General features: G+C 43.6%; 51 protein-coding genes, 1 pseudogene and 6 riboswitches. Of the genes and pseudogenes, 43 read left to right on the plus strand and 9 right to left on the minus strand.

From position 1 onward, the window contains the following. The 18 genes from BUA78_RS07805 to BUA78_RS07895 form a co-directional block, all read left to right on the plus strand. On the plus strand, positions 1-1298 hold a 1298-nt coding region (locus tag BUA78_RS07805; protein ID WP_139257296.1), incomplete at its 5' end, for an RHS repeat-associated core domain-containing protein. Between the two features lie 161 nt (positions 1299-1459). Beyond that, on the plus strand, positions 1460-1867 hold the full coding sequence (locus BUA78_RS21060) for an RDD family protein (RefSeq protein ID WP_420795496.1): 408 nt from the start codon (positions 1460-1462) through the stop codon (positions 1865-1867). A 551-nt stretch (positions 1868-2418) separates the two neighbouring features. Further along, complete coding sequence (locus BUA78_RS20835; protein ID WP_274377382.1) at positions 2419-2550, plus strand: hypothetical protein; 132 nt, start codon at positions 2419-2421, stop codon at positions 2548-2550. Positions 2551-2906: 356 nt separating this feature from the next. After that, positions 2907-3734, plus strand: coding sequence for an RHS repeat-associated core domain-containing protein (locus tag BUA78_RS07820; protein WP_238456761.1), 828 nt, complete (start codon positions 2907-2909; stop codon positions 3732-3734). A 15-nt stretch (positions 3735-3749) separates the two neighbouring features. After that, complete coding sequence (locus BUA78_RS07825) at positions 3750-4085, plus strand: DUF3969 family protein (RefSeq protein WP_072912886.1); 336 nt, start codon at positions 3750-3752, stop codon at positions 4083-4085. 501 nt (positions 4086-4586) lie between these two features. Next, complete coding sequence (locus BUA78_RS07830; RefSeq protein WP_072912888.1) at positions 4587-6212, plus strand: hypothetical protein; 1626 nt, start codon at positions 4587-4589, stop codon at positions 6210-6212. A 675-nt stretch (positions 6213-6887) separates the two neighbouring features. After that, entirely contained in the window at positions 6888-7370 is a 483-nt protein-coding gene (locus tag BUA78_RS07840; RefSeq protein ID WP_072912890.1) for a hypothetical protein, read from the plus strand. Positions 7371-7417: 47 nt separating this feature from the next. After that, positions 7418-8554 (plus strand): FAD-dependent oxidoreductase, encoded by a 1137-nt coding sequence (locus BUA78_RS07845; RefSeq protein WP_072912892.1) that lies wholly within the window; start codon positions 7418-7420, stop codon positions 8552-8554. 82 nt (positions 8555-8636) lie between these two features. Further along, positions 8637-9317: a response regulator transcription factor gene (locus BUA78_RS07850; RefSeq protein ID WP_072912894.1), complete on the plus strand. Its 681-nt coding sequence runs from the start codon at positions 8637-8639 to the stop codon at positions 9315-9317. After that, on the plus strand, positions 9318-10706 hold the full coding sequence (locus tag BUA78_RS07855; protein ID WP_072912896.1) for a sensor histidine kinase: 1389 nt from the start codon (positions 9318-9320) through the stop codon (positions 10704-10706). Positions 10707-10813: 107 nt separating this feature from the next. Further along, positions 10814-11917: a TolB family protein gene (locus BUA78_RS07860; protein ID WP_072912898.1), complete on the plus strand. Its 1104-nt coding sequence runs from the start codon at positions 10814-10816 to the stop codon at positions 11915-11917. Between the two features lie 169 nt (positions 11918-12086). Then, complete coding sequence (locus BUA78_RS07865; protein ID WP_072912900.1) at positions 12087-13127, plus strand: YjgB family protein; 1041 nt, start codon at positions 12087-12089, stop codon at positions 13125-13127. A gap of 27 nt (positions 13128-13154) precedes the next feature. Beyond that, a complete protein-coding gene (locus BUA78_RS07870) occupies positions 13155-13646 on the plus strand; it encodes an HD domain-containing protein (protein ID WP_072912902.1) in 492 nt (163 codons plus the stop codon). Between the two features lie 42 nt (positions 13647-13688). Next, a complete protein-coding gene (locus tag BUA78_RS07875) occupies positions 13689-14417 on the plus strand; it encodes an MBL fold metallo-hydrolase (RefSeq protein ID WP_072912904.1) in 729 nt (242 codons plus the stop codon). Between the two features lie 174 nt (positions 14418-14591). Continuing rightward, positions 14592-15035, plus strand: a complete 444-nt coding sequence (locus BUA78_RS07880) for a MarR family winged helix-turn-helix transcriptional regulator (RefSeq protein WP_072912906.1) — start codon at positions 14592-14594, stop codon at positions 15033-15035. A gap of 24 nt (positions 15036-15059) precedes the next feature. Next, positions 15060-16787 (plus strand): ABC transporter ATP-binding protein, encoded by a 1728-nt coding sequence (locus BUA78_RS07885; RefSeq protein ID WP_072912908.1) that lies wholly within the window; start codon positions 15060-15062, stop codon positions 16785-16787. Then, positions 16784-18676: an ABC transporter ATP-binding protein gene (locus BUA78_RS07890; protein ID WP_072912911.1), complete on the plus strand. Its 1893-nt coding sequence runs from the start codon at positions 16784-16786 to the stop codon at positions 18674-18676. Before BUA78_RS07885 ends, BUA78_RS07890 begins: the two co-directional genes overlap by 4 nt. A gap of 347 nt (positions 18677-19023) precedes the next feature. Further along, positions 19024-20250 (plus strand): MFS transporter, encoded by a 1227-nt coding sequence (locus tag BUA78_RS07895; RefSeq protein ID WP_072912914.1) that lies wholly within the window; start codon positions 19024-19026, stop codon positions 20248-20250. 104 nt (positions 20251-20354) lie between these two features. Here BUA78_RS07895 and BUA78_RS07900 read toward each other — a convergent pair. The 3 genes and pseudogenes from BUA78_RS07900 to BUA78_RS07910 form a co-directional block, all read right to left on the minus strand. Next, positions 20355-20623 (minus strand): annotated as a pseudogene (locus BUA78_RS07900) (Txe/YoeB family addiction module toxin). Continuing rightward, the gene (locus BUA78_RS07905; RefSeq protein ID WP_072912917.1) at positions 20616-20891 is read right to left on the minus strand and encodes a type II toxin-antitoxin system RelB/DinJ family antitoxin; all 276 of its coding nucleotides are present in this window, start codon (positions 20889-20891) and stop codon (positions 20616-20618) included. Before BUA78_RS07905 ends, BUA78_RS07900 begins: the two are co-directional and overlap by 8 nt. A gap of 301 nt (positions 20892-21192) precedes the next feature. Then, complete coding sequence (locus tag BUA78_RS07910; protein ID WP_072912920.1) at positions 21193-21768, minus strand: DNA-3-methyladenine glycosylase I; 576 nt, start codon at positions 21766-21768, stop codon at positions 21193-21195. Between the two features lie 126 nt (positions 21769-21894). Between BUA78_RS07910 and pdxR the strand changes: the two genes are divergently transcribed. Beyond that, complete coding sequence (pdxR, locus tag BUA78_RS07915) at positions 21895-23304, plus strand: MocR-like pyridoxine biosynthesis transcription factor PdxR (RefSeq protein WP_072912923.1); 1410 nt, start codon at positions 21895-21897, stop codon at positions 23302-23304. Positions 23305-23398: 94 nt separating this feature from the next. Continuing rightward, complete coding sequence (locus BUA78_RS07920) at positions 23399-23872, plus strand: pyridoxamine 5'-phosphate oxidase family protein (RefSeq protein WP_072912926.1); 474 nt, start codon at positions 23399-23401, stop codon at positions 23870-23872. A 110-nt stretch (positions 23873-23982) separates the two neighbouring features. Here BUA78_RS07920 and thiC read toward each other — a convergent pair whose 3' ends face one another. Then, a complete protein-coding gene (gene thiC / locus BUA78_RS07925) occupies positions 23983-25284 on the minus strand; it encodes a phosphomethylpyrimidine synthase ThiC (protein ID WP_072912929.1) in 1302 nt (433 codons plus the stop codon). Positions 25285-25389: 105 nt separating this feature from the next. Further along, positions 25390-25488, minus strand: a riboswitch (TPP riboswitch). A gap of 189 nt (positions 25489-25677) precedes the next feature. Next, positions 25678-27006: an MATE family efflux transporter gene (locus BUA78_RS07930; protein ID WP_238456762.1), complete on the minus strand. Its 1329-nt coding sequence runs from the start codon at positions 27004-27006 to the stop codon at positions 25678-25680. Between the two features lie 430 nt (positions 27007-27436). On the opposite strand from BUA78_RS07930, the gene BUA78_RS07935 reads away from it, so the two are divergent. From BUA78_RS07935 to BUA78_RS07950, 4 genes are read left to right on the plus strand one after another with little or no spacing between them, the layout of a single operon-like run. Continuing rightward, positions 27437-27916, plus strand: a complete 480-nt coding sequence (locus tag BUA78_RS07935) for a DUF6530 family protein (RefSeq protein ID WP_072912935.1) — start codon at positions 27437-27439, stop codon at positions 27914-27916. A 4-nt stretch (positions 27917-27920) separates the two neighbouring features. Next, the gene (locus BUA78_RS07940) at positions 27921-28214 is read left to right on the plus strand and encodes a DUF2087 domain-containing protein (protein ID WP_072912938.1); all 294 of its coding nucleotides are present in this window, start codon (positions 27921-27923) and stop codon (positions 28212-28214) included. Then, positions 28214-28564: a GIY-YIG nuclease family protein gene (locus tag BUA78_RS07945; protein WP_072912941.1), complete on the plus strand. Its 351-nt coding sequence runs from the start codon at positions 28214-28216 to the stop codon at positions 28562-28564. The genes BUA78_RS07940 and BUA78_RS07945 overlap by 1 nt, the downstream gene beginning before the upstream one ends. Positions 28565-28623: 59 nt before the next feature. Next, positions 28624-29292 (plus strand): flavodoxin family protein, encoded by a 669-nt coding sequence (locus BUA78_RS07950; protein ID WP_072912944.1) that lies wholly within the window; start codon positions 28624-28626, stop codon positions 29290-29292. Positions 29293-29366: 74 nt separating this feature from the next. Here the strand turns inward: BUA78_RS07950 and BUA78_RS07955 are convergent, their stop codons facing one another. Together BUA78_RS07955 and BUA78_RS07960 are read right to left on the minus strand one after the other, a co-directional pair. Continuing rightward, positions 29367-30131, minus strand: coding sequence for a MerR family transcriptional regulator (locus BUA78_RS07955; protein WP_072912946.1), 765 nt, complete (start codon positions 30129-30131; stop codon positions 29367-29369). A 283-nt stretch (positions 30132-30414) separates the two neighbouring features. Further along, the gene (locus BUA78_RS07960; RefSeq protein ID WP_072912949.1) at positions 30415-31584 is read right to left on the minus strand and encodes an S-layer homology domain-containing protein; all 1170 of its coding nucleotides are present in this window, start codon (positions 31582-31584) and stop codon (positions 30415-30417) included. A gap of 143 nt (positions 31585-31727) precedes the next feature. Here BUA78_RS07960 and BUA78_RS07965 point away from each other — a divergent pair, with 143 nt between their 5' ends. The 5 genes from BUA78_RS07965 to BUA78_RS07985 all read left to right on the plus strand — a co-directional run bounded on the left by BUA78_RS07965 (position 31728) and on the right by BUA78_RS07985 (position 38424). After that, positions 31728-32099, plus strand: a complete 372-nt coding sequence (locus BUA78_RS07965; RefSeq protein WP_072912952.1) for a VOC family protein — start codon at positions 31728-31730, stop codon at positions 32097-32099. Positions 32100-32333: 234 nt separating this feature from the next. Further along, positions 32334-34046 (plus strand): sigma 54-interacting transcriptional regulator, encoded by a 1713-nt coding sequence (locus BUA78_RS07970; RefSeq protein WP_072912954.1) that lies wholly within the window; start codon positions 32334-32336, stop codon positions 34044-34046. A 232-nt stretch (positions 34047-34278) separates the two neighbouring features. After that, positions 34279-35451 (plus strand): iron-containing alcohol dehydrogenase, encoded by a 1173-nt coding sequence (locus BUA78_RS07975; protein ID WP_072912956.1) that lies wholly within the window; start codon positions 34279-34281, stop codon positions 35449-35451. A 36-nt stretch (positions 35452-35487) separates the two neighbouring features. Further along, complete coding sequence (locus tag BUA78_RS07980; RefSeq protein ID WP_338011610.1) at positions 35488-37002, plus strand: CoA-acylating methylmalonate-semialdehyde dehydrogenase; 1515 nt, start codon at positions 35488-35490, stop codon at positions 37000-37002. 267 nt (positions 37003-37269) lie between these two features. Then, on the plus strand, positions 37270-38424 hold the full coding sequence (locus tag BUA78_RS07985) for an iron-containing alcohol dehydrogenase (protein WP_072912960.1): 1155 nt from the start codon (positions 37270-37272) through the stop codon (positions 38422-38424). Between the two features lie 186 nt (positions 38425-38610). Here BUA78_RS07985 and BUA78_RS07990 read toward each other — a convergent pair whose 3' ends face one another. Then, a complete protein-coding gene (locus tag BUA78_RS07990) occupies positions 38611-39498 on the minus strand; it encodes an ABC transporter substrate-binding protein (protein WP_238456763.1) in 888 nt (295 codons plus the stop codon). 116 nt (positions 39499-39614) lie between these two features. Beyond that, positions 39615-39735, minus strand: a riboswitch (molybdenum cofactor riboswitch). A 282-nt stretch (positions 39736-40017) separates the two neighbouring features. Beyond that, positions 40018-40136, plus strand: a riboswitch (molybdenum cofactor riboswitch). An 81-nt stretch (positions 40137-40217) separates the two neighbouring features. Here BUA78_RS07990 and BUA78_RS07995 point away from each other — a divergent pair. The 14 genes from BUA78_RS07995 (at position 40218) to pruA (ending at position 56968) form a co-directional block, all read left to right on the plus strand. Then, entirely contained in the window at positions 40218-40541 is a 324-nt protein-coding gene (locus BUA78_RS07995) for a DUF3909 family protein (RefSeq protein ID WP_072912962.1), read from the plus strand. A gap of 32 nt (positions 40542-40573) precedes the next feature. Further along, positions 40574-40693, plus strand: a riboswitch (molybdenum cofactor riboswitch). A gap of 189 nt (positions 40694-40882) precedes the next feature. Continuing rightward, a complete protein-coding gene (locus BUA78_RS08000; RefSeq protein WP_072912965.1) occupies positions 40883-41908 on the plus strand; it encodes a molybdopterin-binding protein in 1026 nt (341 codons plus the stop codon). A gap of 51 nt (positions 41909-41959) precedes the next feature. After that, complete coding sequence (locus BUA78_RS08005) at positions 41960-44737, plus strand: molybdopterin-dependent aldehyde oxidoreductase (protein WP_072912968.1); 2778 nt, start codon at positions 41960-41962, stop codon at positions 44735-44737. Positions 44738-44965: 228 nt separating this feature from the next. Next, on the plus strand, positions 44966-47266 hold the full coding sequence (locus tag BUA78_RS08010; RefSeq protein ID WP_072912971.1) for a pyridine nucleotide-disulfide oxidoreductase/dicluster-binding protein: 2301 nt from the start codon (positions 44966-44968) through the stop codon (positions 47264-47266). 12 nt (positions 47267-47278) lie between these two features. Beyond that, positions 47279-47491 (plus strand): DVU_1557 family redox protein, encoded by a 213-nt coding sequence (locus tag BUA78_RS08015; RefSeq protein ID WP_072912974.1) that lies wholly within the window; start codon positions 47279-47281, stop codon positions 47489-47491. 20 nt (positions 47492-47511) lie between these two features. Beyond that, a complete protein-coding gene (trsM, locus tag BUA78_RS08020) occupies positions 47512-48246 on the plus strand; it encodes a DVU_1556 family methyltransferase (protein ID WP_072912977.1) in 735 nt (244 codons plus the stop codon). Positions 48247-48251: 5 nt separating this feature from the next. After that, positions 48252-48683, plus strand: coding sequence for a DVU_1555 family C-GCAxxG-C-C protein (locus BUA78_RS08025; RefSeq protein WP_072912980.1), 432 nt, complete (start codon positions 48252-48254; stop codon positions 48681-48683). After that, a complete protein-coding gene (gene trsS / locus BUA78_RS08030) occupies positions 48680-50044 on the plus strand; it encodes a radical SAM (seleno)protein TrsS (protein WP_072912983.1) in 1365 nt (454 codons plus the stop codon). The genes BUA78_RS08025 and trsS overlap by 4 nt, the downstream gene beginning before the upstream one ends. Beyond that, positions 50041-51330, plus strand: a complete 1290-nt coding sequence (locus BUA78_RS08035) for a DVU_1553 family AMP-dependent CoA ligase (RefSeq protein ID WP_072912985.1) — start codon at positions 50041-50043, stop codon at positions 51328-51330. The genes trsS and BUA78_RS08035 overlap by 4 nt, the downstream gene beginning before the upstream one ends. 200 nt (positions 51331-51530) lie before the next feature. Further along, positions 51531-52565 carry an XdhC family aldehyde oxidoreductase maturation factor gene (locus BUA78_RS08040; RefSeq protein ID WP_072912988.1) on the plus strand — a complete coding sequence of 345 codons (1035 nt, stop codon included), beginning with the start codon at positions 51531-51533 and terminating at the stop codon, positions 52563-52565. Continuing rightward, positions 52562-53746, plus strand: coding sequence for a DVU_1551 family NTP transferase (locus tag BUA78_RS08045; RefSeq protein ID WP_072912991.1), 1185 nt, complete (start codon positions 52562-52564; stop codon positions 53744-53746). The genes BUA78_RS08040 and BUA78_RS08045 overlap by 4 nt, the downstream gene beginning before the upstream one ends. Further along, the gene (gene cobC, locus BUA78_RS08050; protein ID WP_072912994.1) at positions 53697-54323 is read left to right on the plus strand and encodes an alpha-ribazole phosphatase; all 627 of its coding nucleotides are present in this window, start codon (positions 53697-53699) and stop codon (positions 54321-54323) included. Before BUA78_RS08045 ends, cobC begins: the two co-directional genes overlap by 50 nt. 120 nt (positions 54324-54443) lie before the next feature. After that, positions 54444-54563: riboswitch (molybdenum cofactor riboswitch) on the plus strand. A gap of 54 nt (positions 54564-54617) precedes the next feature. After that, positions 54618-54737, plus strand: a riboswitch (molybdenum cofactor riboswitch). 154 nt (positions 54738-54891) lie between these two features. Then, positions 54892-55287, plus strand: coding sequence for a hypothetical protein (locus BUA78_RS08055; RefSeq protein ID WP_072912996.1), 396 nt, complete (start codon positions 54892-54894; stop codon positions 55285-55287). Between the two features lie 133 nt (positions 55288-55420). Then, positions 55421-56968, plus strand: coding sequence for an L-glutamate gamma-semialdehyde dehydrogenase (gene pruA, locus BUA78_RS08060; protein WP_072912999.1), 1548 nt, complete (start codon positions 55421-55423; stop codon positions 56966-56968). Between the two features lie 93 nt (positions 56969-57061). On the opposite strand, the gene BUA78_RS08065 is transcribed toward pruA, so the two are convergent. Beyond that, the gene (locus BUA78_RS08065; RefSeq protein ID WP_084082348.1) at positions 57062-57601 is read right to left on the minus strand and encodes a DUF3189 family protein; all 540 of its coding nucleotides are present in this window, start codon (positions 57599-57601) and stop codon (positions 57062-57064) included. Between the last annotated feature and the right edge of the window lie 70 nt (positions 57602-57671).

The following is a 57671-nucleotide window of genomic DNA, read 5'->3' on the forward strand; positions in this document are numbered from 1 at the left end:
TCAGCTATCAATACGACAGCCGGGGCAACCGGATACTAACCTCCGCCAATGACAAAAGCTTGGATGGCTTTATACCCGGAGATTTTAGCTATAACTCGTGGGACCAACTAGCCACATTTAAAACTGATGGGAAGACCTATAACTACTCCTACGATCCTGAGGGGTTAAGGAATAAAAAGGTTACCTCTTCTGGCACCACCAGATATCACTATGATAATGAAGGTAGAGTGATCACCGAGACAAACGACAGTGGTGGGGGTGTCACTGCACAGACTATTTGGGGACATCAGGCTTTGGCCAGAAAAATTAGTGGTAACTATTATTACTACCTGTACAATGGCCACGGAGACGTAACCCAGGTTATGGATCAAAACGGCAATATTGTTAACAGCTACACCTATGATGAGTGGGGTAATATATTAAACAAGCAAGAACAGGTATCTAATCCGCTGAAGTATGCCGGAGAGTACTTTGACGACGAGAGTGGGCTGTACTACTTAAGGTCTAGGTATTATGACCCGACCATAGGAAGGTTTATATCCAAGGACTCCTATGAGGGGAATATAACTAATCCTTTGACTTTAAATGTATATACTTATGTGGAGAACGACCCGTTATCGCGAGTAGATCCATCGGGACATTTTTCCATCGGATCTGTTATCGGAACAGTAATCAGTGTTGCAGTTAAAGTTGCTATCACAATCTCTAATTCATCTAGGGGTTCAGGGTCATCCAGAAAGAGTAGTAGTAATAAGGCTATTTCAAATAATAAGGGAATACTAGAAAGTCTAGGAATGGTAGCGGCTGTTGACTGGAATGACAAAAATCTACAATCAGTCATAGGTAATAAGCCAACTACTTATAGCAGACCCTCTTTTTCGGATGCTTTTGAGATAAGAGCAGGATTAGGATTAGGTTTAGGTGTTGAAGTTAAGATCGGACCTCTTGCGGGGTCGATTGGGACCGGTGCATATAGAATGATAGGAATCTCAAATTCCGAATATGTAAATTATCAAGAAGCACATGCAGAGGCTGTAATTAAACTCGGAGAAATAAATGCTGGTATAAAAAGGAAAGCTACCTTGTATAAAGAAGATGAAGATGGTGGGGATCCATGGCTCAATCCTAAAACGAAATATGATACAGTTAATTTAATAAAAATAGATAACATAAGCAATGAAAGCTATACGGTTAAAGCAGGTGCTAGCCTTGGTCCAATAAAGTCAAGTATAGGGGTTAATACAAAAACTTTATATGAATGGGGTTCAGGAGTAATTACGGATCTTTTCGGGAATTAGAGGTTGATCATTAGCTGTGGTTTAATCCCTTTGCATTAGAGGGCTATCCTAGATTAGTTATAGCTGTTAGCCCTCTAGCTTTATTTAACATAATCTAAATATAGTGATAAAGTATTAAATAAGTCTGGAATATCAAAAGAAAGGAGATACATGATTTGAATTTGTTTTATAGGCCAGCAGATAATTGCAAAAGAGTATTATCTATATTAATTGATATAACAATTATATTATTCCTGATGTTACTGTATTACTCAATATTAATGTTTACTACAGGTAGAACCTATAATATTATTTTAATTACGTATATTCCCACTTTTATAGTCGTTTGTTATTATATTTTTCCAGTTCTACTTTTTGGACAAACAGTTGGGAAAAAAATGTTTAGACTTAAAATTGTTTCTATAAAAAGTGGCAAAATAACCTTGTACCAACTAATTAAAAGATTGTTCTTTTCCTTTGGATTTTGGCCAGGCATTTTGTATATCTTTTTTAATGAAGGACATCTAGCAATACATGATAAGATATCACAAACTAAAGTTATTGATGTAACAAGTCAGCCTAAAGACTAAATTGATAGAAAAAACGAGTAAAAATTAAACGATAAAACAATTATGATCAAGGGGCTAGGCATTTAACTTAATTTATTCGTATTGCGAAACAGGTGGGCCATTTGGAAATATAACCAAAGAACAATACCTAAGTAGTTTTGTAAATATAGCTAGTGAACAAAGAACAAAGCATATTCTTTATGGAGATAAAACAGGTGGTAGGCATTTATGGCCTGGAACTGGAACACTATTCCCTAAAAGTTGGAATGCAGAAAAGGTTATGCACAATGTTTCAAATATAGCTACTGACCTTAAATTAAATTGGAATAAGGGAAGAATTGCTAAGGGGGTACAAAGTATCCCAGTAAGGATTTTTTTCTGCAAAACACTAGCAAATCTGACTACAAAAAAGTGAAGAAACGATCCCTATGGGTATGTAGAAACTACCCGTTCCGCTTCCTGAAAACTCTGGATTGGATCTCGTCATATTTGGCGGAGGCTTGAACATTGTTAAATGAAGGATATGTGTATTGCGTGAATTATATGGGAAATAAGATAATCGGAGGGCTGCTATGAAAATCATAAATATTGAGTATCCTTTGTATTACGACAGTTTAGATAAAAAGAATGGAAATACGGATATTTTTGTTAAACTTGATGATGGTATGACATATACTATGGTGATTACAACAGCTAGTAATTAGTATTGGTATATGGATAAGGAAGGTCTTGATTATATTCCAGCTTCACCTCTAGATATAGTTGTAAGAAAGTTAAATGAGGAAGTACTGGAAAGGGCAATTCAGACTTACGTCTAAGACAATGCATACTGGCTTAGATATATTTTTTAGCTGGTAAAAGTGACGGTACATTTAGTATTTCAGCAATGGATGATTTGATAAAGCCAATAAAAAAAGCTAATGATGATATATCAAGTTAGGTTTTAGAAACGCCAAGGGATGATCTTAAAGGGGTTTAAGCAGTTTTGCGCGCAAAAAGGCTCAACTATCAGATATTTACTGATGGTTGAGCCTTTAATAGGAATTGGCAGATGAGTACTATGACGACGAAAGCAGACTGTACTACCTATGACCCGAACATAGGAAGGTTTATATCCAGAGACTCCTATGAAGGGGATATAACCAATCCCCTGAGTTTGAATCTATATACCTACGTGGAAAATGATCCGTTATCATATGTGGATCCTTCCGGGCATTCACTGATAGGAGCAGTAATCGGTATTGGAATTGGTGTTGCAATTGGCATTAGTACCGGCAGCTCGCGTGGGGGAAGTTCACACTCTGGAAGCAGGAGTTCTGGAGGTAGTAGTTCCAAAGGCAGTATTTCTGTTAGCAATAGCTTAGATTTTATTGGTAGTTTCATTAATTTATTTAGTGGTAAATATAGTGACCAGTGGAATGGGGTTAGTGGGGCAGGAGAAGGGAGAATACCCGGAAGTATAGGCAAGGTTGCTGATGCGGGTTGGGCACAAAGAGGAAACGATCCCTATGGGTATGGAGAAACTATAACTTTTCAACCTTTTCCGATCCCTGAAAACCCCGGATTGGATCTCGTGATGTTTGGTGGAGGCTTTAACATTGTTAAAGGGATTAGGGGTACAGGTGAAATTAAAAATGTGTATAATTCAATTAAACAAGCACCCAAATACCCATCTGGATTTAACGCTGTACAAAATGGTACTAAGAAAGTAAATGTAAAGAGCCAAGATGTATTAGAAAAGTTAAGAGAAGTAGAGTCAGGACAATGGAAAAAGATATATAAGGATGGGTATGACTTTAATGGTAAAAAGATATCAATACATTATTTTGAAAGTCAATCTGGAAAAGTCTTTGATGTGAAAGTTAAATCAGGATGGAGTAATAAATAAATTTGAGGTGTTATCGTGGAAATAAACATTAGTATTTCTGGAAAAAGTGAAAGTGAAAGGTTAGTTTCTATAATTCAGTTAGGATTATTATCTGCATTAGAAAAACAAATAATAAGTATCGAAGAAGCCGAGGGATATTTATTTAATCCCCTTACTGTTAGTAAACTAGAAATGTATGGTTTAAGTGAAGAAGTGATAGATATAATAAGGGAAGGGTGTGAATTAGAAGATATTCAAAGTTTAATGCCTGAAAAATTGTTACCAAATATTATCAGGATAAAAGAACAAATACTAAGTAATATTTCTATCATCCAAAGCCCTGAACCACCAACAGAGAAAATTATTAAATAGATGAAAGTTATTGCCCTTGAACATGTTTGTTCTAGGGCTTTTTAGTGGAAGGAGTGAGGGAAATGAAAGAATATTATATTGTTATTTTTTGTCTTAAGGCAGAATGCCATTATACATTATGGTATACAGATGATGTATGATTTCGTTTTGGATAGCGATAAAAGAAAATCAAGTCTTTTGAGAATGAAGCAGAAGTCAGGGCACTGCAACTCAGAGCGGTTATATCTTACAGGATGAGAGTACTGGGGTATGTTGTGATGAAACGAAATTGTTAGATATTCAAAATGGTGAATCACTCCGAGAATATGGTTTGACAATGCTTCCACCATTGTCAATGCTTCAACACAATAATATATTATTCTTTATTAATACCTATAATTTTATATGTTAAACATCTTATATAAACGACATTAAACTACAGTATCTCTGAAGGAAAGGAAGGATCTTTTAATTTATAATCTTCATATACTGTTGACAACTATGAGTTAGGAAGGAGTTAAAATGAAAAAAAGATTATTAAGTCTTTTGCTAGTATTGGCTATTGAAATTGCTTGTTTTCCTTTCGTTTCATTTGCATCAGAGGTCAATGAACCAGACCCATCAGTTCAAGCTTCAAGTTATGAGGCTTTAGAGCTATCAGGTGGGATGCTCAATACAAGTTCTCTTTTATCAGACACTTCAACTAACTTACTTAATAACCCATCTTTTAAATTAAACCTTACAGGTTGGAGTTTAGGTAGTGGTGGCGGCATTGTTGAAACTGTGAGCACGGATAGTTTTTCAGGCGTAAAATCACTGCATATAAAACAAACGACAACCAGCGAAAAAAATGTTTATGTGCTTCAAGACATACCTGCTTCAGCGGCAGAAGTCTACTCTTTAAGTTGTATGGCTAAGCAGATTACTGGATCTTCAGTTGAGTTATATTTAGATTTCTTGGATTCCGCAAAACAAAGAATTTCTGTATACACAAAAAAACTGCCTGTTAGTACCACTTGGCAACCAGTGCAGATATATAATAAAATGGCCCCTAATAGCACAGCTTATGTTAGGATCTGGATTTGGGCGAATATCCCAACAGCCATAGGAACAGAAGCATTTGTGGATGATATAAAACTATCAACAGGCGTATTAGCTAATTCGTCTTTTGAACAGGATTTGGCAAGTTGGAGCTATGGTAATGACGGTGGCATTGTTGAGACTGTAACCACAGATAGCTTTTCAGGGGTAAAATCTCTTCATATTAAGCGAACAACAACCAGTGGAAGTGCATATGTTTTTCAAGACATACTTGCAACAGCAGCAGAAGTCTACTCTTTAAGCTGTATGGCTAAGCAGATTACTGGGTCTTCAGTTGAGGTATATTTAGATTTCCTGAATTCTGCAAAGCAAAGAATTTCGGTTTACTCTGCAAGATTTCCCATCAGTTCCACATGGCAATCAGTGAAGATAGAAAATAAAATAGCACCTACAAACACGGCCTATGTTAGGATATGGGTTTGGACGGTTAATCCACCAACCATAGGAACAGAAACATTTGTGGATGATATAAAACTATCAACAGGCTTATTAGCTAATTCGTCTTTTGAACAGGATTTGGCAAGTTGGAGCTATGGTAATGACGGTGGCATTGTTGAGACTGTAACCACAGATAGCTTTTCAGGGGTAAAATCCCTTCATATTAAGCGAACAACAACCAGTGGAAGTGCATATGTTTTTCAAGACATACCTGCAACAGCAGCAGAAGTCTACTCTTTAAGCTGTATGGCTAAGCAGATTACTGGGTCTTCAGTTGAGGTATATTTAGATTTCCTGAATTCTGCAAAGCAAAGAATTTCGGTTTACTCTGCAAGATTTCCCATCAGTTCCACATGGCAATCAGTGAGGATAGAAAATAAAATAGCACCTACAAACACGGCCTATGTTAGGATATGGGTTTGGACGGTTAATCCACCAATTGTAGGAACAGAAACATTTGTAGATTTATTACAACTTACAAATATACAAGTAAGCAATAAAAGCTTATACGATAATATGAACCGCTTAAATACAATTTATTTACCAACAAAGACTATAAATTATCAGTATGATAGTAATGGGAATTTAATAAAACGTACCATAAATTAATAACACAGTGAATGAAACCCTCTTGGTAGACACTAAGTATAGTTAAATATACAATGTGTTTATCAAGGGGTTTTGTGTAATGAGAAAGAAATTTAGTAGGAATTTAAGATTCAAGTTGTAAAGCAAGTCCAAGAGGAAGGAAAAACAGCATCAAAAATAGCACATGAATTAGAATTATCCCCCAATAGGGGGATGGTAGCTTCGCTGGTAACTACCCTTTCCAGTAAGTTTAGATATTGACACAAAAGAACCATCCCTTTGAGTTCGATAAAAAACCGAGGAAAACAAGATGTATTGGATTGAGGTCCCCGGGCAGGAAGAAACTTTTGAATATTTAAAAAATATCTAACGAACAGAGCTTCTATATTAATTCAAAGGGTAAACTGATCATTTCCTTTAATAAATATGAGGTGGCTCCAGGGTACATGGGAACTCCGGAATTCATCATTCCCACCGAGGTAATAGCGGATGTTTTAGTAGGCAACGAGTATATTGATCAAAATACCCACCCCCGGTTAAGGAGGTGGGTATCTTACTATTAAGCTATTAATCACTGATGATGGTGAGGTCGCAGTGGTTTCGTCTATAAATTACGGGGTTTTAGCTGCCAAAAGGGAATAATAAAATGTAACCTGCAAAGGATAAAGGATAAGAAAAGAACTGAGGAGGTTTGAAATGGAATTTCTTCAAACATGGATCAATCCACTTTATGCAGTGATTCTATGGATACTGGTGTTTATTTTAATTAAACCACCGAGAATAAAGGAGCTATTACCAGTTGGAATAATTGCCGGAATTATATTATTTGTCGTTGAATATGTCTTAATTTCCCTTGGCTTGATGCAGTTTAATAAGGGTTGGATTTTAGTTGCCGGCGTACCCCTATTTAACCCCATTTGGGGCATAGCTGCAGGGATTCTAGTAATGCAATATATGAAACAAGACTTTAGTAAGAAAATACCGATGATCCTATTCTTCACAATAATTGTCGAGATTGCAGTTTATGTTGCCATAGAGGTAGGCAATATGTCCTTATTGGGCAGGTATAATCTGTTTTATGATTTTCTTGTTAACTTTGTCGTTATAGTAGTATTAACCCATCTAGCTGAGGGGTTATATGGTCAGCGAATATATCGGAAGGATCTTACTAGGATATAATTTACTGTTTGTATCAGAGAATTGGTTTAAGCAACGGGGGTATCTTTTTGAAGATTGCTATTATCGGTGCTGGATTAGCGGGACTTTCCGCAGCGTTAACCTTAGAAAAAAACGGCTTTATACCCGATGTCTATGAGCAAAATTCCTTGGTCGCAGACCACTATTCGCATGTTGGTGTTGTCTTAAATATGGCCTATCGAAGCATTTCCTTAGAGCCATTAAAATATTTGAACAAATTGCTTACTGTAAAGTTATCACCTCTAGAGACCATTAACAACTTAATTATTAACAGCCAAAATTCTCAGGCCTCTGTGAAAAATGAAATCATTGGCCATAGCTTTGTCGTTGGGCCTGAGCCGAACTCTTTACAAAACCAAATTTTAAAGCATATTAAAAATTCTAAAATGCTCTATGAGCAAAGGGAATCCTTGGAAAACTTGCGGCAAAGATATGATTATGTGATAGTTGCCTCCGGTAGCAGAAGCGAAGACTACGTTGCAGACAAATATTTAAAGGGTTGGCATCAATACCTGGTTGCTTATAGTCGGGTTGCTAAAATATATGGAAAATTTGAGCCGAATACAGCCATTGTCTGGGGTGATAAGGAAATCCTTAAGGATGGTTACGCCTTTTTAGCTCCTTTTAGCCGTCAAATAGCATCGTTATACGTAACTGTGCCACATGTTAGCAGTTGGGCTGAATTGGATCAAATTTGGAAAGCATTTTTTAAAAAAGAAGGCATATTGGAAAAATACACCCTTTTGGGAACCTTTGAAAGAACCCATGTAAGTGCCTATTCCAGCAGCGTAACCTGGGAAAACTGTTTGTTTGCGGGGGATCAAGGTTGCTTTTTAGACCCCTTCTTAGGCTTGGGGGCCGCAACCGCCATTGTCTCAGGTGTTATGGCAGCTAGAGCGATCATAGAAAATAGCAGTTATGATAAACTGGTGCAAGAGCATAAAAAAGTAATCAGTGTTATGAGCAAGGTAAGAAACTTTTATGATAGCATAGATGATAAGACCTTTGATTTTATAGTAACTTCTGAGGATAATGCGGTCATTAAAAAACTTATTTATGGCACTACTATTGATTGGTTAAAATATGGTTCTAAAGCCCTGGGTCCTTTCCTCAAACAAAAGAAATCCCCCAATGTACACGATACATTTTCTTCACCAGCAGAGTAAATTTGGCTTGGTTTTATTAATTGTGCCACTGATCACCAACGGGGCATTTTTATTTAATTAGTGAACCAGAAGAGGTGATTTAATGAAGAACATACTGGTTGTCGACGACGAACCGGCCATTCGAGATTTAGTGCAGATGGTTCTCACTCGTGAAGGCTACCGGGTGACAGTGGTACCGGATGGGCAAACTGCTCTGGATTTGCTTCGTTCTCACAAACCAGACCTGATTGTATTAGATTTAATGCTACCGGATATGAGTGGCCATGAGGTATGTAAAAAAGTAACCGAGCAATATCAGATTCCCATCATCATGCTGACTGCGAAGCACGAAGTGGTGGACAAGGTATTGGGTTTAGAGTTTGGTGCAGATGATTACATCACCAAACCCTTTGATGCCAGGGAACTGTTAGCTCGGATTAAGGCATTGCTCCGTAGATTGACCAAACAGGAGGACTCTGGGATAAATATTATCTATCAAGGCTTGGAGATCAACCTGGCCAATAAAACCGTTTATAAAAACGGTGAATTAATCTCTTTAACTCCTAGGGAGTTTCAACTGCTGGAGGTACTGGCCACCCATCATCGAAGAACCTTTAGCCGAGATGATCTGATGTCTCTAGCCTGGGGCTATGAGTACAGCGGCGACAGTCGGGCAGTGGATATTCATATCACACGACTGCGCAAAAAGATTGAAGATGACAGCAGTCAACCGCGATATATTGTTACGGTTTACGGGTTTGGTTACCGCTTCGGGGGTGTTTAGGTGAAATTCGCTACCCGGTTAACTCTTTACTATTTAGTTGCCACCTTGCTTTCCCTAGCCTTGGTGGGAGTAGCCATTCTGAAGGGAATCGAGTACTACGGCATGGCGACGGTAGAAAAACAATTAATTGAGCAGAGCGATTCAGCTACCCTATATATTACGCAGACTCTCCTGTTGGAAAAGTTAGGACCTGTTGGCTTACAGGAAATTGCCGAGCAGGTGGCAAATAACCTCAGTGCCGGTAAACGGCAAGTACGTATATATGATCGACAGTTACGGATGCTTACTGCCTCGGTAGATGGGGTGAAGCAAGAGGAGATTACTCTTGGAACACCAGATGTACATAATCTTGCCCCGACCTTACAAGGAAACTATGCCTACCGTATCCGAAATAACAGGGCTTATTTTGCCTCCCCCATTGAATTGCAAGGACAAGTAATTGGTGTGTTGGAGTTTGTTTATCCGTTAGATTTTCTGAACCAAGTACTTACTTCTGCAAGAAATATTTTCTATGCTGGGGCAGTTGGTTTTGCCTTGCTGATTACCCTGTTTAGCATTTCCATTGCTCGCAAAGTAGTAAAACCTATTCAGCAGTTGGTAGAAGCCACCAACCGCTTTGCCGGGCGAGATTTTACCCCGATATGTTTAGAACGCAGTGATGAGTTGGGCCAGTTAAGCCGCAGTTTCAGTGATATGGGTAACCAACTGCAGGATTACATTCAGCGGCAACGTCAGTTTGTGGCCAACGTATCCCATGAATTGCGTACACCACTGACTGCTATTAAGGGTTACTCAGAATATTTAATTGATGAGGTGAAGGGCCAGCCGGATTTGGCCAAGGCGGTTGATCATTTGAATAATGAATCCAGCCGGCTTACCCGCTTGGTTAATGAGCTGTTACTGATATCTCGGCTAGATGCAGGACGAGAAGATTTTCTCTTTGAGCGAGTAAATTTATCCGAACTGGTAAAAGAAACTCTAGACAAGCTGCAGTCTCGGGCGGCTAAGTATACCATTTACTTCGAGGAAAAAGTTGAACCAGATGTAACTGTGTCCGGGGATCGAGAAAAACTGTTGCAGGGTATACTTAATCTTCTGGATAATGCCCTGAAGTATTCGCCTCCCGGCGGTAAGGTTGAAGTAGGTGTTGCTGCCGATGGCAGCAGTGCTTATTTTACGGTAGCGGATCGGGGAAGAGGGATACCGCCGCAGGATCTGAATAAAGTATTTGAACGTTTTTACCGGGCAGCTAACGCCAAGGCAGTGGGAGGAACCGGTTTAGGCTTGGCGATTACCGAGGAAATTATTACTGCCCATCATGGCAAAATACAACTGGCTAATCGTCCTGATGGTGGCACAAAAGTTACAGTGACACTACCACGACGATGAATGATACAACATTGAAACATTATTGTAGTTCCGTTGAAATAACCTCTTGCTACAATGGCATAGAAAGGAAAGCGCTTCCGCAAAAATAGCAGATACAAGGAGGAACCATGAAGAGGTTATTTGTTTTGACGATGGCACTGTTCCTAGCAGTTGGATTCATTGGCTGCAGCGGTCAAAAAGAAAAGAAGGAAGACAATGGGGTAAAGGTTATACCAAAGCCCCCTAAACAAGAGCTATCGGTAGTAAGCATCGACAAATTGCATGATGGACTAGCCCAAGATATTTCACCCGATGGTAAGACATTGCTGTTCTCCTGGAACATGGGGCAGCCGGATAAAGACCCGAATGATGAAATGGCTCCAGCGAATCTCTTGCACACCATGAATTTGGCCGACGGGTCGGTGAAAAAGCTTAGCAATTCGGAAATCCACCAGGGCAGTGCGCGGTACTCACCCGATGGCAAGAATATTGCCTTTTTGGAAAACGTGGAGACGTTTTTCCAAGCCTACGTGATGGAGAATAAACTCGACGCACCGAAGAAACTAATTCACAAGTCCGATGAAATAGCCAACTCCATTGCCTGGTCTCCCGATGGCCAGACCTTTGCAGTATCTTATTTCCTGATTAATAAGGGTCGGATTGTCTTGTATGATGCCCAGGGCAATGAAAAGCAGAGCTTCCAACAACAGAGTGGCATCGCCATATTCCCCCAGTTTCTTGATAATAATACATTGCTCTATGTAAGTGTAAACCGTGGTGATAACACGTTAAAGGTCATGGCCCTGGATGTGACTGCCGGCACCAACAAACCCAAGGAATTTGTCGCGGGTACCAACTTCAAGGTATCACCCGACAAGCGTAGTTTAGCTTATCTGGTAAATGATGGGGACCGCAGTCAATGGAAAATTAAAGTAAATGCCATTGATAGTAATTTGAAAGTAGGCAGCACCTTGACGGAGGCCAGTGTAAAGGACAGCAGCGTACAGATGGCTTGGTCCCCGGATAGTCGGTATCTGTTGTTCAGCGACGAGAGTAATATTTGGGCTATCAATACTAAAAACGGCGAGAAAAAACAGTTAGTTTCAGATATGAGGATGATCAACCATTTACTTTGGGCCGGTGATGAGGGGATTATCTTTACCGCCATTTCCAAAGAAGACGAAAAGAAGGGGAATTATAATTTCAACACGTACCTTATCAAGTTAAAATAACACAGTACATTATCTAAACGGTAGAGAGGTCACTCTCTACCTACCTGTGTTCTTGAAAGGGTATTTTTAAGAAGATAAAGGCCCTTAAAACTGTTTTTATAGTTGTTACGTTACGAAATTTATAAGGGTAACGTCTTACTAATACGCAATAAGCTAGGAGCAACGGAATATGGATTTGCGTCTGTTTAAGAGCCAATCGCTGGATAAATTGAAAGAAGGGTTTAAAATGGTTACATCTAAAAAACTGTTTCTGGTGTTAACCCTATTCCTACTAGCTACCATGATCTTGGGCGGGTGTGCTAAAAACTCAGGGGAACCAGGCAACCCCAGTACCCCCAAGGAGGAACAAAAGACGGATACCCAGAAAATATTGCTGAATCAGATAGTGCAATTAGCCGAACAAGGCAAAATTATCAACTGCGAATTTCCGGTTGAGAAAACAGTCATTGATACTGTAGAGGAAAAATGGGGCAAACCAGACAAAGTAGACTACGTCGCCCAGGCCAAGGGCAGCTATGCAACGTACGGCAAACATAAGGTTGTTTTTGGGTTTAATAAGGGCTCCCAGATTTTTGATGTACGGTCTTTCGATGATAATGTAAAGCAAATTACCATGTCCAAGGTCAAAGAGGTTCTGGGTAAACCGGGAAATACTCTTCAGTATGATACCGAGGATATGCTGGTTTATCAGGCTGGTGAAAATTATGAGCTGCTGTTTATTTTCCCGAAAGCCACCCAGCAAGAGGCTGATCCCAAACTAGACCATTACAACGTCTTTTATCCAAGGGGCACCGTAAATCTAATGGCTGATGACCCAGGGATATCTTATTTACAAGGGACTGCAAAGACAAAGGCCACGAACCGATATGAGGTTGCCGGGATTGATGATGCTGCAGCTTTTGAGGCAATATTTACTACCGTTCAGGGCTTGGTCAAAAAGGATGATAAAAGTCAGGTCGCACAATACATTCTATATCCAATTCATGTTTCTATTGATGGTAAAAAAACAAAAATTAACAATGAAACAGATTTTGTAAAATACTATGATCAAATTTTTAATGAAAAAGTTAAAAAGGCACTTATCCAGCAGGATGTGAATAAAACGTTTGTTAACTACCAAGGGGTTATGGTAGGAGACGGGGAAATATGGTTTACGGCTGCCCCAGATAAAGGGCATAAATATTACATTTATGCCGTTAATAATTCATAATACGATAAATGATTACAGGAGGAAGAAATGTACCGGGATAAAGTAATAAACGAAATGAAAAAAGTTTTTCAAGATGTTCCTTATGGCGTAGACCATACTCTTACGGTTCTCAAAGATGCAGAAGCTATCATGGCGGGCGAAAACATACCTAATGAGCAGAGGGAATTGATTTCCCTCGTGGCAATTCTTCACGACATCGGTGCTATTGAAGCACAGAAAAAATATGGATCAATGGAAGCTGCCTACCAGGAAAAAGAGGGGCCGGATATTGCCAGAGGGATATTACAAGGGGTAGGCTATGATCCTGCAAAGACCGAGAGAATTTGTTATATTGTTGGGTATCATCATACACCTTCTAAAATTGATGGCATTGATTTTCAGATACAGTGGGAAGCGGATCTGTTAGCTAATCTTGAACATCTGGAAATAAAAAACCATCAAGATCAGTTGAGGGAATACATCGAGGAGAATTTTAAAACTTCTACAGGAAAAAAGATGGCCCTGGAACGCTTTGCGTAGTTTTGAAGATGGGATGAATTTGGCTACCAAGGGGTGATTTCTTTGAATCAGGTTATTATGTTAGAGGTTACTTTTGATTTTAACAATGCCGTCAATACCATCTATCCAGTGATATTAAAAGATCAACAGGAAATGATTTTAATTGATTGCGGCTATCCCCATTTTCTACCGCTCATCCAACGAGCGGCTGAGGCAAAGGGTATGGATCTCGGTAAATTAACCAAAATAGTCATTACGCATCATGATTTTGACCACATGGGAGCCTTAGCGGAATGTAAGAGTGCCTACCCCAATTTGGAAATTATTTCATCTGGGGGCGAAGAAAAATATATTAGTGGTAAAGAAAAATCCTTGCGCTTACAACAGGCCGAGGCTCTATACGATTCGTTGCCGGAGTCGGAAAAAGCGGCTGCGGAAAACTTCCAAGAGTTATTACGGTCAATAACGCCTGTTGCTGTTGATTTACGAGTAAAAGACCACGAGCTATTGCCCTGGTGTGGTGGAACTGAAATTATTGCTACCCCAGGGCACATGCCAGGACACATTTCCCTCTATGTAAAAGCATGTAAAACCTTGATTGCCGGAGATGCTTTAGTCATTGAAAATGATGAGCTGGGTATGGCCAATCCGCAATATACGTTAGATATGGCGGAAGCCAAAAACTCTATCCGGAAATTGCTTACCTATGAGATAGAGAAAATCATCTGCTATCATGGGGGTATATTTACTGGTAATTGTCAGGCTTCTTTACAAAAAATGTTTGGCAAGTAAGCGGATTTCACAATTCATTCTCCTAACTATAAGGTCCCTTGACGAATTCAGCAGTCAAGGGACCTTATTTATGGATATCGCAGGGAAAACGTAATTCTTGACAAAGAAAAATTACAGCCCTATAATATGTTGTGTTGCGACACGTCGTGCTAGAACATAATTTGGAGAGGATGCATGATGATGGATAAGGATAAAACTACGCAGGAGCTTGTTGAGAATTTGTTTTTTGTTTTCCGGGCTCTACATAAAGGGCTGGAATCCCAGGGAATCCAAAGTGATCTGACCATCCCCCAGAAAATTGTTATGGGCCAATTATCTAGATACGGTGACCTTAGTGTAAAAGAACTAAGTCAAAAGGTACGCCTTTCCCATAGTACTGTGTCGGGAATTGTTGATCGATTAGAACGTAAGGGATTGGCAGCACGTATCCCAGACCAACAAGATCGGCGTATTACCAAGGTAACCGTAACTGATTTGGGTAGAAATGAATTAAAATTACTGCCTCAGCAAATGTTTTCAGGCATCGTGAATCGTTATCATCAAGCAACTAAGGAGGAACAAATTGAGGTTTTGGCGGGACTTGCAGCGTTACGGCGGTTGCTAGACTGGAAAGAATAAATTCCTAACAGGAGATGATCATAGTTGTTTAAATTACTTAGGTACTTAAAACCATTTACCTGGTCGGTAGTGGCTGTTTTGATGCTCCTGTTTTTTCAAGCCATTGCTGACTTGTATCTGCCGACGCTAATGTCCGATATTGTTGATATAGGTATCGTTAAAGGCGATACCCAGTATATTCTTAGGGTTGGTGCACTGATGCTTTTATTTGCGGCGGCCAGTGCTTTGTTTCTCGTTGCGGCGAGTTTTTTATCGGCCAAAATAGCAACAGGCTTAGGTAGAAATCTACGCAGTCTGGTGTTTTCAAGGGTAGAAAGTTATTCACTCCATGAGTTTAATCGGATAGGTACCGCTTCCTTGATTACCAGAACCACCAATGATATTACTCAAGTTCAGCAAGTAGTGGTCATGATGCTGCGCATGATGGTCAGTGCACCCATCATGTGTATTGGTGGTTTGATTATGGCGGTATCCAAAGATGCCGAATTGTCTCTGATTTTTGTGCTGGTACTGCCGCTCCTTGCGGGGGTGATCCTGCTCATTACCCGGCGGGGTGTCCCCCTTTTCAGGGCCATGCAGGTTAAGCTTGATAAATTAAACCTAGTACTGCGGGAAGGACTTACCGGGATCAGAGTTATCCGGGCCTTTAACCGCCTGGAGCATGAGAAAAAACGATTCAGCGAAGCCAACAGCGATCTAACCGACACGGCTATTAAGGTGAACAAACTAATGGCCACCTTAATGCCTTTTATGATGCTGGTGATGAACCTGTCCACCATCGCCATTGTTTGGTTCGGCGGCCTGCGGGTGGATCACGGCGATATGCAGGTCGGTGATATGATGGCCTTTTTACAATACGCCATGCAAATCATGTTTTCATTGGTTATGATTTCCATGATGTTTATTATGATTCCCCGGGCAGAGGCTTCTGCTGTGCGGATTAACGAAGTCCTTGATTTAGTGCCGGAAATCAAGGATGCTGCCGGGATTGAACAGACCCAGGACAAACGTGGTTTGGTGGAGTTTCGCAATGTTACCTTTAGCTACCCCGGTGCCGAACAGCCTGTGCTGAGCAATATTTCCTTTTCTGCGGGACCCGGTGAGGTTACGGCCATTATTGGTGGCACCGGAGTGGGGAAGTCGACCTTGATTAACCTAATCCCACGTTTCTACGATGTGGATAGTGGCAGCGTTTTAGTCGACGGTGTTGATGTACGGGAGATGTCACAGGAAAGCCTGAGGGCTAAAATTGGGTTTGTACCCCAAAAGGCGGTGCTTTTTACCGGTACCATTGCCGAGAACATCCGTTATGGTAAGGAAAATGCGACGGATGAAGAGGTTAAACAGGCTGCCGCAATAGCTCAGGCCAGTGAATTTGTGGCCGATATGCAGGATGGTTTTGGGGCCGTGATGGCCCAAGGAGGCGCCAATGTTTCCGGTGGGCAAAAGCAACGCTTAGCCATTGCCAGGGCATTGGTGAGAAAAGCGGAAATCTATATTTTCGACGATACTTTCTCCGCCCTTGATTTTAAAACGGATGCTAAATTGCGGGCGGCTTTGAAAAAGGAAACGATCAATGCCACCGTGCTGATGGTAGCCCAGAGAGTCAGTACCGTGATGGATGCCGACCGGATCATTGTGATGGAGGATGGTAAAATTGCCGATATGGGCAGTCATAAGGAACTCTTAAAGACGTGCCAAGTTTATCGTGAAATAGTATCCTCACAGCTTGCCGAGGAGGAGATCGCATGAGTGAAGAACGGAATGGATCAAGAAAGGGATCGGGAGGAGGCTTTGGCGGCAGGGGCCCCCTTGGGCCAGGTGGCATGGCAATGCCGGTGGTAAAAGCCAAGAATTTTAAAGGCTCCTTGAAAAGGCTCCTCGGTTATTTAAAGCCTTATCGAATGAAACTGCTATTTGTCTTCGTTATGGCTATCCTGAGCACAGCTTTTAGTATCGTCAGTCCAAAGATTATGGGTAAAGCCACCACGAAATTATTTGAAGGCATTATGCTGAAATATCAGCAGGTGCCCGGAGCCAGGGTGGATTTTGATTACATTCTGCAAATATTGCTTATCTTAATTGGGTTATATCTTTTCAGTGCCTTCTTTAGTTATCTACAGCAGTATATTATGGCCGGGGTAGCCCAACGGACAGTCTTTGATCTCCGTAAAGATGTGAATGAAAAATTAACCAATCTGCCTCTGGCGTTTTTTGATGCCCATACACACGGTGAAATTTTAAGCCGGGTAACCAACGATGTTGATAACATCGGTTCTACTCTACAACAAAGTTTGACGCAGTTAATCACGTCCCTGGTGACGATCGTGGGTATTCTCATTATGATGCTGACCATCAGCCCGCTGATGACGTTAATTGCGGTGGTGACCCTGCCACTTTCCTTTGTGGTGACAGTACTCATTGCCAAACGCTCTCAAAAATATTTTGCCGCTCAACAGAAGGAACTGGGCACATTAAATGGTCATGTTGAGGAAATGTACACCGGTCATCAAATTATCAAGGCCTTTGGGCGGGAAGATGAATCGATAGACAAATTTAATGAAACGAATGAAAAACTTTATCAGGCAGGCTGGAAAGCGCAGTTTATTTCCGGCATTATCTTTCCGCTTATGAATTTTATCAGCAACATCGGCTACGTCTTGGTCTGTGTTGTCGGTGGTATTTTTGTGCTGAAGCATAAAATTGAAATTGGTGATGTGCAGGCCTTTATTCAATATTCCAGACAATTTAACCAGCCGATTATGCAGATGGCCAATATCGCTAATATTATCCAATCTACCATAGCCTCCGCCGAGCGGGTGTTTGAACTGTTGGATGAAGTGGAAGAAAAACCAGAGGCGGAAAATGCCACGGTTCTTCAGTTCCCCCGTGGGGAAGTCAAATTCCAGCAGGTGGACTTTGGCTACCGGGAAGATGTTCCTCTTATTGAGAACATGAATATTGATGTCAAAGCGGGTCAAACCATTGCTATTGTAGGTCCCACCGGAGCCGGTAAAACCACTTTAGTGAACCTTTTAATGCGTTTCTATGAAATTAGTGCTGGGAAAATCCTGGTGGACGGAGTTGACATTCGAGAGATGCGACGTGGGGAATTGCGTTCCCTTTTTGGCATGGTGCTGCAGGATACCTGGCTTTTTAACGGCACCATTCGAGATAATATTGCCTATGGACGTACGGCAGCCACCGAGGAAGAAATTGTCCGGGCCGCTCAAGCAGCCCATGCCGACCACTTTATACGGACTCTGCCCGAAGGCTATGATACAATTCTCAATGAAGAAGCTTCGAATATTTCCCAGGGTCAAAAGCAATTACTGACCATTGCCAGGGCGATCCTGGCCGACCCTGCGATCCTGATTCTGGATGAAGCCACCAGTAACGTTGATACCAGAACCGAAGTGTTGATCCAAAGGGCTATGCGAACCCTGATGAAAGGACGCACCAGCTTTGTGATTGCCCACCGGCTATCCACCATTCGAGAGGCTGATTTGATTCTTGTGATGAATCACGGCAGTATTATTGAGATGGGTAATCATCACGAGCTTCTTGCTACGGGAGGTTTTTATGCCGACCTTTACCAAAGCCAGTTCACAGGTGGAAATTCTACAAGTGAAGCTAGTTAAATCCGTTGCTCTATGTTACAATAAGCCAGTATTATAAATTAACGTAAATGAGGTCTGAAATGAAGAAAGTGTTTTTAAACTAATCAAATTTAATATTTTCTTAGAAGTGCATTCATCAGGGATTTGTCCGCACTTTTTTAAGAGATAATAGTTTAAAAACACGTACAGGAAAAAATGATATTTAGTTTAAGGCCATAAGGTTTCCTTTTAGTTGGCTTTAAATCTATCTATGCTTACTGCAGTAAACACCTGGGTGTTTACTGCAGTTTTTATTTTTACGGTGATCGCCATGCCTAGAGTAGGAAAGAAAATTTTTAATAACAGTGATTGGAGAGAATCTAGCAGATATGTATAGAAATTGGAAAAAGAATATCATACTCTTTTTGGTTAGCCAGACCATATCGCTTTTTGGATCGTCCCTGGTCCAGTATGCCATTATGTGGCATATTACATTAAAAACACAGTCTGGTATCATGATGACCATATCTATTATTTGTGGCTTCCTGCCTACCTTTTTTATTTCTCCCTTTGCGGGGGTATGGGCTGACCGGTATAATCGAAAAACGCTGATTATGCTAGCGGATTCTATGATTGCGATCTCAACACTTATTTTAGCCATACTGTTTCTGATGGGATACGATGCGCTCTGGCTGCTCTTTGTGGTTTCTGCCATACGTGCGCTCGGAGCAGGAATTCAGGTACCGGCCATAGGAGCTTTTCTTCCCCAACTTGTACCGGAGGAGAAGCTTACTAAAGTGAATGCAACAAACGGAAGTATCCAGGCACTTACTATGCTGGTATCCCCCATGCTTAGCGGTGCACTTCTAACGATGGCTACCATCGAAACAATATTCTTTATAGATGTTATTACAGCAGCCATCGCGGTTCTGATATTATTTTTGTTTTTGCAGGTGCCTGTTCATGCAAAAGCCCTGGAAAAGCAAACAATGAGCTATTTCAGCGACATGCGTGAAGGTTACACTTATATTAGAAACCATGAGTATGTTAAGAAATTCTTTCTGTTTTGTGCCATATTCTTTTTTTTAGCTGCACCGGTTGCATTTTTAACGCCGCTACAGGTGACACGTAGTTTTGGTAGCGACGTTTGGCGTCTAACGGCAATTGAAATTACCTTTTCTATCGGTATGATGGTGGGCGGCATCATCATGGCTTCTTGGGGGGGGTTTAAAAATAAGGTTCACTCAATGACGTTAGCAAGCCTTGTTATTGGAGCTTGTACCTTTGCCCTTGGGGTTATTCCTGATTTTTGGCTGTATCTATTTTTTATGGGGGTAACTGGAATTGCCATGCCAATCTTTAATACACCTTCTACGGTTTTATTACAGGAGAAAGTAGAGGGGGATTTTCTGGGTAGAGTATTTGGTGTTTTAGGGATGATCTCAAGTACCATGATGCCACTTGGTATGCTTATGTTCGGGCCACTGGCAGATATCATTAAAATTGAATGGCTACTGATGGGAACCGGCTTGCTGCTGTTTGTTCAGGGACTTTTCCTGCTAGGCAACAAAGTGCTCATTGAGGCTGGAAGGCCAAGCCCCAAGCCTGAACTGTAGATTTATTTATAGAAGACAAAGCCCATGTGGCCGCGCTGGGGGATCAGTTGACGCACTGGACGGGGGCTATACGGGTAAGGAGGCCCGCACCTTTTACCTGGCTCTTACTTGTCGTTGTAATGGCCGCGGCATTGAGCAATCTCTATATTGTCGTTACCTTGAATGCGATATATCAGGCGGTTCGTATCATCAATACGTCTGCTCCACCATCCGGTCATATTGCCCCGTAACGGTTCCGGTTTTCCCAGGCCCTCAAAAGCATTTCGTGAAATGTCCTGTAAAAGCTGATTTATTCTGCGCAACGTCTTTTGTCCTGCCCCTGCCAATACAGATAATCTTCCCAACCTTCTGGCAGGAAGAGCAGATTACTCATTGGCCATTTCCTCTAGCTCGGCCATTGTCTTTACAATTGGTTTATTCTTTCCGGATTCATAATCGCTGATAGACTTTTGTAAACGTGCCTGATTTTCAGCGGAATAAAAAGGGTCGGAGATACGCAAATCAAACGGAATGCCGCCACATCTAACTACCTGTTTGTAAAAAACATTTGTGGCGGCAGACATGGACAAACCCAGTTCCGAGAAAATTGCTTCAGCTTTCTTTTTTAGTGCATCATCAACACGAATATTAACATTGGCCATTTCAAAAACACTCCTTCGCTGGTTTCTTATGTTTATTATATGCTAAATAAGACGCAAATATCTACATAAATATTTATATTTGCAATACAATGTCATTAGAGGGCAACACAAACAATTCCGGCCAGCACTCACCAGCGAAGAGGGTTTTGTCGTAAAACGAAGCATTTTATAGAAAGATCAACCCCGTCTTCTTAATAAAAAGGAGGAAAATCAAGACCTGCTGATAGACAGACAATAGGCGGTTATGACGTAAGAACGGATACCCCGTAATGGAGGTATCCGCTTTTGTTTATTTTTGATGTTAAGACTGACAACTACGGTAAAAGGCACAGGAGGTCAAATGGTCATTTACCATGCCAACCGCTTGCATGAATGCATAAACCGTAGTTGCTCCCACAAATTTGAATCCATGTTTTTTCAAATCTTTACTGATTTTTTCAGAAAGTGGCGTACTGGCCGGAACCTGTTCTAGGCTTGTCCAGGCATTGAGGATGGGCTGATAATTTACGAAAGACCATAAGTAATTGTCCAGCGAATGAAATTCTTCACAAATCTTAAAATATGCCTTAGCGTTATTGATAACAGCAGTTACTTTTTGCCTGTTTTTGATAATACCGTCATTCTGTAAAAGGGCTTCCACTTTAGCAGCATCGTAGGTAATCAGAATGGCCGGGTCAAAATCGTCAAATGCCTGACTAAGGGTATCCATCTTGGCAAGAATTGTTGACCAGCTTAGTCCCGCCTGTTTACCCTCCAAAATTAGCATCTTAAACAGTTTTCTATCATCATGAACCGGGATACCCCATTCTTTATCATGATAATCCTGTTCCAGTTTACTTTTGGTGGCCCAGCCACAACGTATTATTTCTTTCGACATTATGTTATCTCCCTTTATAGATCCATCGTCTCATAAACTTTACACCATTTCAGCCGTAAGAAAAGCTGTGTATTATATATTTTATTATATAATTGTGGCAGATAGCAATGGATGGGGGAAGTGTGAGTGCTGCACATTGATCATAACAGCCAAAAACCAATCTATCAGCAGATCTATGAACAAATGAAACAGGATATTGTTATAGGAAATTTGCCTATCGGCATGCGGCTAACATCTACCCGGGCACTGGCAAGAGAACTGCAAATTGGACGGAATACTGTCGAAAACGCCTACGCCCAATTGGTGCTGGAGGGATACATTACAAGCGTGGCAAGCTCTGGCTATGTGGTCAACAATTTGCAATTTAATCTTAACCAGAGAACAAGGGGGAGAGTAACAACGAGTGAAGCGGGGGGTGTTGCTGTCAATCGTGAGATGGCAAATATCCGCTATAATTTTCAATATGGCAGTCTCGATGCTGCGAGTTTTCCGGATAAACTCTGGAGAAAGTATCTGGCTGAGGTATTGGATGGACCGGAGGCGCAGGAGATCCACGGTGATGCTGATGTAAAAGGAGACTTAGCTTTACGAAACCAACTTATGGAATATTTGTATCACAGTCGTGGAGTCAATTGCCAACCGGAACAGATTGTAATTTGTAGCGGCACACAAGCCGCTTTGGAAATGATGATAAAAATATTTCCCTATGGGAAAAAAAAGGTCGCCATGGAGGAACCCTGTTATAACGGTGCCAGTGTCATTTTCCGTAGTAATGGATTCGAGATTTTGCCGATACCGGTTTGTGAGGATGGGATTGAACTAAACGAACTTGCCACATCATCTGCAAGAATGGTTCATATTGCGCCATCCCACCAGTTTCCGATGGGCAGCGTTATGCCGATCCATAAGCGGATCGAAATACTGAACTGGGCGCAGCAACATGATAATATCATTATCGAAGATGACTATGACAGCGAATTTCGTTATAACGGGCGGCCAATCCCAGCTCTCCAATCCATTGATCAATATGAGCGGGTAGTCTATATAGGGACATTTTCCAAAGCACTTTCGCCGGGCCTGCGGATGGCATATATGATATTGCCGACATGGTTGCTACCGGCTTATCAAGAGAGGTTTACTGGCTATCAATGTACCGTACCGTTGCTAGAACAGAAAATCCTGGCCCGGTTTATGGAGGAGGGGCATTGGGAAAAGCATGTCCGGAAAATTTGCCTGTCTCAAAAAAAGAAGCATGATATCTTGATTTATGCAATTAAACAAACGATGGGAAATAAGGTACGGATTTATGGTCATCAAGCTGGCTTGCATATTCTGCTGGAGTTTTTAGATGGACAGCAGGAAGACGATCTTGTCCGGCAAGCACTGGAATACAAAATTAAGGTATGTCCTGTATCTCCTTTCTGGCTGAACAAACAGGGTTATAGGAATCATGCCCTGATCTTGGGGTATGGCATGATGCCGGAGAGGGACATCCCGAGGGCGGTGGAGATGTTATCCCGAGCCTGGTTCGGTTAAACCAACTGTATCCTATGAAATTATCAAAACCGGCTCTTACAAAGGAGACGGTTTTACAATATAGTAAGGGGCAAAGGAAATAAGGAGGCTAATTATGCAACACCGCATGAAAACACACCCTTTGACCGAACAACAGATAAACCATTTACTTCAGCGCGCCCAAACCGGCAGTTTGGCAACACTGAATGCCGATGGTACACCGTATAGTACCCCCATCCATTTTGTCTATTGCGATCATGCAATCTTTGTCCATGGGCTGCCAAAGGGCAAGAAGCTTGACAATATTGCCCACGATTCCAGAGTTGGCTTTTCTGTTTGTGAGATGGATAAACTGCTGTTGACCCCGCATGGAAAACCCTGCGATACCAATACAAAATACGAGAGTGTGATTATCTCCGGTACTGCCAAACTTGTGGATGATATCGAGGAAAAAGGAAATGTGCTGAAAAAAATAGTGGAAAAATATACACCTCATCTGGTAAACAATGAAATCCCAACCAATATGGTTAAAGGGACAGCGGTGATCCGCATTGATGTGACGGAAATGACCGGAAAATACTATGGGTAGCAAATGCAGAATGTCCATTAAATGAAATTTTTATAGTTTATCATTATAATAATGGGTTAAAAAGGCGACGCCGTAGGAAAATCCTACGGCGTCATTAGGTAAATCCGTATTTACACGATGCTTAAATCCTCACCATTTAATATCTTCTTCATGTTTTTCATGGGACACATTTTCCCGCACATGGTACAGGTATCCTCACACTCAGGTTGAGATTCCTCGCGGTACCTTCTGGCTTTTTCTGGGTCGATGGCTAAGGAAATCATCCGGGTAAAGTCTACATCAGCCCGAGCGGCACTCATTTCATTATCCCACTTACGAGCACCCGGGATTCCTTTAGCAATGTCTGCGGCATGGGCAGCAATCCGTGCTGCAATAATACCTTCCTTCATATCGTCCAGATTTGGCAAACGAAGATGTTCCGCAGGAGTTACAAAGCACAGGAAGTCAGCACCATTAGAAGCTGCTATGGCGCCTCCAATTGCACTGGTAATATGGTCATAACCAGGGGCAATATCAGTTACAATAGGGCCAAGTACGTAGAAGGGTGCACCATGACATAGTTTTTTCTCTAATAAAACGTTAGCTGCAATTTCATTTAAGGACATATGACCGGGACCTTCTATCATAACCTGTACGTTTCTTGCCCAGGCTCGTTTGGTTAACTCGCCAAGGGTAATTAGTTCTTCAATTTGAGCTGGGTCAGTAGAGTCATTTAAGGACCCGGGGCGGCAAGCATCTCCTAAACTTAAGGTTACATCAAATTTTTCGCAAATATCAAGTAATCGATCATAATACTCATAGAAAGGGTTTTCTTGATTATTAAGTTCCATCCAGGCAAAAAGCAGTGAACCACCGCGGGAAACGATATTCGTCAATCTTTTATTATTTTTCACCCGTTCAGCAGTAGCCCTATTCATGCCACAATGGATAGTCATAAAATCTACACCATCTTCGGCGTGTTTTTCTACAACAGAAAAGAACTCATCCACGGTGATATCCTTTAAGTCCTTATCCAGCATGCCCACTGCATCATACATAGGCACCGTACCAATCATAACTGGTGACATCTCAATAAGTTTACGTCGAAACTCCTGTGTCTTTCCAAAGCAGCTTAAATCCATGATAGCAGTGGTCTTTAACTCTATCGCCTTTCTTACCTTCGCCAATTCCAGATCAATATCATAACAATCTTTAGAAACACCTAGATTTACATTGATTTTGGTGCTAAGTCCCTGGCCAACTCCTTCAGAGTCAAGATTTTTATGGTTTTTGTTAGCGGGAATAGCAACTTTTCCCGCCGCTACCAGCGAACGTAAATTTTCTGGATCCATAGTTTCTTTTTGGGCTACAGTAAGCATTTGAGCTGTAATGATACCTTTTTTAGCAGCATCCATTTGAGTCGTATAAATCATTTTTCTTTTCCCCTTTCTTTTAGTAGCGTTTAGGGGCTTAACCACATTCGTGATGATGAAGCTTTTAGGCAAAAAAAGAAGCTTACCCGAAAGTAAGCTTCTTAAGTAAACACATGAAAGCTTCCCTACGGTGGTATTAGCCACATCAGGTTCAAGGGTTGGAGTTGATCTCCTCTCAGCCGTTAGGCACCCCTAGCATGTATTAATTGTAATAGACCTATAATTACCTGTAAAGATATATTTTTACAGAGTAGACATTGACAGTAGGTAATAGTGAGCAACTCCAGCAGGTTTTCCTTGCTGCAACTTCCCCATGTTTAGCTTAGCCCCATGCCACAAAAAATTACCCACCCCCGGTTTAAGGGGTGGGTAGTGAACGATACTCCTCAATTTTTACTGGATCAGACTCGTAATACTTTTCTTCTTCCAAGACCATCGATAGTAGGAATATTGTAAAAGCAGACTGACAATAAATGCTGCCGGGTAACCGATCCAGATTCCCTGGATGCCAAGACTTGTAAAATGGGAGAGATAGTAGGCCACAGGCACCTCAACCAGCCAGATAGAAACCACACTGAACACCGTTGGCCAAAGGACAGTTCCACTGGCGCGCATGGTGGCGACAATAATCTGAGCGTGGCCAAAAATCAAATAGCTCCAGAGCGTGATCATAAGGAGGCTATGGGCAATCTGCAAGGTGTGCTCACTTGTTATAAACCAAGATAAAATATTCCGGGAAAATAGATAAATCAGTATAATGATAATTCCGCCGATCACATAGTTAAGCCAAATCCCCGCTCGAACCACATCCTTGACTCGACCAAGCTGGTTGGCCCCAATGGACTGCGAGGCGAAAATAGAAACAGCAATCCCCAGGCTAACCGCCGGCATCTGTACATAACTAACAACTTGGTTTACTGCCCCATACGCTGCGGTGGCATCGGAGCCAAATTTGTTGACAAAGGTAATAACGGCAATTTCAGAAAGGGACACCAAGATCATGCTGATGCTTGAGGGAATACCAAGGCGCAGCAGCAATTTTAAGATATCGAAATCGATGCGCAGGTGCCGCCTAACCGATGCATCAAATTGTAATGAATGATTGGTTTTACTAAGATAAATGAGCATTAAAACAAAGGTAATCACCGTTGACACCACCGATGCGTACGCCGCACCGTAGAGGCCAAGCTCTGGCAGACCCAACCAACCAAAGATGAGAATGGGCAACAGAACCAGGTTTAGTACAGTGCTGACAATGAGCGAGTAGAAGGGTGTATTGGCATCCCCGGTACCCCGCATAAATGTTGTGTAGGCAAAATATAAGAACAGGACTGGCATAGACCAAAACAAAATTCGCGCATAATGAACACTGGCATCGATGATATTTGCCGGGGTGCCAAGTAAATTTAGGATGTCCCGGGTGAAGATGCCACCAAGCAAGGCTAGCACCAGGCCAAGGAGGAAGGTGAAGGTAAGTGTTGTCCCAACAATTGCCTTCATCTTCTCTTCATTTCGTGCCCCATAGGCCTGGCCAATTAAGATCGAACTGCCTGCCCCAATGCCAATGGTGAAGGAAACGAGCAAAAAGAATAGTGGAAAGAAGGCTGAAATTGCTGCTAAAGCATCTACACCGAGCCACCTACCAACAACGATGCTGCCGACCAGTTGGCCCACCGATTGCAGCGCATTACTGAGTATCAGTGGTACGAGAAAAACAAGCATAGGTCGCCATACGGTTGGATTTCCAAACTGTTGCGATTGAGAAACTGCTTCTTCACCTAATTCTGGTGAGGAATTGTTGCTAATTGTTTTATCCATAGTTGTTAAAAAACTCCTTACATAATTTGGCATGGTTTACTAAATACTTTTTATGAAAAGCGCTATTTTCCGTTTGCCCAGGTACCAAAAAATAATGCGAATAATTGTTCGGTTTAACAATAGACATTATACGCATTTGTTTTCTAACGCGCAAGGCGTTTTTTTATTTTCCCCAAACAGTTTCTATTATAGTTTATTTATAAACAAACTATAATTGGTGTTGTTTGCTTTTTCTGGTTATCCCAAAGTATTGACATTATCCGATAGCGGAAGTAAAATTAAATTAATAGTTTAGTAAATTACTAATTTAGTAAAATGATTTGGGGGTAAGGTTATGAAAATACCAACGGCTTTAAAGCATAAACCGGTCATTGTCTCTGACAATTATGAAAATGTTGACGGTAGATATGCTTATAATACAGATGCCAAGGGACTTTCACTGGGATTAGCTCAGTGGAATGATCGAGGCAAGGTAGATATTTCGGCCAAAGTATGGAGATACACCGGAGAAAAATGGTCCAGACAGTCTGAAGAATTACCGTTACACCGTGTGCTTGACCTGGCGATTCTCGTTTGTAGAGCAAAACTCCATTTTCGAGAGGCGTATCGGTACGAGAAATTATATGATACCGAAAACCCTGTTATTGACAGAGTCGGTTTGCAGGGGGATGCTATGACAGTGGCAGTATGTACGGACAATGAAAAGATTAACGAAGATATTAAATTATTCAGCCAAGCACTCAGTAATGATGATGAACTTATTGGGGAACGCTTACGTACTTTATCAAGCATATTAAAAGAAATGGGATATTGATGAAATGAGTGAAGCTACTAAGAAAAAAATTAACATTTCCGTCTTCTTAGACGATGCCGGCAAGATTGGGCAAATTCCTGTACCAAACAGGACCAAAATCCCGGTCTTAGCCTATTTAGCCAGCAAATTTGAGGAAGATCGGATTTACAGCGAAAAAGAGGTCAACGGAATTATCGATGCGTGGCATACTTTCGGAGATTATTTTATCTTGCGAAGGTTGCTGATTGATTACAATTTTCTTGAGCGGACACCCGATGGAGCAAAATATTGGGTTATCAAAAAAGAAGGTGATATCTGATGGATAGAAAAAAAGAATTGAAAGAACAATACAAGCAAACGAAGCCACCGATGGGAATCTTCATGATTCGCTCTAACGCCGATAATAAATGTTTTATTGAAGTAACGCCAAATTTAAAAGGCAAGATAAACAGTGCCAAGTTTCAATTAGAGAATGGATCTCACCGTAACCGAGAGTTACAACAGGCCTGGCGGGAGCTTGGTGAAACAGCTTTCACCATTGAGGTACTGGAAAATCTTGAATATGATAAAGATGAAATGAAAACCGATTACACAGAGGATTTAGCCTTGTTAAAAATGATGTGGGAAGAAAAATTGGCCAAAGAAGGGATGGAGTTTTACAAAAGATAGAACTTCACAATAACTTCGAGACCTTACTAAATAACCCAAACTTATCAGGAGATAAAAAGATGAAGATCGTTGTAATAAACGGAAGCCCTAAAGGTAGAAAAGGCAATACAAATGTGATCGTAAGCTCCCTATTAAAGGGTGCTGAGGAAGCGGGAGCACAAACAACAAATATTTTCTTAGCAGAGAAAAATATCAATCACTGCACGGGCTGCATTACCTGCTGGTTTAAACCTGGACAATGTGTTATTAATGACGATATGGTAGAGGTTATTGCACAAATGGGGGATGCCAATGTTATCATCTTGGCTACCCCGGTGTATTGTGAAAATATGACCGGTCTGTTAAAGATGTTTATAGATAGGTTGACAATGGTTGCTAACCCCTATTCGTACAGCAATGCAACATCCCAGGCAGTAGCTAGCCAACAGGAACAAGTGCCACAATCGCCAAAGCTGATGATGATATCGACCTGCGGTTTTCCTAACAAGGAAACTTTTGCTGTTCTGGCACATTGGTACAAAAGGTTTTCACAGAATATGAGAACGGAATCATTGGGAGAAATTTATGTAACCCGTGGAAAATATTTATGTGATCCGCCACAAGAAATAAGAGAGGCAGTAGCTGCCTACTTGCGTGTTGTAGAAAATGCAGGTAGAGAAATTGCAACAAAGTTGCAGATTGCGGACCAAACCCGGGAATTATTAGACACACCCTTTGCAACAGAATAGATTCTAAAAAGCAATTTGCTTTGCATTAGTAAAAGCCGTGTCCACGAATGAAATTCAGAGGACACGGATTTTTACTATGCTTTCATACCGGTATAAAGTAGAATCGCATCCCTTAAAAAGGCTGCTGCTCCGGGGTGTTTGGCATCATAGTAGGCGGTAAATCTTTCGTCATCCACATACATTTGAGCAAGTCCTGCATGTGCTTCTTTGGTGTAGCTATCCCAGGAAAAACTTAACCATTGACGGTGCAGATCCGCTGCCCTTTGAGCCAGTTCGCCAGCGGGATTACCGGTTTTAAAGGCAGCATGGAGTGTTTCTATAACCTCATTGCCAAGCCTAGTAATCTCTGCATATTGTTCTTGGGACATACCTTTTAATTTAGCATTTGATCTGTCAATAGCTTCGTCGCCGTATTTGGCACGAATTTCCTGACCGTATTTCTCTTCATTATCATCAATTAATTTTTGCTTAAAGCCTTCAAATTTTTCCAGATCACTCATGGTAATTCTCCCTTCTGTTAAGGCAATGGTTTTCTCAACATTGGCAATCAACAAATTCAATTGTTCTCTCTTGGCAAGAAGCTTCTCATGGTGTTCTCTTAGTGCCTTCGCTCCATCAAAGGCAGGTGCGGTTACAATTTCTTTAATACTTTCCAAGCTCACACCCAGTTCCCGATAAAAAAGAATCTGCTGCAGTCGATCAACCTCAGCTTGACCGTAAATGCGATACCCTGAAGAATTAATTCTTGCCGGCTTAAGAAGTCCTACTTCATCATAATATCGCAGTGTCCTAGTACTGATACCTGCTATCTGACCTAACTTTTGCACGGTATATTCCATGCCCTCACCTCCTGACAAGATCACTATACAGATTTACGTAACGTCAATGTCAATAGTATTGCCATAAAAAATTACCCACTCCCGGTTTAGAGACTACTGCAAAAGGGAACCTAATTTAACCAATGATAAGTTAATGAGCAAAAAACAGCTGGCTTACGGAAAGTAAGACCAACTGTTTTTTCATTTTTGTCTATTTTAATTTTGTATATAGTCTATAAAATGGTACTTTTGCAGAAATCTCTACACTGAGGATGGGTATTATCTAACTATAATATTTTAAAAACTAGTTACTTAAGTACAATCCTTTTTGATTTTCAAAATCCTTGGCGATATCATTGCTGATGAGTCCTGTTCCCTCTATTTTTTCATTCTTTAATTCCTCTCCATCAGAGGTATTGGGATACTTTTCACCATCAAATTTCAGGGATACATAGTGAGGTGTCACGCCTCCCCCGGAAATCTTAATAATGATATCATGCCAGCCCTTGGTTTTTTCGTTGCTGATAATGATAGGATTACGGATCAGGGTAAACTTCTGCAATAATTCAAAGCCTTGATTTTTCTGGAGAAAAACGAGCCCGGTATCTCCCCCAGTACCACTGGTAAAGAGACCCATCAATTGCACAAAAACTTCAGGGGTTTTATCGTCGTTCAGGTCAACGTAGTTATAGTAATATCTGGTTTGTTTGGCTTCTTCTTCAGATAAACCCAGCTCTTTTATAATTGCTTTCTCTAGTTCTTTGTTTTTTTCACTTTCTGCTTCAATATAATCAACTTTCTGATCGCCATTAGTTGGTTCCTCATTAATAGGGAAAGCGTGTTGCAAGGTGCTAAGAGTTCTATTCAGAATAACCGCCAACTCTGCTCTGGTAATATTGTCATTAGGATTAAACTGTTGGGAAGTCTTACCTTTCATAATGCCTGTGTTAAAAATAAGGCTGATAGCATTTTGGTCTTCCTGGGACAGATTTTGGGTATCAGCATAGACAGGCCACATCATGGTGGCGACAACCCCTAAACTCTTTGCCCTAAATGAGTTATTAATGGCCTTGGCCATTTCCAATCTAGTCACCGGTTGGTCGGGGCTAAATTTACGGTTCTCGGTATTAATGACGCCGTTTAAACCACATTTTAAGATAACATCACTATACCATTGTCCATCTTGAATATCATCATAAAAATCCTTAGCGGTGGGAGCTTTGACAAATTTCAAATTATCATAATTAAAATCGAATATCCTGTCTAAAGATGCCGCCAATTCTGCCCTGGTTACTTGTGTATTAGGGCTAAAGGTATCATTAGTGATGCCCTTCAGGTAACCTTTTTGATAAATTGTTTCAATTTCGGCGGCAGCCCAGTGGCCAGTTACGTCTGTAAAGGGAGTCTGAGCCAAAACTGTATTGGGGAACAACAGCAAAGCACTTAGTACTAGCGGAAACAAATTTTTCTTCATGTGGATCCTCTCCTTGACGTCTTATATTGTTACCTACCTAATAGACGCGTGGTTAATCAATAATGTAACAGTGACCTGACTACGGGATAACGATTCTACAAAGGGATAAAAATAAGAACATCAAGAGTTAGGGAGGACAGCAGATGATTACTAAACTTTTACACGTATCTGTACCCGTGGGCGATTACGACGAGGCTCTAAAATGGTATACAGAAAAATTAGATTTGGAAGTACGTAAAGACAATACATTCGGTGGGGGGGTTCGTTTTCTAACTGTGGGTACCAAACAGCAGCCGGAGCTTGAGATTGTCCTGGTTAAAAATCAACCGGGCGTCATGGAAGTTGGTAAGGTCTCTGCGTGGGTTTTTGGTACAGACAATTGTAGTCAGGAGGTAGTAACATTAAAGGAGCGGGGAGTGCAGATTTTAAGCGAACCAGAGGAAGTACCCTGGGGAATACAGGCTGCCTTTGCTGACCCCTATGGCAATACCTTTGTACTCGTGGAAGTAAAATAAAGTAAGCAGTATTGCTAGATCTTCGTGGGAATTACTTCACGAGGCTTAGCCATATTGACGGCACGACAACCACATGAACCTACAAAATACACAAATTTTGTAGGTTCATGTGGTTGTCGTGTTCTTCTATATAGCTTTGCATGGGAGGGACAAATAACAAGAAACAAAAGGGTTTTGTGTATAAACGGGGAATATCAATCATAATCAAATCAGCAGTTACTGGGGGGATATCCTGTGTCATCAGAAGTTAATTCTGCATACGGTAATCTGATACAGGAAGGGATCAATTCTCTTAGTATCGGTATTTTGTTGTTAGACGCTAAGGGATATGTGTCCTTCGCCAATACATCTTTTCAAGAAATCGTTAATAAAACTGATCAAGAGCTGATAGGGAAACATATCCAGCATTTTTCTTTTGGGATATCTTTACTGAATGAATTAAGTCCCATCAACATCAATGGAGTGCCTTTTAACCTAAACTGTACCAAAGTCATGAAGAATTCCAGCCTTTTGGCTACTTTAGTGGAACTTCATAATATTTCAAAGCTGCAACAGCTTCAGGATGAGTTAAACCGAAAGCAAAACCTGGTTAATTTGTTGCAGGCTATTTTTGACAGTGATCGTGAATGTATCGTTGGCGTGGATGCAAATGAGAAGATTATTATGATTAATAACGCTTATTGTAATCTCTTAGACGTTAAACGAGAAGAATTACTGGGAAAGAACGTTCAAGAAGCAATTGAGAATACACGCTTGCATGTAGTGCTAAGAACCGGACAATCAGAGGTTGGAGAAATCCAGAGAATTAAAGGAAACGATACCATTTGCTCGCGGATACTTTTAAAAGAGAATGGTCAAGTTCAAGGTGCCGTTGGCAAAGTAATGTTTAAGGATGTCTCTGAACTCCGGTCATTAATGAAAAGAGTCGATCTTTTAAAATCTGAATTAGCGTTTTACAAGGAAGAGTTAAAGCGTTATCAAGGAACTAGTTACCTTTTGGACGATATCATTGGTACTTCTGAAGCCATGCAGAATTTAAAAAACCTCGTGGTTAGGGTAGCAAGAAACGATTCCACCGTTCTCATTCGGGGGGAGAGCGGTACAGGAAAAGAACTTTTCGCCCAGGCACTACATAACGCAAGTCAACGTGCCCACAACCCCTTTATCAAGGTGAATTGTGCTGCTTTGCCGGAAAACTTGCTGGAGTCGGAATTATTTGGCTACCAAGAAGGGGCCTTTACCGGTGCCCGTAAAGGCGGTAAAATTGGTAAGTTTGAGCTAGCCAACAAAGGAACTATTTTTTTAGATGAGATTGGCGACATGCCATTAAATATGCAGGTTAAATTGTTGCGTGTTTTACAGGAAAAGGAGATTGAAAGGCTAGGAGAAAACCGTCCTATCAAGGTTAATATTCGGGTGGTAGCGGCCACAAACCGAAACCTGGAAGAAATGATTGGGGAGGGTCAGTTTCGGGAGGATCTGTTTTATCGCCTAAATGTAGTGACCTTAGAGGTGCCACCTTTAAGAGAACGACCGGAAGACATACCGGAATTAGTGAAACTTTTGATGGAAAAACTAGCCTGGCAGCTTGGCTGCTCACCCAAAACACTGACTCCGTCGGCACTGAATACGCTCCTTAGTTACTCCTGGCCCGGCAACGTGCGAGAATTAGAAAATTTACTTGAGCGAATCCTGAATATGATAGATGATGATACCATCACGGTAAATCAAATTTCGCCCTATATCCATAAGGATAAGGTAAGTAAAGCAGCCGTGGAGATCCGTCCTATGAAAGAAGCCATTGAATCATTAGAGCGGAATCTAATTTTAAATACTCTGGACAGTACCGCAGGGGATTGCCTGGCAGCTGCCCGATTATTGCAAATCAGCAAATCAACATTGTATGAGAAAATAAATAGATACAAGATAACCAAAAAATTTAACTAACTCAACAGAAAAAACAAGCGGGCCCTCCGGGGTCCGTTTGTTTTTCCAAGAAACCGGAATCAGTCCGTTTAATTGGAAGTCGCATAATTGACGGAATTAACAGATAAATAAAATCTTGCACCCATATTAGTTCCGAAAATTCGGAATTTAATGCTTAAAAACAGCTTAAAACCGCTGGCACGGGTTTTGCGGTATAAGTGGCTATCATAACGCGGGGGGAGGGAAAAAACATATGCAAACCCAGGCAGAATTTCATATGCCACAAACGGTGTTTTACGGTCCTGGTTCATTTACGTTAATTGGGGAACAAGTTTCATTTCATGGAAATAAGGCGCTCATTATTAGTGACCATATAATGGAAAAAATGGGCTTGGTATCACAATGTCAAGACTATTTGGCAAAAGCAAACTGCGACGTTGCAGTTTATCTTAATGTTGATTCCGAACCTACTGATATACACGTTGCTGAGTCGCTGGACATGTTTTCTTATCAAAAATGCAATGTGATTGTCGCATTGGGTGGCGGTAGTTGTCTTGATACCGCTAAGGCAGTTGCTGTAGTTGCATCGAATGGGGGATATATCAATGATTATGTAGGAAGAAAAGCCCCACTTAAAAATACCCCTATTCCCCTGATTGTTGCCCCGACAACTGCTGGAACCGGCTCAGAGGTTACCTGTGTAACCATTATTACCAATACCAAAAATGATGTAAAGCTGATGATCAAGCATCTAGGATTTATGCCTTCTGTTGCCATCGTGGACCCAAATTTAACCTGTTCATTACCACCTCATGTTACTGCAGCAACTGGTTTGGATGCTCTTTGTCATGCGATAGAAGCGTATATTTCCAAGTTAGCCCATCCACTAACCGACATCATGGCACTCAGAGCAATCAAACTTATTAACGAAAATCTCCTTAGGGCCTATAAAAATGGAAATGATTTGGAAGCTAGGGAGAAAATGTCTCTGGCAGCAATGCAGGCGGGTATAGCCTTCTCCAATGCGTCCGTTTGCCTAATACATGGCATGTCCCGGCCGATTGGTGCCATGTTCCATGTCCCACATGGCGTTTCCAATGCGATGCTGCTGCCAGTTGTTTTGGAATTTTCCAAGGAAAGCGCCAAAGCACGTCTGACTGAGATTGCAAGAATGCTAAAGTTTGGTTTTATGGGTTCGGATCATGAAATGATCGATCTTTTTATCCAAGACATCAAGCAGCTTTGCCGTAACCTAAAAATACCCAATATGCAAACCTGGGGCATTGAACCTAAAAGATTTGCAGAGGTGATACCAAAGATGGCTGCAGATGCCCTTGCCAGCGGCAGCCCCAATCATAATCCCAGGGTACCAACCGTAGAGGAAATCAGCGAATTGTACCGCATCAGTTTTAACTATCGTTATTAACTAATGTTCCTGAAAAATATATGGGAGGTAATAAACGTGACAAAAAGATTAAAGTACTTTGTTAACGGTACATGGAAAGACTCTAAAACAGAAAAATACATGCCAGTCACAGATTCGAGCATAGGGGAACTCTTGGCTGAAGTTCCCAGCTGTACTTCGGAAGAAGTGTCGGAAGCCATTGCAGCCGCCAAAGCGGCCTTTCCGGCTTGGTCCGCTACACCTGTCAGCAAACGTGCTGAATACATGTTTAAATTTAGAACGATCTTGGATGAACATCTGGAAGAATTGGCGCTCAGTGTGTCCAAAGAGCTGGGGAAAAACCTTGCCGAGGCCAGGGGGGATGTACTAAAGGCCATTGAAGTTGTGGAATTAGCCTGTGGTGCACCTTCCCTCATGCAAGGGGATTCTTTAATGAACGTATCCCGTGGCTACGATACCGTACTATATCGGGAACCTTTGGGAGTATTTGCTGGTATTGCTCCCTTCAATTTTCCGGCTATGATTCCCTTTGGTTGGATGATCCCTTTGTGCATCACCACCGGTAACACCATTGTCATGAAAGCAGCCAGTATGACTCCCTTAACCTCTATGAGAATGATTGAATTGTTGTATGAAATAGGACTGCCCGAAGGGGTCGTAAACTTGATTACCTGTAGCCGTAAAGAGGCAGAAATTCTTTTAACACATCCGGACATTAAAGGGGTATCCTTTGTTGGTTCCACCGAGGTAGGAAAACATATCTATACCACTGCCGCTGCCCACGGTAAAAGAGTCCAGGCCCTTTGCCAAGCCAAAAATCACGCTCTTGTTTTACGGGATGCCAACCTTGAATGGTCTGCCCGGAGAATTGTTAATGCCACCTTTGGTTGTGCTGGTATGCGTTGTATGGCCCTGCCGGTGGTCGTGGTTGAAGAAGCGGTTGCAGATGAGTTTGTTCGCCACCTAACCAAATTTGCTCAAGAAATTAAAGTAGGTCCGGCCTATCATGCTGAAACTGAATTAGGCCCCGTGGTTTCGGTAGAGCATAAGAAATTTGTTATCGACTGGATTGCCAAAGGGGTTGAGGAAGGTGCCCAGTTAATTCTGGATGGCCGCTCTATGATGGTAGATGGTTTTGAAAAGGGATATTTTGTAGGTCCTACTATCTTTGATCAGGTGCAGCCGGGTATGAGTGTGGGCGACTCCGAAATATTTGGTCCTGTAACTTGTATTAAACGGGTACAGAATTTTGAGGAAGGCCTTGCTTTAATGAACGCCAACCAATTTGCCAATGGTTCCTGTATCTTTACCAATAACGGTTACTATGCCAGGGAATTTGCCCACAGAACTCACGGCGGTATGGTTGGTATCAACGTTGGCATACCGGTTCCCCTTTCGGTATTCCCTTTCTCCGGACATAAGGATTCTTTCTTTGGCGATTTGCACGTCATGGGTAAAGACGGTGTAGCCTTCTTTACTGAAGCAAAATGTGTAACCTCAACCTGGTTCAAAGATGAAAGTCAAGCCAGTGCTAAGGTTAGTACCTGGGAAGGAACTATTTCAAGAACGTAATATCGAATGATTTGCAAGGTCTATCTTCATATACCCCTTGCTGTTGCTGTTAAGGCTATGATCCATTTAACTAGTTGGTGTAGCCTTAACAAAATTCTTTTAATTTTTTTCTTACCTTTAGTACACCTAAAAAAATCAGAATAAAGCCATGTTTCTGAACCTTCAAAAATACCACTCATAAGAAAGGCGGTTTTTTTAAGGACTTCATTAGGTCACATCTAACCTGTCACCAGAAAACTAGGGAGAAACTAAAAGGAGGGCATTTTAATGTTTGATTTCTTTGTACCAAACGTGAATTTCTTCGGCAAAGACTCTGTTCGTGTAGTAGGTGAAAGATGCAGAATTTTGGGCGGCAAAAGAGTTCTTTTAGTAACCGATGGCTTCCTGGCTAAGATGGAAGGTGGTCCTGTAGGTCAAGTGATTGACTATCTGGAAGAAGCGGGTTTAAGTACAATCACTTTTAGTGATGTTGAACCCAATCCCAAAGATGTCAACGTAATAGCTGGATTAAAGGTTTATCAACAAGAGAAATGCGATATGATTGTTTCTGTTGGTGGGGGTAGTGCCCATGACGCCGCTAAGGGCATTGGCATAGCTGCTACCCACTCAGGAGACCTGTACGAAGATTATGCTGGTATTGAAAAACTTACCAACCCGTTACCACCTCTGGTTTGTGTTAATACCACTGCCGGGACAGCCAGTGAAGTGACACGTCACTGTGTACTGACGAATACCAAAACCAAGGTTAAATATGTCATAGTAAGCTGGAGAAACACCCCACTGGTTTCTATCAATGACCCCCTGTTGATGCTTAAAAAACCTGCAGCATTAACCGCAGCCACTGGGATGGATGCTTTAACCCATGCCGTAGAAGCTTACGTAACCTTGGGTGCCAACCCTGTAACAGACGCAGTTGCTATCCAGGCTATAAAACTAATTTCTGACAACCTGCGTCAAGCAGTAGCTTATGGTGAAAATGTTGAAGCAAGGGAAAATATGGCCTATGCTTCCTTATTAGCCGGTATGGCTTTTAATAATGCGGGTCTCGGCTATGTTCATGCGATGGCCCACCAACTAGGTGGTTTATATGATATGCCTCACGGCGTGGCAAACGCTATCCTACTGCCGCACGTAGAACGGTACAACCTAATTTGTAATCCAAGAAAATTTGCCAATATCGCTGAGTTTATGGGCGAAAATATTGAGGGACTGTCTCCCATGGCTGCCGCCGATAAGGCCATTGATGCCATTGTTAGGTTATCTAAGGATGTAGGTATTCCCTCCGGCTTAGGACAGCTTGGTGTGAAGGAAGCAGATTTTGAATTCATGGCTAAAATGGCCATGTTAGATGGTAACGCTGGTTGTAACCCCATCAAAGGAACGGAAAAAGATCTGGTTAAGATTTTCCAAGCTGCTATGTAATCGCATAAGATATTGGCTTGTTGCCAACAAGAAATAGGCTAAAATAATTGCTCTAAAATTACTTCACTCTTTGTAGTAACCTGAGAGCTGTTTTTTTATGCATCATTTTTTGTAGCCCATAACTGCATACTGATGGAAGAACAAAAAACCCCCCCAGGCAGTTCAAACTGCTTGGGGAGGTGGTTGCTATAGTTTTTTGCCTACCTCAGAATTAGGGAAGAAAAGGGGTTCGCCATATTGGGCTGCACCGAATTCTTTAATGAGGGTTTGTCCTTCTTGGCCCGTGGCAAATTCAACAAATTTCATTACTAAATCATTCTTAACAGTAGGGAATTTCTCGGGATTTACAGGAATAAGACTAATGTAATTTAGCAGGCTTTCATCTTTTTCTACCAACACCTCTAGTTTCAGTTCCTTTTTAAGGGTTAGATAGGTGGCACGGTCCATGATTGTGTAGGCTTTTTGCTCATCGGTATATTTTAGGGTAGGGGCATTACCCTCAGCACCCTTGGCAAATTTTATGTACCAATTACCCTCTGGTTTTATTCCAGCCGCTTGCCAGAGTTCTTTCTCCTTGACATGGGTTCCGGAGTTGTCTCCCCTGGTAACAAAGGGAGCTTGGGTTTTTGCTATTTTCTGTAGTGCTTCATTTACATTCTTTAAACCTTTAATTTGAGCAGGGTCCTCGGCAGGTCCCATAATGACAAAGTCGTTATACATTAGATCAATACGCTTAGTGCCATACCCCTCAGAGACAAATTTTTCTTCCAGAGCCTTAGCATGTACCATCACCAGATCGACACTGCCGGATTGCCCAATTTTTAAGGCTTCTCCGGTGCCTGCGCCAACATGACGTACTTTAATACTCGTTTTCTTTTCGAAAGCATCTTCTAAGGCAGCAACAATACCAGCATCAATGGGACCGATGGTAGAGGCCATGAGAATTTGTTCGGTTGCTGTGGCAGCCGTTTTAGGAGCCTCTTCCTTAGCGGGTTGGCTGCCACAGCCAACGAAAGAGAAAAGTAGTGTGAGGGAAACAACGGTACCGAATAACCTTACAATGCCCTTTTTCAAAGTGGTAACCTCCTTGTTTTTCCAATCATAGGGACTTTGTTTGTTAGGTTGTTTTCACCCCCTAGAGAAAAATAAAAACCGTGTACTATGCCGACAAAAAAGAACAGTACACGGTTAAAGTAACCGTCAGTTCTCCTTTCCGCACCGGGAGGCTGGTCCGTTTCCAAACCAACCCTAAGGCTTATGAACCATGCTAATAACTAGCGAAGGTTCGTAAGCTCGGAGTAACCTATGCTATTTTAAAAAAATAGAATATTCTTACGTTTTATTTATTTCGTTTAGAAAATGGAAATTCCTCTATTGATTTACTGTGATTTCGGAAGGATATTAAAGTTTGACTAGAGAATAGTACATCCAAACCTATGGTTTATAACGTAACTATGTTATTTGTACAACGCTATATCTTTTTGGAACAGTCAAATAAAAACAATTCCAAAATAGAACATTCAGTGATGAAAATTTATGGCAAAATGCTTTAATTAAGAACATTTTGAATTGGTACGAATTTTGCTATATAACGTAACAACATGTCTCCGAGCTATTTTGATCTAAAGCCTTGGCTATGATCGACTGGCCGATAGGGCTTACCGAGAAATTGGTTGGCCTCCCCTGTGGAAAGGAGCACAGCTTGGCTTATTGGCCAGATCTGCCTGCTGCTTTTCGGAGATCTGGTTGTTTATTTTTCTAGCAAAGCTATTTCAGATCGTGGAGGTTTGACAATGCGAGAGATGATGGAAATAGTACATAAAAGTCTCGGGGGCGTTGCGTTAAAATCCCTTACTGATGAGCAAAAGGTGAAACTAAAAAATAACTACAATTGCAAACTTTACTTGTTTGATTATGGCCTTAATACCAGCGGTGATTTGGTAATACAGACAACCAGGGGTAATTATACCAATTTACTCTATTACATGGGCTTTGATCATGCTAAAAACGATATGATCAAAGTAAAAATAGAAGTAGCGGATGATGTGGTTGTTATTTATAACATGGAGAATGAAAGAGTTGCCGGTTTGGCAGAGAAACTAGGCCTAGTTGGCTGACGGATTTTAGTGAATGGTTAGAGCGTTCTTAAACTTAAAATCGACTCCGAGCCTGTGGTAGTCTAAGGCAACTGCTAAGATACTCAGGCCGTTAGGGTTTAATGGGAAACCATTAAGCCTCCCCTGTGGAAAGGAGTACAGTTTTAACCTTGGATGATAGAACCAGGGTGCTGTTGAGCCTTCGACAGCACCCTGGTTTTTATTTGCAGGTCAGAAAGTATAGCTTTCCGGTATGCATAAGGGCAAGCTAGGTTTCCGCCAGCGTCTGAAAATTTAGCATATCCTAAGGGCATAAACAAGTAACAAACCAAGTTTTTCTACTATAAAGAGGGGGATAGGTTATGAAAATAGTACCGGTTCAAGAGGCGGTAGGCATGGTTCTCTGTCATGATATCACCCAGATTATTCCAGGTAAATTTAAAGGAAGGGCATTTAAGAAGGGCCATGTGGTGAGGCAGGAAGATATCCCCAAATTACTAGATATCGGTAAGCAAAATCTATATGTATGGGAAGTGAATAAGGACCTGCTGCATGAGGATGAGGCGGCCATCAGAATTGCCAGCAGTGCTGCTGGTAGCGGCATCACTCTTACGGAACCCAAGGAAGGGAAGGTCAATCTTATTGCCAACCACTCGGGACTTCTTAAGGTGAACACAGAAGTACTTTACAGCATTAACGAGATGGAAGAAGTCATGTTTGCCACCTTACATACCAATCAGATAGTTAGTGAGAATAAGGCAGTGGCGGGTACCAGAATCATTCCCTTGGTAATTAATGCCAATAAGATTCAGAACATTGAAAAAATATGTCGAAATAACTACCCGCTGGTAGAGGTTAAACCCTTTCAAGCGAAACGAGTCGGTATTGTCACCACTGGTAGTGAAGTATACCATGGGCGCATTCAAGATAAGTTTGGGCCGGTGGTAACCAGAAAGATAGAAGCTTTGGGAAGCACGGTTTTCAGACAGATTTTTGTGTCTGACAGTATAGAGATGATTGTCGATGCCATCAATCAATTATTGCGAGAGGGGGCTGAGCTGATTACAGTTACCGGCGGGATGTCTGTGGACCCGGATGATGTAACTCCGGCCGGCATCAGGGCTGCTGGTGGACGTATTGTTACCTACGGGGCACCCACCTTACCAGGGGCGATGTTTATGGTGGCCTATCTTGGCAAGGTGCCGGTGCTGGGATTACCTGGTTGTGTCATGTATAGTCGCAGCAGTATTTTCGATCTGGTGGTGCCTCGCATTATGGCAGGGGAGGAAATTACCCGCAGGGATATTGTTGCTCTGGGCCACGGAGGTCTTTGTGTTAACTGCCAGGAGTGTCGATATCCGGATTGTGGTTTTGGCAAAGGGTTTTAGCGAATTTTAGGGTCTGAGGCCTTAAATAAAATAAAGAAGGAGTGTAGGAATTTGATTAAAAAGAAGCTCAATATCAACGGCAGCAATACTGTGTTGATTGCCGACCCGGAAGCTTTGTTGGTAGATGTGCTACGCGGGCAACTGCATCTGACCGGTACCAAGGTTGGTTGCGGTAAGGCCCAGTGTGGTGCTTGCTCGGTGATTCTCAATGGGAAAGTAGTTTTATCCTGCGCCACCAAGATGAAGCGGCTTCCCGATGATTCCATCATTACCACCATTGAGGGCATCGGTACCCCTACCAATCTGCATGCTTTGCAGTTGGCTTGGGTTAAATATGGCGCTGCCCAGTGTGGTTTTTGTTCACCGGGCTTTATTGTCTCCTCGAAGGCTTTGCTGGATGAAAACAGTAGTCCCACCCGGGAAGAGGTTCGGGACTGGTTCCAGAAACACAATAACGTTTGCCGTTGCACCGGTTACAAGCCTCTGGTAGATGCTGTTATGGCTGCGGCTCAACTGATGCGTGGTGAAATCTCTGTGGAGGACCTAGGCTTTAAGATGCCCGCCGACGGTAAGATCCTGGGCACCGATTATCCCCGTCCTTCTGCAGTGGCCAAGGTTACCGGTACCATCGAGTATGGTTCTGATTTTGGTCTAGAGATGCCTGCCGGAACTCTGCAACTGAAACTGGTACAAGCGCAGGTCTCTCACGCTAAAATTCTGTCCATTGATACCAGTGAAGCAGAAAAAATGCCTGGTGTTTATAAAGTGGTGACCCACAAGGATATTAAAGGTAAAAACCGGATCAACGGCCTGAACTTCCCCAGCAACAAAGGGGATAGCTATGATCGCCCGATCCTGTGCGATGAAAAGGTTTTCCAGTTTGGTGACGCTATCGCCATTGTTTGCGCTGATACCGAAGCAAATGCCCAGGCTGCTGTGGAGAAGGTTAAAGTGGAACTGGAAGTGCTGCCGGCTTACATGGGTGCTCCTGCTGCTATGGAACCGGATGCTATTGAGATCCATCCTGGTACTCCCAACGTTTACTATAAGCAACCCATTGAAAAGGGTGAAGATACTGCACCGTTAATGGAAAAGGCCGATGTTGTGGTAGCCATGGAAGACTTATTCGTAGGTCGTCAACCCCACCTGCCCATCGAGCCGGACGTGGCTGCTGCCTACTATGATGGCAACGGCAACCTGCAAATTTTATCCAAGAGCATTGGTTTAGATCTGCATGCCCTGATGATTGGGGAAGGTCTTGGTCTGGAAGCGGGTAAAAATCTGTTCCTCTCCCAGTTCCCTGGCGTGGGTGGTACCTTTGGTTATAAATTCAGTCCCACCATTGAAGCCTTGGTAGGTGCAGCTTGCATGGCTACCGGTAAGCCCGTATTCTTAAACTTCAGCTATTACCAGCAAATTACCTACACCGGCAAACGGTCTCCCTTCTTTGTGGACCTGAAGTACGGTGCTAATAAGGATGGCAAAATTATCGCAATGGAAAGCAACTGGGCAGTGGATCACGGCCCCTACTCCGAGTTTGGCGATCTTCTGACTCTCCGGGGTGCCCAGTTCATTGGTGCCGGTTATGGCATTCCTAACATCCGTGGCACAGGCTATACCGTGTGCACCAACCACGGTTGGGGTTCTGCTTTCCGGGCCTACGGATCACCCCAGAGCTTCTTTGCCTCCGAAACTCTCATGGATGTCTTGGCCGAGAAATTGGGTATGGATCCGCTGGAACTGCGCTATATCAACGCGTACCGTCCCGGTACCACCAACCCCTCCGGTCACGAACCCGAAGTTTATTCAATGGAAGCTTTAATTGATGCCATCCGTCCCAAGTATCAGGCGGCTTTGGAGAATGCCAAGAAGCTTTCTACCCCAGAGAAAAAGCGCGGCGTTGGTGTTTCTGTCGGGGCCTATGGTTGCGGTCTGGATGGCGTAGACGGCGCTGAGGTATGGGTAGAACTGCTGGCAGACGGCAGAATCCAGGTTAGCACCAACTGGCAAGATCACGGCCAGGGTGCAGATATGGGACTGCTGGCTACCTCCCACGAAGCCCTGCGGCCAATGGGTATCAAGCCTGAACAAATTAAACTGGTTACCAACGATATGAACCTAGCTCCGGCCGGTGGACCCGCCGGTGGCAGCCGTTCCCAATTGGTGATTGGTAATGCTGCTGTCAACGGTTGCGAACAAATGGTGAAGGCTCTACGGAAGGACGATGGAACCTACATGTCCTATGATGAAGCCGTGGCCAACAATATCCCGTTGAAGTATGTCGGCCAGTGGAGTACGGCAGCCGATAACTGCACCGCTTGCGATGAGAAGGGTCAAGGCAAGCCCTTTGCCACTTATATGTATGGCGTTTTCCTCTCAGAAGTGGAAGTGGATACCAAGACTGGCAAGGTGCGGGTAGTTAAGATGACTTTGGCCGCGGATGTTGGGGAGATCATCAACAAGACCGTGCTGGATGGACAAATTTACGGCGGCTTAGCCCAGGGCATTGGCCTGGCACTGACCGAAGATTTCGAAGACCTCAAGAAACATACCACCATGCGTGCTTGCGGTATTCCCTACGCCAAGGATGTTCCAGACGATTTGGAGATCATCTATGTCAACCACACCCGTAAGTTTGGCCCGCATGGCGCCACTGGCGTTGGTGAATTGCCCTTGACAGCTCCCCACGCCGCCATTGCTAACGCTATTTACAATGCCTGCGGCGTACGGATTACCCAACTGCCGGCTTTACCGGAAAAAGTTCTGGCTGGTCTACAGGGTAAAGAAATTCCCGTTGTTAAGCGTCCCATTAAAAATCCTGCATTCTAAACGAATTTGGCATGTCGGAAAGTAGTATACTTTCCGACATGCATAAAGGCAAACTAAGCTTCCGCCGGCGTCTAAAGACTTGGCGTACCCGATAGGTCATAAACAGGCAGGTAAACAAGCCAAGTTTTCTATTCAAGATTAATGATCTAAGGCTTTTCTTAAAACGGACTAAATAGTTTCGGCTTTTAGTTCGTTTTAGGTTTCCTTATTGATATAAGGTGGGAAAACATGGACCACAAAAAGATTATGGAATTTGAAGAAAAGTGTATTCAGGAGCATCCCCCGGCTTGCAACGCAACCTGTCCTGTTCATGTGGATGTAAGAAGCATGCTGGCGGAAATCAAAGCCGGGCGTTTTACTGAAGCCTTCCATATATATAGAAAGTCTGTCCCCTTGCCGGGGATTATCAGCCATATCTGCGATCAGCCCTGCCGAAGTGCCTGTAAGCGGGGGGGGGCCGGAGATGCCATCGCCATCGCTGCGCTGGAAAAAGCCTGTGTGCAGCAGATGTCGATTCCCTTACCGAAGACTACACCCTCACCCAGGAAACCAGAACGGGTGGTTATTGTGGGGGGAGGGCTACGTGGTTTAACGGCTGCCCATGACTTGGCAAAGAAGGGATACTCGGTAACTCTTTTTGAAGCTGGCAGTACCTTGGGGGAAAGCCTCAGCAAGAACTTTGCAGCTGTCTTACCCTCGCAAGTAATCGCTGAGGACCTAGCTATTTTTGATCAGCTTGGGGTAGCTATTCAACTAAATACCACTGTGGATAAGGATATATCTTTGGCTGCTCTAAGTCAGGATTACGATGCGGTGTTCCTGAGCACGCTGCCTTCGGAACAACAAGATCAACTTACCATTGACCCCATTACCCTGAGCACCGAACAAAAGGGTGTCTTTGCAGCAGGAAGCCCGGATAAAGAAAGGGCAGCTTCGCCCATTGGTGCTGTGGCAGAGGGTAGAAGGGCGGCTATTTCCATTGATCGTTATTTGCAAGGCGTTTCCCTGACAGCGGCCCGTGAGAACGAGGGGTCCTTTAAGACGCGGCTTTTCACCAGTATTATTGGGGTAGAGCCGCTGCCAGTGGTACCGTTGGGCCATAATCGCAGTTTTTACGGACAGGAAGAAGCGATGCAGGAGGCTGCCCGCTGTATTCAGTGCCAGTGTTTAGAATGCGTTAAGGTTTGTCAATATCTAACCCATTTTAAGGGATACCCAAAGAAATATATCCGACAAATTAACCATAACTTAAAAATGATTAAGGGTCGGCATGAAGCCAACACGTTGATTAATTCCTGTAGTCTCTGTGGTCTTTGCCAGGAGGTCTGCCCGGAAGGGCTCCATCTGGGTGAACTGTGTGGATTGGCCCGTCAGGAGATGGTTACCAAGGGGAAAATGCCCCCCTCCGCCCATGATTTTCCCATCCGGGATATGGAATTCAGCAATGGCGAGCAGTGTGTGTTGACCCGCCACCAGCCTGGACATACTGTTAGTAACTATCTCTTTTTTCCCGGTTGTCAGTTAAGTGCCTCTGCCCCAAACCATGTGGAAAGGGCCTATGCTTATGTAACCGAGCAACTTTCCGGCGGGGTAGGTCTGATGCTGCGTTGCTGCGGTGCACCGGCAGAATGGTCTGGACGGACAGAGGTGTTTGATGGCGAACTGCAACAGATCAAAGCACAGTGGGAGGAAATGGGCAGGCCGCGTCTTATTCTGGCCTGTTCCACCTGCGGCCAAATGTTTAAGAAACATTTGCCGGAGATGAAAACGATTTCTCTGTGGGAGTTGTACGATCAATATGGATTGCCGGAGGTCGCTGGTGCAGAGAGACCGGCACGGGTTGCCGTGCACGATGCTTGTACCTCCCGACAGGAGGAAGATCTTCAGGAAAGAGTACGAAAAATCTTACGGGAGTTGGGCTGCCAGATAGACGAGCTGCCAACCAGCCGTGATAAGACGGAGTGCTGTGGCTATGGTGGACTGATGCAGTTTGCTAACCATGGGCTGGCGGATGATGTGATGAAGCGCCGCATCAACCAAAGTCCTGCCGATTATGTGGCCTACTGCGCTATTTGCCGGGACAATTTTGCTGGCAAAGGCAAAAGAACCTATCATCTGCTGGATTTAATCTATGGCGAGGCAAATCCGGTAGCACCTGCCAGGCGTGGTCCCGGTTACTCACAGCGACGGGAAAACCGAGTTAGACTGAAAAACAAACTACTGAAAGAGCTATGGGGAGAGAAGACCGTGCTAGCAGAAAATTCCTTTGCCACGATTAAACTGTGGATTGCCGAGGATGTTCAGGAAGTAATGGAGCATCGCCTTATTTTGGTGGAAGATATCCAAAAAGTAATTGAACATGCCGAGAGAACCGGCAAAAAACTTTTCAATCACGAGAGTGGCCATTACTTAGCCTATTATCAACCGGTCAGTGTGACCTACTGGGTAGAGTATCAGCCGGAGAATGAGGGATTTAGGATCTATAATACCTACTCCCATAGAATGGAAATTCCGCATGGAGATGAATGAGGAAGTGAAAGGATGAGCCAAGGAAAAGGCCAAGGAGCAGAAAAGGTTATTGAATGCATGAAATGCGGTATCGTGATGGAACTGGGCAACGTCGAGGTAACGTATCTCAATAGCAAATTTCCCATTCAATTGCCGAAATGTCCGCAGTGCGGGCTGGTGTACATTCCTGAAGAACTAGCCACCGGTAAAATGCTGGAAGTAGAAAAGGCCCTGGAAGACAAGTAAAGATAGCGGAGGTAAACAAAATGTCCAGCGCAAAAAGTTGCCGCATCTACGAAGGAAATGCTGTTCGGCAAGTGACTGGCGATAGTATTAGGCCCGGTGGCTTTCATCTGACAGATCGAGCCATGGAGCATTGTGTTTTATCGCCAGGGGCCAGGGTCTTGGATGTTGGTTGTGGAACCGGTGCCACCGTTGAATACTTGAGAAGTAAATACCAATTACAGGCAGTGGGTGTGGACCCATCGGAACTGCTGTTAGAAAAGGGACGCCAAAGAAGCTCGAATTTGCCCCTCTTGCAGGCTGTGGGCGAAAACCTCCCCTTTGGTCCCGCTGAAATGGACGGGATTTTTGCCGAATGTTCCCTATCGGTAATGGATCATCCGCAAATCGTCCTCCAAGAATGCTGCCGTGTGTTACGGAACGACGGTTACCTGATCGTAACGGATATTTATGCCAAAAATTCGGCGGCAACGGCAGACCTTAGGACACTACCGCTGGTTAGCTGTATTACCGGCGCCCTGGGTCGTGAGGAGTTAGAGGAAATGCTTGCTCTGGCAGGTTTTAAGATCGTTATCTGGGAGGACCATTCCGAGCTTTTAAAAGAACTGGTGGTTAAGCTGATCCTAACGCACGGCTCCATGAGCAACTTTTGGCAGCAGGCTGACTCCGAGACCTTTGACGGTAACCGGATACAAGAGACCATCAAAAAGGCCAAGCCGGGCTATTACCTGTTAATTGCCCAAAGAGAGGGGAGATAATTACCATGTCGGAAACAATGTTTCGTATGTTTGAACTGGCCCAACAGGGTTTTTCCTGCAGTCAGATTTTATTACAACTGGGGTTGGATGCCCAGGGAAAAAGTAATGAAGACCTCCTCCGGGCGATGGCCGGGCTGGCGGGCGGCATGGGTTTTTCCGGGGAAACCTGCGGTGCCTTAACCGGTGGAGCCTGTTTGTTGGGACTTTATGCCGCCGACCATGAGAGGTTTCAGGTGATGGTTGCTGAACTGGTTGACTGGTTTAAAGCACAGGGTACCTCTGCATATGGTGGGTTTACCTGCGGCGATATTTTGGGGGAGGAACTACAATATCAGGTTGTGTCCGTGAAGTGTGGTGAAATTGTTACGGCCACCTACGATAAGGTAAGGGAAATTCTCCTTAACTATGGGATTGATCTAGCCGAGGGAAGTCGATGAGCGAACAGGGTACGATTCTAAGCACTACCGAAAGTGTTTGTCCCTTTTGCTTGCGACGGTTACCCGCCCAAAGGGTTTTGCAAAAGGATCAGGTTTTTTTGGTGAAAGACTGCCCGGAGCATGGCCTCACAAAAACGCTGCTCTGGCAAGGACTTCCCTCCTATCAAAGCTGGGCTAGGCCCAAATTGCCTTCCCAGCCCAAAGCATGCTTTACAACCGTCTCCCGGGGCTGTCCCTTTGATTGTGGCCTTTGCCCGGACCATCGGCAGCATAGCTGCACAGTGTTACTGGAGATTACCCAGCGCTGTAATTTGGGGTGCACCTATTGTTTTGCCAATGCCGGCGCAGATCCGGCAGCAGACCCGGATTTAGCCACCATCAAGGGTTGGTTTGAACAAATTCTGCTGGCCGGTGGTCCCTTTAATATTCAACTATCCGGCGGGGAACCCACCTTGCGGGATGACTTACCGGAGATCATCAGTCTTGGCAAATCACTGGGCTTTAACTTCATTCAGCTAAACACCAACGGTTTACGGTTGGCGGAGGAACCCTCCTTTGTTAAGCGATGTCAAGAGGCCGGTTTAACTTCCGTCTTCCTGCAGTTTGATGGCACCGAGGAGGCTATTTATCAAACCTTACGGGGAAAGGCAATCTTACAGCAAAAGCTGCTTGCTATCGAGCATTGCCGAGAGTACCAGTTGGGGGTTGTTTTGGTACCCACCCTGGTGCCAGGCGTAAATGTACATAATATCGGAGCCATGATTAAACTAGCCCTAGGTTATTTACCCACCGTTCGGGGGATTCATTTCCAACCGGTAAGCTATTTTGGCCGCTATCCAGAAGCACCGGCAGACCGCGACCGCATCACCATACCGGAGGTGATTCGTGAAATAGAGCGGCAAAGTGAAGGCAAGATTCAAAGGGAGAGTTTTAAACCTCCGGGGTGCGAGAATGCCCTTTGCTCCTTCCATGGTAATTTTGTCTTGCTGCCCGGCGGTGAACTACGGCCTTGGACCAAGCATGAGGGCTGCTGCGGTACTGTAGAAAAAGCCGAAGTTGGTGCTGCCAAAGCCAGAGGCTTTGTGGCCAAGTATTGGGCTGCGCCGGAGGTAAGGACGGTTGCCGTGGGTAGCCACGGGGGAGCCTTTGACCTTTGGGATGCCTTTATTGAAAGAGCCCGTACCCATTCCTTCAGCATCTCAGGGATGGCTTTCCAGGACGCCTGGAATCTGGATTTGGAACGGCTGAAGGATTGCTGCATCCATGTGATGTCACAGGATCGCAAGTTGATACCCTTCTGTGCCTATAATTTAACGGACAGCCAGGGACAGCCCCTGTACCGGCAGGTGAAGCAGAGATGAAAATAACCCCGCTGCAAAACTGGCTGGCCCATAAGCTGGGCGTTAGCGGCAGTTCCTTAAACCGGGAGACCCTTGAGCAATATCAACTGCAAAAGTTGCGGCAGACCATGGAGTTAGCGGTTCAACATAGTTCCTTTTATCGAAAAAAATTAGGCGGGCGGGGAACTCTGGCAAATTTAGCGTCGCTGAAAGACCTGCCCTTTACGACAGCGGCGGATATCCGCCAGAACCCCCTGAGATTTTTGTGCGTTTCCCAGGATGAGATTAGCCGGGTGGTTACCCTGACGAGTTCAGGCACCACAGGAGAACCCAAAAGGTTGTATTTCACCAAACAGGATCAAGAGTTAACCATTGATTTTTTTCAAATTGGTATGTCTACCTTGGTAGGACCTGGGGACACCGTGCTCATCCTGTTGCCCGGGCAACTGCCGGGCAGTGTAGGCGATTTGCTGGCACAGGGTTTAGCGCGACTAGGGGTCAGAGCGATACCGCACGGTTTGCTGACAGACCCAAATCAAACACGGCAAATCATCCTAGAACAAGGGGTCAATGCCCTGGTGGGAATTCCTACTCAGGTGCTAGCTCTGGCAAGATATCCCCTCCCTTTAAAAAGTGTGCTTTTAAGTGCCGATTATGTTCCCCGGGCAATTAGCCGCGAGTTGGCGCAAAGCTGGGGTTGCCAGGTCTTTAGTCACTACGGAATGACGGAGATGGGACTGGGGGGCGGGGTTGAGTGTGCAGCATTGGCAGGATATCACTTGCGGGAAGCAGATTTGTACTTTGAAATCATCAATCCTGACACGGGTCAAGTAGTGCCGGAGGGTGAAACGGGTGAAGTGGTTTTTACCACCCTCACTAGAAGGGGGATGCCCCTCATTCGTTACCGCACCGGAGATTTGGCTCGCTTTATCCCGGAACCTTGTCCCTGTGGCAGTATGCTAAGAAGAATGGGACAAGTCAAAGGCCGGGTAGCAGGAACCTGCCAACTGGCAGGGGGGAGGTTGCGCCTGTGGGAATTGGATGAAGCCCTTTTTCCAGTGACCGGATTACTAAACTTTACAGTTACTTTATCCCGCACTAACCATCGGGATCGGTTAACCATTGTGGTGCAAATGGCGGATGGGATGAATGGCAGTATGCAGGAAGTTGTTCGAGCTGCTTTAGATACTGTGCCAACGATCCAACGGGCAACCAGACAGGGTAGTTTGGAAATTTGTTTGGAAATACTACCCAGGGGAGGGGCTTTGCAAAGTACCACCGCCAAGCGTTTGATCAAACACCTCTAAGCCCCCGGCCTCTTTAGGGAGGAGATAAACCGTTTTTTTCCTTAGTGGTGGGTTTAATCCCGACGGAGGGGCGTTTGATAAAACGCTCGCGGCGCGATGCACACAAAATGCGCAATGTAGGCGCTAAAGCGCCCGCATTTTGGCGCACAATTCGCGCAAGCGCTCATTGAATAAAGACCTAAGGGAACGGGGGGATCGTGATGAAGAAACTATACCAAGCCATGCTGGATTTTCTTGAACAGGGAAAAAGTTTTGTTCAGGCCACCATCCTAACTCAGTCCGGCTCAGCCCCACGTACCGCTGGGGCCAAGATGATCATTCTACCCGATCAATCCTTTCTGGGCACCATCGGGGGAGGATTGGTGGAAGCCAAGGTTCAGGAATTGGCGGTGGAGGTTTTTAAGACCAGACAAAGGGTAAGGAAAGAATTTAACCTTACGGGCAGTGAAGCCGGGCAGATGGACATGATTTGTGGTGGGAGGTTGGAAGTGCTGGTTGAACATCTGGATGCAACCAATGAGCAACTGCTGCCAGTCTATCAGGCTATGGTAAAGGCTATCGAAAATCGACGCAGAGTGGTACTGGTAACGCCCTTAGAAGTAACGGATAGCAGTCAAACCTTTCTGATCAAGGAAGATCATTCTATTATCGGCACCTTTACCGGACCAACAGAATGGGTTGAGAAGTTTGCCAGCTTGTCTGGTAGGTACCCGCAGGTAATCACCTTAGCGGGACAACGCTTTCTGGTGGAACCCATCACTTCCAATGGTACGGTCTATATTTTCGGTGCAGGGCATGTCTCCCAGAAATTATCCTTGCTAACTACCTTCGTGGATTTTAGGACTGTCGTGTTGGATGACCGGGAGGAGTTTGCTAACCGCGGGCGTTTTCCGTCGGTGGATGAGGTGCTGGTTCTGGAAAGCTTTGAGCAGGCCTTTAAAGATCTGGAGATTGAGCGGGATAGTTATCTGATCATTGTTACCAGAGGACATGCCTACGACAAGGCCGTGTTGGCCCAGGCTCTTCGGACCAATGCCGGTTATATCGGCATGATTGGCAGCGAGAAAAAACGGGACACCATTTACCGGGCGCTGCGGCAGGAAGGTTTTACAGAGGCAGATATGCAGCGGGTTCACTCCCCCATTGGGTTAGAAATTAAGGCGGAGACACCGGAGGAGATTGCGGTTAGCATTACAGCGGAACTCATTAAAATCCGGTCAGGACAAAGCCGATGAGTCAACGGAGAAACATTGGGGCGATTATCTTAGCGGCGGGATTTTCTTCCCGAATGGGTTCCTTTAAGCCGCTTTTACCCTTGGCAGGGAGTACAGTCATTGAGAAATCGGTGAGTGTCTTTCGGTCAATGGGTATTCAAGAGATAACCGTTGTGGTAGGTCATCGGGCTAAAGAGCTTTTACCTGTGCTAAGCAGAATGGGAGTTAACATTATTTACAACCGCGATTACGCCAGTGGGATGTTCTCTTCGGTCAAGGCAGGTGTTAGTAGCATCAAAGCTTCTGTAGAGGCCTTCTTTTTATTGCCTGGAGATATTCCACTGGTTCGACCCGCGACTGTTGCCAGATTAGTAGATGTTTACCTAAACTGTCCCTCCGGCATTATTTATCCTTGTTTCAAGGGTGAGCGAGGCCATCCGCCGTTGATCTCCGCCGGTTATCAAGCAGCCATTCTGGCCTGGGAAAAGGACGGGGGCCTACGGACTTTACTGGAAGAATTTGCAGCAGAGGCAAGGGATGTTGAAGTAACCGATCAGGGGGTGCTGCTGGATATGGATACGCCGGGCGATTATCAAAAAATCCGGGAGACTTTGCCCAGGGATACCATTCCTTCGATAAAGGATTGCTTGGCATTACTAAAAAATGCAGCGGTACCTGCTAGCGTGACCCAACACTGCCAGGCCGTAGCAAAGGTGGCAAAAAAGATAGCCCAATCTTTAGGGGATGCGGGGTATCGGTTGGACACAGACCTAATTTTAGCTGCCGCCCTGCTGCACGACATTGCCCGGGAGAAACGGGAGCACGCACAGGTGGGTGCCCAGCACCTGCGGGAACTGGGGTATCCCAGGGTGGCTGAAATTGTTGCCAGTCATATGGACCTGCCATTACTGGAAGAGGAAATTATCAACGAAGCTTCCGTCGTTTATCTAGCGGATAAGCTGGTAAAAGAAGATCGACTGGTTTTGCTAGAGCAAAGATTTCAGGAAATCTGCCAGAAATATTCCTCCGAAGAAGCGGCTTTTAATGCGGCAATCGGGAGATTGAATCAGGCGAAAAGGATTCAGCTTGCCATAGAGAGAGTGATAGAGCTTCCTTTGGAAAAGATTATTGGCCAGGGTAAGGGGTATCAAGATGGAACAAAGAATGATTTACTTAATCAGACATGGTGCTCTGGAGTCTAAAGGTGGCAAAAGGTTTATTGGGCAGATTGATTTGCCATTAAGTGAAGAGGGACTTGTCCAGGCAAAGCGGTTAGGACAGGAGCTTAGTTGCCTTCGGCTGAGCCAAATTTTTTGTAGTGATTTACAGCGTTCCCGGGAGACTGCTGAAATCATTGCCGGCAAACACAACCTTGCCCCCATCCCTTGCCCGGAATTGCGGGAAATTTGCCTGGGGGAGTGGGAAGGGCGATACTTTGAAGAGATTCGCCGCAGATTTCCGAATGAGTTTAACCAAAGGGGCAAGGATATCGTCAAGTTCTGTCCACCGGGGGGAGAAAGTTTTAATCAGTGTAGCCAGAGGGTTGTAGCCAAGTGGCAGCAAATTATGGAGAACTCCACAGGGAATATCCTAATTACCGGTCATGCAGGTGTCAACCGCTTAATTCTCTGTCATCTATTGGGTATACCTCTGGAGAACATTTTTTGCCTTAGTCAGGACTACGGTTGCCTGAACGTAATTAGTTATCGGGATCAAAAGTATCAGGTGAAAGCGCTCAATAAGGTAAGTAGGTTCAAGCGTTTACATAGCAACAATTAAATTAATCGGCAATTTGCTTCACGCCTGTGATGACGGTGCCTTGTGCAGCAGTTTTCTAAAAAGTTAAAATATTTTCTAAAAATAAAGGATTATTCAGATAGTTATAGAATAATTTTATATTAGGTTTATTACCTCCGAGCTCTGTAACCTGTGATAGTAGATTATGGTTACTGCGGCCGTTAGGGTTTATCTGGAAACGGGTAAGCCTCCCGTGTGGAAAGGATGGTAGCTTTATTAAGCTATGTCTTTAACCGCACGCTGGTGCGGTTTTTGTTTTTATATAATAGATGTAGTGTTTTGACTGTTCTCCGAGCCATATTACCTGTAAGTGTTGGCTTATGGTGTTATGGCCGTTAGGGTTAGCTGGGAAACTGGTTAGCCTCCCTTGTGGAAAGGAGAGCCTTACCTACCTGAGTCTAAACGCGGGGTTGGTTCGTGCTCCTTTTCAAGGATACTGGCCAACCCTGTTATTTTTTGACTAGATTTCCGTCGGCACCTAAAGACTTGTCGTATCTTGAAGATAGATCACAGGTAAGCAAGCACGGTTTTCTAAAGAGGTGGGTTGAATTTGATTAAATTAGGAAAATTATTGGTTTCCTTTCAACCCGGCGAGGTAGTTGGTCGCTACACACAAGGAGAAGAAGAGCTAAAAATAATTGCCGGAGCATTGGGGGATATTACGGACAGAGTATTTGATATGTACTTTGAGTTTTCCCGCTTGGCAGATGAAGGAATCCTGGTAAGGGAAGAAAAAATTTATGGCAGAAGAAATATGCGGGTTTCTTTTTATTACCCCGGAGCATTATCTGTATCAACGGTCAGGCAAGTCATTATCAATAAGCTGCTAGATGAGTATTTACATTTACCAGATTATCCGCGGCCTGGCATCTATGTGGTACAAAACAAAAGAAAAGATCTTAGCCTATTGTGCAGAACCCTGGGTAAAACAGTTTGCCGGGCTTAAATTATATTTTAGAAACTATAAAACTTCTATATAATGAAAGTATAAGAAAAACTAAGGCTTTACCTGATGGACAACCTAAAGTTCACAGGCGGGCAACGCTCAGTTTTTCTAATACTAAACATGAGGTGACGATATGGTAAGCGATTTTGTAAATGAACCCTTTCTCAATCTAACCGATGAACAGGTGGTTACTCATTTTAAAAAGGCACTGGAGCAGGTAGGGTCTCAACTTGGGGGAAATTACCCCCTAATCATTAATGGTGAAGAAATTTACACCGAAGAGAAAATCACTTCTCTGAACCCATCCTTGAGTGATCAAGTGGTTGGTTATGTTGCTAAAGCATCTCTGGAACAGGCAGAGCTGGCTCTTAGTAGCGCTGAAAAGGCTTTCGGCACATGGTCAAAGGTAAAACCGCAGGAACGAGCAGAGTATCTTTTTAAAGCCGCAGCGATCATGCGGGAAAGAAAATATGAACTTTCTAGCTGGCTGATTTACGAAGCCGGTAAAAATTGGGCTGAGGCAGATGCAGATACAGCCGAGGCTATTGATTTTTTAGAGTTTTATGCCCGGGAAATGCACCGTCTAGCCAGTCCCCAACCTCTGGTCAAAATACCCGGAGAACAAAATGAATTGGTTTATCTCCCCCTTGGAGTAGGCGTTGTTATTCCACCCTGGAATTTCCCCTTAGCGATTATGGCGGGTATGACTGCTGCGGCCATAGTAGCGGGTAACACTGTGGTTTTGAAGCCTGCCAGCAACACTCCGGTCATTGCGGCTATCTTCATGAACATTCTTAAAGAAGTAGGTTTACCGGAGGGTGTGGTAAACTATCTGCCGGGCAGCGGCGGGACCATTGGTGATTTCCTGGTCAGCAGCCCCAAAACGAGATTTATTAACTTTACCGGTTCCAAGGAAGTAGGCTTAAGAATTAATGAGTTGGCTGCCAAAATGGTTGCGGGGCAGCGGCATATTAAACGCGTTACTGCCGAAATGGGTGGTAAAGATTGTATTGTTGTAGACAACACTGCAGATATAGAGGCGGCGGCCACAGCAATTGTTGCTTCCTCCTTTGGTTTTCAAGGGCAGAAATGTTCTGCTTGCTCCCGGGCCATCATTGTTAAAGATGTATACGACCAAGTGGTTCAACTAGTGGTGCAAAAAGCTGCACAGCTGACCATTGGTACGGCTGTCGAGAATTACCCCGTTGGCCCTGTTACAGATAAAAGTTCCCTAAATAGAATTAAGTCCTATATAGAAACAGGTAAAAATGAAGGGGACCTGTTGTTGGGGGGTAATACGCTGGAAAGTATGGGAGGCTACTATATTGAGCCTACTATCTTTGGTAATGTCTCACCCAACGCTGTCATTGCCCAGGAAGAGATATTCGGGCCGGTACTGGCTGTAATCAAAGCAGACGATTTCAACCAGGCCCTGGAGATTGCCAATAACACTGAATATGGCCTGACGGGAGCATTATTTTCCCAGGATCGCAGCCATTTAGAAAGGGCCAGAAGTGAGTTCCATGTAGGAAATCTATACTTTAACCGTAAATGTACTGGTGCTTTGGTGGGAGTTCATCCCTTTGGTGGATTCAACATGTCCGGTACCGATTCTAAAGCAGGTGGCCGGGATTATTTGCTGTTGTTTACACAGGCAAAGGTGGTTTCCGAAAAGCTCTAATCCTGTTTTGTACCTTATTTTAATTCGCTTTCATGTAATGTTAATATAAACGCGCCTGTTCCCCCGGCCTGAACCGGGGGACTTTTTTTGCCTTTAATGAAGTATGATTTCTTCTGGTTGTGCGTCCTGATAAGTGCTTGCCCAGGAATTTTTTAACCAGGAGTTATCCTCCATTAGTTTCGGGAGCAGTTCCTTAACCTCGCTGACCAATAGCGCAATTTGTGGATAGGCCTGTAATGTTCCTCTCACCACGATGGGGCGTCCAAAGCTAACCCACTTAAGACGTCGGGAAGTAAAACCGCCGATTTTCATGAGTGTGTTAATCGTCCCCAAAGTACTCACCATCAGCAGTTCATGTGGGTTACCTCCCGCTAATCTATGCATATCGCGAATCGCCGGAACCACAACCGGGCTGGCATATTGGCAACTGAGGGTATAAACGTTGTTGCCCCATTCATCGGTGCCAGCATAAATAATCCTGCCGTAATCAGCTTTGGTAATGTTATCAAACTTTTTCATTTTAAATAACTCTGCCGGCTGGGGGCTTCCTTCTTGGGGTAGGACATTTAGGTGGATGCCCGCAGCGGTTTGTACAGAGTGAGCTCCTCCGACATCATAGTAAATAATTAACATCAACACATCACCTCATCTACTAGCCTACCCAGATTGATACTGATTAGTAATTTTTAGATAGGTACGGCTG

This window comes from Desulforamulus aeronauticus DSM 10349 (genome assembly GCF_900142375.1).
Taxonomy (GTDB): Bacteria; Bacillota; Desulfotomaculia; order Desulfotomaculales; family Desulfotomaculaceae; genus Desulfotomaculum; species Desulfotomaculum aeronauticum.

Excerpts from the sequence above, each read along its gene's own strand:
- BUA78_RS20835 (WP_274377382.1), top strand. The coding sequence starts at position 2,419 with ATGAAAATCATAAATATTGAGTATCCTTTGTATTACGACAGTTTAGAT.
- BUA78_RS07820 (WP_238456761.1), top strand. The coding sequence starts at position 2,907 with ATGACGACGAAAGCAGACTGTACTACCTATGACCCGAACATAGGAAGG.
- BUA78_RS07830 (WP_072912888.1), top strand. The coding sequence starts at position 4,587 with ATGAAAAAAAGATTATTAAGTCTTTTGCTAGTATTGGCTATTGAAATT.
- BUA78_RS07840 (WP_072912890.1), top strand. The coding sequence starts at position 6,888 with ATGGAATTTCTTCAAACATGGATCAATCCACTTTATGCAGTGATTCTA.
- BUA78_RS07850 (WP_072912894.1), top strand. The coding sequence starts at position 8,637 with ATGAAGAACATACTGGTTGTCGACGACGAACCGGCCATTCGAGATTTA.
- BUA78_RS07860 (WP_072912898.1), top strand. The coding sequence starts at position 10,814 with ATGAAGAGGTTATTTGTTTTGACGATGGCACTGTTCCTAGCAGTTGGA.
- BUA78_RS07865 (WP_072912900.1), top strand. The coding sequence starts at position 12,087 with ATGGATTTGCGTCTGTTTAAGAGCCAATCGCTGGATAAATTGAAAGAA.
- BUA78_RS07870 (WP_072912902.1), top strand. The coding sequence starts at position 13,155 with ATGTACCGGGATAAAGTAATAAACGAAATGAAAAAAGTTTTTCAAGAT.
- BUA78_RS07880 (WP_072912906.1), top strand. The coding sequence starts at position 14,592 with ATGATGATGGATAAGGATAAAACTACGCAGGAGCTTGTTGAGAATTTG.
- BUA78_RS07890 (WP_072912911.1), top strand. The coding sequence starts at position 16,784 with ATGAGTGAAGAACGGAATGGATCAAGAAAGGGATCGGGAGGAGGCTTT.
- BUA78_RS07895 (WP_072912914.1), top strand. The coding sequence starts at position 19,024 with ATGTATAGAAATTGGAAAAAGAATATCATACTCTTTTTGGTTAGCCAG.
- BUA78_RS07905 (WP_072912917.1), bottom strand. The coding sequence starts at position 20,891 with ATGGCCAATGTTAATATTCGTGTTGATGATGCACTAAAAAAGAAAGCT.
- BUA78_RS07910 (WP_072912920.1), bottom strand. The coding sequence starts at position 21,768 with ATGTCGAAAGAAATAATACGTTGTGGCTGGGCCACCAAAAGTAAACTG.
- BUA78_RS07920 (WP_072912926.1), top strand. The coding sequence starts at position 23,399 with ATGCAACACCGCATGAAAACACACCCTTTGACCGAACAACAGATAAAC.
- thiC (WP_072912929.1), bottom strand. The coding sequence starts at position 25,284 with ATGATTTATACGACTCAAATGGATGCTGCTAAAAAAGGTATCATTACA.
- BUA78_RS07930 (WP_238456762.1), bottom strand. The coding sequence starts at position 27,006 with ATGCTTGTTTTTCTCGTACCACTGATACTCAGTAATGCGCTGCAATCG.
- BUA78_RS07935 (WP_072912935.1), top strand. The coding sequence starts at position 27,437 with ATGAAAATACCAACGGCTTTAAAGCATAAACCGGTCATTGTCTCTGAC.
- BUA78_RS07940 (WP_072912938.1), top strand. The coding sequence starts at position 27,921 with ATGAGTGAAGCTACTAAGAAAAAAATTAACATTTCCGTCTTCTTAGAC.
- BUA78_RS07945 (WP_072912941.1), top strand. The coding sequence starts at position 28,214 with ATGGATAGAAAAAAAGAATTGAAAGAACAATACAAGCAAACGAAGCCA.
- BUA78_RS07950 (WP_072912944.1), top strand. The coding sequence starts at position 28,624 with ATGAAGATCGTTGTAATAAACGGAAGCCCTAAAGGTAGAAAAGGCAAT.
- BUA78_RS07955 (WP_072912946.1), bottom strand. The coding sequence starts at position 30,131 with ATGGAATATACCGTGCAAAAGTTAGGTCAGATAGCAGGTATCAGTACT.
- BUA78_RS07960 (WP_072912949.1), bottom strand. The coding sequence starts at position 31,584 with ATGAAGAAAAATTTGTTTCCGCTAGTACTAAGTGCTTTGCTGTTGTTC.
- BUA78_RS07965 (WP_072912952.1), top strand. The coding sequence starts at position 31,728 with ATGATTACTAAACTTTTACACGTATCTGTACCCGTGGGCGATTACGAC.
- BUA78_RS07975 (WP_072912956.1), top strand. The coding sequence starts at position 34,279 with ATGCAAACCCAGGCAGAATTTCATATGCCACAAACGGTGTTTTACGGT.
- BUA78_RS07985 (WP_072912960.1), top strand. The coding sequence starts at position 37,270 with ATGTTTGATTTCTTTGTACCAAACGTGAATTTCTTCGGCAAAGACTCT.
- BUA78_RS07995 (WP_072912962.1), top strand. The coding sequence starts at position 40,218 with ATGCGAGAGATGATGGAAATAGTACATAAAAGTCTCGGGGGCGTTGCG.
- BUA78_RS08000 (WP_072912965.1), top strand. The coding sequence starts at position 40,883 with ATGAAAATAGTACCGGTTCAAGAGGCGGTAGGCATGGTTCTCTGTCAT.
- BUA78_RS08010 (WP_072912971.1), top strand. The coding sequence starts at position 44,966 with ATGGACCACAAAAAGATTATGGAATTTGAAGAAAAGTGTATTCAGGAG.
- BUA78_RS08015 (WP_072912974.1), top strand. The coding sequence starts at position 47,279 with ATGAGCCAAGGAAAAGGCCAAGGAGCAGAAAAGGTTATTGAATGCATG.
- trsM (WP_072912977.1), top strand. The coding sequence starts at position 47,512 with ATGTCCAGCGCAAAAAGTTGCCGCATCTACGAAGGAAATGCTGTTCGG.
- BUA78_RS08025 (WP_072912980.1), top strand. The coding sequence starts at position 48,252 with ATGTCGGAAACAATGTTTCGTATGTTTGAACTGGCCCAACAGGGTTTT.
- trsS (WP_072912983.1), top strand. The coding sequence starts at position 48,680 with ATGAGCGAACAGGGTACGATTCTAAGCACTACCGAAAGTGTTTGTCCC.
- BUA78_RS08035 (WP_072912985.1), top strand. The coding sequence starts at position 50,041 with ATGAAAATAACCCCGCTGCAAAACTGGCTGGCCCATAAGCTGGGCGTT.
- BUA78_RS08040 (WP_072912988.1), top strand. The coding sequence starts at position 51,531 with ATGAAGAAACTATACCAAGCCATGCTGGATTTTCTTGAACAGGGAAAA.
- BUA78_RS08045 (WP_072912991.1), top strand. The coding sequence starts at position 52,562 with ATGAGTCAACGGAGAAACATTGGGGCGATTATCTTAGCGGCGGGATTT.
- cobC (WP_072912994.1), top strand. The coding sequence starts at position 53,697 with ATGGAACAAAGAATGATTTACTTAATCAGACATGGTGCTCTGGAGTCT.
- pruA (WP_072912999.1), top strand. The coding sequence starts at position 55,421 with ATGGTAAGCGATTTTGTAAATGAACCCTTTCTCAATCTAACCGATGAA.
- BUA78_RS08065 (WP_084082348.1), bottom strand. The coding sequence starts at position 57,601 with ATGTTAATTATTTACTATGATGTCGGAGGAGCTCACTCTGTACAAACC.